General features: G+C 68.3%; 40 protein-coding genes and 2 pseudogenes. 26 read left to right on the forward strand and 16 right to left on the reverse strand.

Annotated elements, in window-relative coordinates:
• A partial coding sequence (locus BN2503_RS12235; RefSeq protein WP_054256943.1) for a methyl-accepting chemotaxis protein occupies positions 1-1167 on the reverse strand: 1167 nt, incomplete at its 3' end.
• Between the two features lie 174 nt (positions 1168-1341).
• Complete coding sequence (locus tag BN2503_RS12240) at positions 1342-3582, reverse strand: heavy metal translocating P-type ATPase (protein ID WP_054256944.1); 2241 nt, start codon at positions 3580-3582, stop codon at positions 1342-1344.
• Between the two features lie 425 nt (positions 3583-4007).
• Here BN2503_RS12240 and BN2503_RS12245 point away from each other — a divergent pair, with 425 nt between their 5' ends.
• The 3 genes from BN2503_RS12245 to BN2503_RS12255 are packed head-to-tail and all read left to right on the forward strand — an operon-like array spanning position 4008 to position 5907.
• Entirely contained in the window at positions 4008-4205 is a 198-nt protein-coding gene (locus BN2503_RS12245; RefSeq protein WP_054256945.1) for a heavy-metal-associated domain-containing protein, read from the forward strand.
• Positions 4202-4594, forward strand: a complete 393-nt coding sequence (cueR, locus tag BN2503_RS12250; RefSeq protein WP_054256946.1) for a Cu(I)-responsive transcriptional regulator — start codon at positions 4202-4204, stop codon at positions 4592-4594. The genes BN2503_RS12245 and cueR overlap by 4 nt, the downstream gene beginning before the upstream one ends.
• Before the next feature lie 23 nt (positions 4595-4617).
• Positions 4618-5907 (forward strand): amidohydrolase family protein, encoded by a 1290-nt coding sequence (locus BN2503_RS12255; RefSeq protein ID WP_054256947.1) that lies wholly within the window; start codon positions 4618-4620, stop codon positions 5905-5907.
• 6 nt (positions 5908-5913) lie between these two features.
• Here the strand turns inward: BN2503_RS12255 and BN2503_RS12260 are convergent, their stop codons facing one another.
• Positions 5914-6807 carry an EamA family transporter gene (locus BN2503_RS12260; protein ID WP_175537940.1) on the reverse strand — a complete coding sequence of 298 codons (894 nt, stop codon included), beginning with the start codon at positions 6805-6807 and terminating at the stop codon, positions 5914-5916.
• 131 nt (positions 6808-6938) lie between these two features.
• On the reverse strand, positions 6939-7649 hold the full coding sequence (locus tag BN2503_RS12265) for a TetR/AcrR family transcriptional regulator (RefSeq protein WP_054256949.1): 711 nt from the start codon (positions 7647-7649) through the stop codon (positions 6939-6941).
• Between the two features lie 132 nt (positions 7650-7781).
• On the opposite strand from BN2503_RS12265, the gene BN2503_RS12270 reads away from it, so the two are divergent.
• The 9 genes from BN2503_RS12270 (at position 7782) to BN2503_RS12310 (ending at position 18130) form a co-directional block, all read left to right on the forward strand.
• The gene (locus BN2503_RS12270) at positions 7782-8654 is read left to right on the forward strand and encodes an ABC transporter ATP-binding protein (RefSeq protein ID WP_054256950.1); all 873 of its coding nucleotides are present in this window, start codon (positions 7782-7784) and stop codon (positions 8652-8654) included.
• Positions 8651-9532, forward strand: coding sequence for a branched-chain amino acid ABC transporter permease (locus BN2503_RS12275; protein WP_054256951.1), 882 nt, complete (start codon positions 8651-8653; stop codon positions 9530-9532). The genes BN2503_RS12270 and BN2503_RS12275 overlap by 4 nt, the downstream gene beginning before the upstream one ends.
• 12 nt (positions 9533-9544) lie before the next feature.
• A complete protein-coding gene (locus BN2503_RS12280) occupies positions 9545-10582 on the forward strand; it encodes a branched-chain amino acid ABC transporter permease (protein WP_054256952.1) in 1038 nt (345 codons plus the stop codon).
• Positions 10583-10660: 78 nt separating this feature from the next.
• The gene (locus BN2503_RS12285) at positions 10661-11863 is read left to right on the forward strand and encodes an ABC transporter substrate-binding protein (RefSeq protein ID WP_054256953.1); all 1203 of its coding nucleotides are present in this window, start codon (positions 10661-10663) and stop codon (positions 11861-11863) included.
• A gap of 132 nt (positions 11864-11995) precedes the next feature.
• On the forward strand, positions 11996-12817 hold the full coding sequence (locus BN2503_RS12290) for an ABC transporter ATP-binding protein (protein WP_054256954.1): 822 nt from the start codon (positions 11996-11998) through the stop codon (positions 12815-12817).
• A 166-nt stretch (positions 12818-12983) separates the two neighbouring features.
• Positions 12984-14801 (forward strand): AMP-dependent synthetase/ligase, encoded by a 1818-nt coding sequence (locus BN2503_RS12295; protein WP_054256979.1) that lies wholly within the window; start codon positions 12984-12986, stop codon positions 14799-14801.
• Positions 14802-14871: 70 nt separating this feature from the next.
• Complete coding sequence (locus BN2503_RS12300) at positions 14872-15675, forward strand: enoyl-CoA hydratase/isomerase family protein (protein WP_054256955.1); 804 nt, start codon at positions 14872-14874, stop codon at positions 15673-15675.
• A gap of 27 nt (positions 15676-15702) precedes the next feature.
• Entirely contained in the window at positions 15703-16890 is a 1188-nt protein-coding gene (locus BN2503_RS12305) for an acetyl-CoA C-acyltransferase family protein (protein WP_054256956.1), read from the forward strand.
• A 61-nt stretch (positions 16891-16951) separates the two neighbouring features.
• Positions 16952-18130: an acyl-CoA dehydrogenase family protein gene (locus BN2503_RS12310; protein ID WP_054256957.1), complete on the forward strand. Its 1179-nt coding sequence runs from the start codon at positions 16952-16954 to the stop codon at positions 18128-18130.
• Between the two features lie 50 nt (positions 18131-18180).
• Here the strand turns inward: BN2503_RS12310 and BN2503_RS12315 are convergent, their stop codons facing one another.
• From BN2503_RS12315 to BN2503_RS12325, 3 genes are all read right to left on the reverse strand, one after another.
• Positions 18181-18447, reverse strand: coding sequence for a DUF3297 family protein (locus tag BN2503_RS12315; protein ID WP_054256958.1), 267 nt, complete (start codon positions 18445-18447; stop codon positions 18181-18183).
• 462 nt (positions 18448-18909) lie between these two features.
• A complete protein-coding gene (locus BN2503_RS12320; protein ID WP_054256959.1) occupies positions 18910-20163 on the reverse strand; it encodes a nucleoside recognition domain-containing protein in 1254 nt (417 codons plus the stop codon).
• 19 nt (positions 20164-20182) lie between these two features.
• Positions 20183-21169, reverse strand: a complete 987-nt coding sequence (locus tag BN2503_RS12325) for a recombination-associated protein RdgC (RefSeq protein WP_054256960.1) — start codon at positions 21167-21169, stop codon at positions 20183-20185.
• A 149-nt stretch (positions 21170-21318) separates the two neighbouring features.
• Here BN2503_RS12325 and BN2503_RS12330 point away from each other — a divergent pair, with 149 nt between their 5' ends.
• Complete coding sequence (locus BN2503_RS12330) at positions 21319-21855, forward strand: Spy/CpxP family protein refolding chaperone (RefSeq protein WP_054256961.1); 537 nt, start codon at positions 21319-21321, stop codon at positions 21853-21855.
• A 273-nt stretch (positions 21856-22128) separates the two neighbouring features.
• On the opposite strand, the pseudogene BN2503_RS12335 reads toward BN2503_RS12330, so the two are convergent.
• The 7 genes and pseudogenes from BN2503_RS12335 to BN2503_RS12365 all read right to left on the reverse strand — a co-directional run.
• Positions 22129-24666 (reverse strand): annotated as a pseudogene (locus BN2503_RS12335) (putative bifunctional diguanylate cyclase/phosphodiesterase); the annotation flags it as partial.
• Between the two features lie 107 nt (positions 24667-24773).
• A complete protein-coding gene (locus tag BN2503_RS12340; RefSeq protein WP_054256963.1) occupies positions 24774-25886 on the reverse strand; it encodes a 3-deoxy-7-phosphoheptulonate synthase in 1113 nt (370 codons plus the stop codon).
• Positions 25887-26009: 123 nt separating this feature from the next.
• The gene (locus BN2503_RS12345; protein WP_082366581.1) at positions 26010-26516 is read right to left on the reverse strand and encodes a C40 family peptidase; all 507 of its coding nucleotides are present in this window, start codon (positions 26514-26516) and stop codon (positions 26010-26012) included.
• 33 nt (positions 26517-26549) lie between these two features.
• Complete coding sequence (locus BN2503_RS12350; RefSeq protein WP_054256981.1) at positions 26550-28256, reverse strand: 2-isopropylmalate synthase; 1707 nt, start codon at positions 28254-28256, stop codon at positions 26550-26552.
• 283 nt (positions 28257-28539) lie between these two features.
• Positions 28540-29241, reverse strand: a complete 702-nt coding sequence (locus tag BN2503_RS12355; RefSeq protein WP_054256964.1) for an MOSC domain-containing protein — start codon at positions 29239-29241, stop codon at positions 28540-28542.
• A 59-nt stretch (positions 29242-29300) separates the two neighbouring features.
• Positions 29301-29915 carry a 3'-5' exonuclease gene (locus BN2503_RS12360; protein WP_054256965.1) on the reverse strand — a complete coding sequence of 205 codons (615 nt, stop codon included), beginning with the start codon at positions 29913-29915 and terminating at the stop codon, positions 29301-29303.
• A gap of 5 nt (positions 29916-29920) precedes the next feature.
• A complete protein-coding gene (locus tag BN2503_RS12365) occupies positions 29921-30277 on the reverse strand; it encodes a zinc ribbon domain-containing protein YjdM (RefSeq protein WP_054256966.1) in 357 nt (118 codons plus the stop codon).
• Positions 30278-30590: 313 nt separating this feature from the next.
• On the opposite strand from BN2503_RS12365, the gene BN2503_RS12370 reads away from it, so the two are divergent.
• Complete coding sequence (locus BN2503_RS12370; RefSeq protein WP_054256967.1) at positions 30591-31745, forward strand: HD-GYP domain-containing protein; 1155 nt, start codon at positions 30591-30593, stop codon at positions 31743-31745.
• Positions 31746-31786: 41 nt separating this feature from the next.
• Positions 31787-33439: a methyl-accepting chemotaxis protein gene (locus BN2503_RS12375; RefSeq protein ID WP_054256968.1), complete on the forward strand. Its 1653-nt coding sequence runs from the start codon at positions 31787-31789 to the stop codon at positions 33437-33439.
• A gap of 58 nt (positions 33440-33497) precedes the next feature.
• Here the strand turns inward: BN2503_RS12375 and dinG are convergent, their stop codons facing one another.
• Positions 33498-35708: an ATP-dependent DNA helicase DinG gene (gene dinG, locus BN2503_RS12380; RefSeq protein ID WP_054256969.1), complete on the reverse strand. Its 2211-nt coding sequence runs from the start codon at positions 35706-35708 to the stop codon at positions 33498-33500.
• Between the two features lie 196 nt (positions 35709-35904).
• On the opposite strand from dinG, the gene BN2503_RS12385 reads away from it, so the two are divergent.
• From BN2503_RS12385 to BN2503_RS20065, 10 genes and pseudogenes are all read left to right on the forward strand, one after another.
• Entirely contained in the window at positions 35905-37839 is a 1935-nt protein-coding gene (locus tag BN2503_RS12385; protein WP_054256970.1) for a methyl-accepting chemotaxis protein, read from the forward strand.
• A 1-nt stretch (position 37840) separates the two neighbouring features.
• Positions 37841-37972 (forward strand): hypothetical protein, encoded by a 132-nt coding sequence (locus BN2503_RS21250; RefSeq protein WP_267887059.1) that lies wholly within the window; start codon positions 37841-37843, stop codon positions 37970-37972.
• A 12-nt stretch (positions 37973-37984) separates the two neighbouring features.
• On the forward strand, positions 37985-39055 hold the full coding sequence (gene cheB, locus BN2503_RS12390; RefSeq protein ID WP_054256971.1) for a chemotaxis-specific protein-glutamate methyltransferase CheB: 1071 nt from the start codon (positions 37985-37987) through the stop codon (positions 39053-39055).
• Complete coding sequence (locus BN2503_RS12395) at positions 39052-40542, forward strand: CheR family methyltransferase (RefSeq protein WP_054256972.1); 1491 nt, start codon at positions 39052-39054, stop codon at positions 40540-40542. The genes cheB and BN2503_RS12395 overlap by 4 nt, the downstream gene beginning before the upstream one ends.
• 129 nt (positions 40543-40671) lie before the next feature.
• Positions 40672-40953, forward strand: a pseudogene (locus BN2503_RS21360) (Hpt domain-containing protein); the annotation flags it as partial.
• Between the two features lie 203 nt (positions 40954-41156).
• Entirely contained in the window at positions 41157-42851 is a 1695-nt protein-coding gene (locus BN2503_RS12400) for a hybrid sensor histidine kinase/response regulator (RefSeq protein ID WP_199445255.1), read from the forward strand.
• A gap of 24 nt (positions 42852-42875) precedes the next feature.
• Complete coding sequence (locus tag BN2503_RS12405; protein ID WP_054256973.1) at positions 42876-43244, forward strand: response regulator; 369 nt, start codon at positions 42876-42878, stop codon at positions 43242-43244.
• Between the two features lie 4 nt (positions 43245-43248).
• The gene (locus BN2503_RS12410; RefSeq protein WP_054256974.1) at positions 43249-44967 is read left to right on the forward strand and encodes a diguanylate cyclase; all 1719 of its coding nucleotides are present in this window, start codon (positions 43249-43251) and stop codon (positions 44965-44967) included.
• Positions 44964-45482: a chemotaxis protein CheW gene (locus BN2503_RS12415; protein WP_054256975.1), complete on the forward strand. Its 519-nt coding sequence runs from the start codon at positions 44964-44966 to the stop codon at positions 45480-45482. Before BN2503_RS12410 ends, BN2503_RS12415 begins: the two co-directional genes overlap by 4 nt.
• 191 nt (positions 45483-45673) lie before the next feature.
• Positions 45674-46081, forward strand: a complete 408-nt coding sequence (locus BN2503_RS20065) for a hypothetical protein (RefSeq protein WP_054256976.1) — start codon at positions 45674-45676, stop codon at positions 46079-46081.
• 51 nt (positions 46082-46132) lie between these two features.
• On the opposite strand, the gene BN2503_RS12425 is transcribed toward BN2503_RS20065, so the two are convergent.
• On the reverse strand, positions 46133-46366 hold the full coding sequence (locus BN2503_RS12425; protein WP_054256977.1) for an ATP-binding protein: 234 nt from the start codon (positions 46364-46366) through the stop codon (positions 46133-46135).
• Positions 46367-46453: 87 nt separating this feature from the next.
• Between BN2503_RS12425 and BN2503_RS12430 the strand changes: the two genes are divergently transcribed.
• Positions 46454-46771 (forward strand): acylphosphatase, encoded by a 318-nt coding sequence (locus BN2503_RS12430; RefSeq protein WP_054256978.1) that lies wholly within the window; start codon positions 46454-46456, stop codon positions 46769-46771.
• Positions 46772-46894: the final 123 nt, after the last annotated feature.

Here is a 46894-nt window from a genome sequence, read left to right on the forward strand (position 1 = left end):
CGCCGCCTCGACGGCGGCGTTCAGCGCCAGGATGTTGGTTTGGAAGGCAATCGAGTCGATCAAGCCAATGATGTCGCCGATCTTGCGGCTGGAGGCCGAAATCTCATGCATGCTGCCCACGGCCTGCTGCACCACGGCGCCGCCGCGCGTGGCCTCGCCCGAGGCCGATGCGGCGAGCTGGTTGGCCATTTGCGAGGACGAGGCCGTCTGCTGCACCGTCGACGTCAACTGCGCCAGCGAGGCCACGGCCTCTTGCGCGTGGCTGGCGGTCTGCTCGGTGCGCGCCGACAGGTCCTGGTTGCCCGTGGCAATCTCGGCGCTGGCCGTGGCGATGCTGCTGCTGGCGTCGCGCACCTGCGAGACGATGGCGCCCAGGCTCTGCTCCATATGCACCAGGGCACGCTGCAGGTCGGCCACCTCGTCGTGGCCGACGACCTCGATGCGCTGCGACAGGTCGCCTCCGGCAATGGCCTGCGCCATCTGGCGCGCACGCTCCAGCGGACGGCAAATCGACACCATGTTCAACAGCGTCAACGGCACCACCACCAGCACCGTGATGACCACCGCCAGCACGAACAGCCATTTGGTCTGGTTCGAGGTATCGCGCTGGCGCTGCACGGTGCGCTGCACCTCCTGGCGCAAATGCGTGTCCAGTTCTTCCAGGCGCTGGCCGGTGGCCGTGAATTCGGCAGCCGCTTCGGTGCTCATGCGGTGGGCCACCGCCGCCGACTCATAGCCGCCCGACAGCAGCAGCTGTGCCACGGGGGCAAACTGCGTGCCGTAGCGGTCCAGGTGGCCGACGAAAGCGCGCGCGATGGCGCTGTCCTCGCCTTGCGGCCCTTCCATGAAGCGCCCCGCCACCTTCTTGGCCTGCTCCAGGCTGGCCAGCCACTGCGTATGGGCCTGCTTGGCGGCGTCAGGCCGGTCGTAAGCAATGACCATGTCCTTCTCGTGCTGGCGGATGGCGCCGACGGCACCGCGCAGCTCGCCCAGGGCCACGGTCTTGGCGAAGCCCTGCGTCATGAAGTCCTCGCTCATGCCGTGGATGCGCAGCATCCCGAACATGCCGGCACTGCCCAGCATGCCCAGCAGGACCAGCACAGCGACAATGGCGCCCAGCATCCGCAGACGGATGGTGAAATGCCGCATGAGTGCAAAAACATCCATGGTCTTTCTCTCCAAAACCGCGGGCGGCACGAAAGACCGCACGCCCACTACTGCAACAAAGCGTTGCAGTTTGCCAGACAAACACCGCTAGCTCGCCGTTTGTCGCCTATGCATGGGCTTTTCTTGGGGAAGGTCCGGCCTCCAGAACGCCCCCACGGCCTTGGAAGACGCGCTTTACAGGCGCCACCGCTTCAGCAGCAGGGCATTGGTCATCACGCTCACGGAACTGAGTGCCATGGCCGCCCCCGCCACCATCGGGTTCAGGTACCCCAGCGCGGCCAGTGGAATGCCCGCTACGTTATAGGCGAAGGCCCAGAACAGGTTCTGGCGGATCTTGGCCACAGTGCGGTGCGAGATGTCGAGCGCTGCCGCCACCAGGCGCGGGTCGCCGCGCATCAGCGTGATGCCCGCCGCATGCATGGCCACGTCGGTGCCGTTGCCCATGGCCAGGCCCACGTCGGCGGCGGCCAGGGCCGGGGCGTCGTTCACGCCATCGCCCACCATGGCGACGGTGTGCGCGCCGCCGCCCTGCTGCTGCAGCTGGCGCACCGCCACGGCCTTGTCGCCCGGCAGCACCTCGGCCATGACCTCGCCGGCCTCGGGCTGCAGGCCCAGGCGGCGCGCCATGGCCTCGGCGGCGCCGCGGTTGTCGCCCGACACCATGACGCAGCGCACACCGCGCGCACGCAGCAGCGCCAGCGCCTCGCGTGCGCCGGGCTTGGGTTCGTCGCCAAAAGCCAGCAGCGCGCGCAAGGCATAGCGCGTGCCCACGTCCGGGCCTTCCGGCACGCACTCGGCCAGCGCCGAGACGGTGGCACCCTCACGCTGCCACTGCGCGGCCTGCGCCTGCAGCGGCCCCAGGTCCACGCCCAGTTCCTCCATCCAGCGCAGGCTGCCGACCAGGAAGCTGCGCCCGCCCGCCTCGCCCTCGGTGCCCCGGCCCGGCACAGCGCGCACGCCCTCGGGCGCGGCCAGCGCCAGGCCACGCTCGTGCGCTGCCGCCACCACGGCACGCGCCAGCGGGTGCTCGCTGCCGCTTTGCACACTGGCCACGGCGGCGAGCAGCGCCGCTTCATCCTGCCCCGGCACGGCCTGGAACGCTGTCAGGCGCGGTTGCCCCACGGTCAGCGTGCCGGTCTTGTCGAAGGCCACGGTGTCCACGCGGTGTGCCGTCTCCAGCGCCTGCGCGTCCTTGATGAGAATGCCGTGGCGCGCCGCCACGCCCGTGCCGGCCATGATGGCGGCCGGCGTGGCCAGCCCGAGCGCGCAGGGGCAGGCGATCACCAGCACCGCCACGGCGCGGATCAGCGCCGTCTCCAATCCCACGCCGGCCCACAGCCAGCCCAGCAGCGTGAGCAGCGCGATGGCCAGCACCGCAGGCACGAACACGGCAGCCACCTTGTCGACCATGCGCTGAATCGGCGCCTTGGCCGCCTGCGCGTCTTCCACCAGGCGGATGATGCGCGCCAGCACGGTCTCTGCGCCCACGGCCCGCACCTGCATGACGATGCGCCCTTCACCATTGATCGCCCCCCCGGTCATCTGCGCGCCCGGCTCCTTGGCCACGGGCAGCGGCTCGCCCGTGAGCATGGACTCATCCACCTGCGTGTGCCCTTGCGTCACCACGCCATCGACCGGGATGCGCTCGCCGGGGCGTACCACCAGGCTGTCGCCGGCCATGACTTCGGACACCGGCACGTCGACCTCACCGTCGCGCCCCACCAAGTGCGCCACGTCCGGGCGCAGCGCGTGCAGCGCGCGAATCGCCGCCGTGGTCTGGCGCTTGGCGCGCGCCTCCAGCCACTTGCCCAGCAGCACCAGCGTGATGACCACGGCCGAGGCCTCGAAGTACAGGTGCGGTGCGTGCCCCGCATGCGCCGTGGCCCATAGCCAGAGCGACAGGCCGTAGCCCGCGCTGGTGCCCAGCGCCACCAGCAAATCCATGTTGCCCGTCAGCGCCTTGGCCGCGTGCCAGCCCGCCTTGTAAAAGCGCGCGCCCAAAATGAACTGCACCGGCGTGGCCAGCAGGAATTGCGCCCAGGCCGGCAGCATCCAGTGCAGGCCGAACAGGTCGCCCAGCATGGGCAGCACCAGCGGTGCCGACAGCAGCAGGCCCATGGCCACGGGCGCAAACCCCGCCCAAGGGCCGGCGGCGTCGGCCTCGGCCTCCTGCGCGGCCAGCGCGCGCGGCTCGTAGCCCGCATTGCGCACAGCACGCCGGGCCAGCGCGTCCACGTCCGGGCGCGTGGCGTCGTAGGTCACATGGACCGACTCGGTGGCCAGATTCACCGCCGCATCCTGCACGCCGGGCACCTTGCGCAGCGCGCGCTCCACGCGGGCCACACAGCTCGCGCAGGTCATGCCGCCCACGCCGAAATCGAGCGTGGCGGGGGTGTTTTCAGCCGTCGTCGTCATGGCGAAACCTCTGCGTTTTTCACAATGGCGGCCAGCTTAAACCTTGCCATGCTGGCAAGGTCAACCCCACCCTGCTTGCAAATCCGCTTGACTCTGCCACCATGGCAGGGTTCATCATCGTGGCCTTAGAGCCTGTTCACGATCTTTTCATAGTGCCCGCAAAGCAGCAAAAGGCCGCAATCTAGGCGCGCGCCGCAGGCCATGCTGGCGGCCTGGCCAAGGTGCGCAACGACGAGTGTGGCTTTTTGCTGCTTTGCCCGAAGGGTTGCCCCGCAAAAGTGGCATCTGCGGCGTTGCAAATGCTCGCCGGGCCACCAGCCCGGCTGCGCTTTGCGCCTTGCACCTGCCACTTTTACGGGGCAACGGGCACTAGGAAAAGATCGTGAACAGGCTCTTACCACCATCCCACTCTGGAGGACTTTTCCATGCAATACACCTTCACCGTCCAAGGCATGACCTGTGGCCACTGCGAGCGCGCCGTGGTGCACGCCGTGCGTACGCTCGACAACGAAGCCCTCATCAAGGTCGACCTGCCCACGGGCCAGGTCGTGGTCGAAAGCGAGAAATCGCGCGACGCCATCGCCAACGCCATCCAGGAAGAAGGCTACAAGGTCGCCGCATGACCGTCGCCATCGGCGAGGCCGCCCGGCGCGCCGGTATCTCGGCGCGCATGGTGCGGCACTACGAATCGCTCGGCCTGCTGGCGCCGGTGGCGCGCACCGACAGCGGCTACCGCCAGTACACCGAGGCGGACGTCCACACCCTGCGCTTCATCCGCCGCGCGCGCGACCTGGGTTTCTCCATGGACGAGATCGCCGCCCTGCTCGGCCTGTGGCAAGACAAGCAGCGCGCCAGCAGCCAGGTCAAGCAGATTGCGCAAAAGCACATCGCCAACCTGAGCGAGCGCATCGCCGCCATGCAGGCCATGCAGCGCAGCCTGCAGGCCCTGGTGGGCTGCTGCCACGGCGACGGCCGGCCCGACTGCCCCATCCTTGACGACCTGGCGGGCTGACCGTCCAACGCCCCACAACGCCCATGCTCGACCTCCTGATCACCAACGCCACCCTGCCCGACGGCCGCCAATCCATCAGCGTGGCCGTGCGCGACGGCCGCATCGTCGAGGTTGCTCCGGGCCTACAGGCGCCCGCCCACGAAACCATCGACGCCGGCGGGCTGCTGCTTTCGCCGCCGTTTGTCGATGCGCACTTCCACCTCGACTCGGCGCTCACCTACGGCCAGCCGCGCGTCAACGCCAGCGGCACGCTGCTCGAAGGCATTGCCCTGTGGGCCGAACTCAAGCCCACGCTCACGCACGAGGCCATCGTCGAACGCGCCCTGGCCTACTGCGACGGGGCCGTGGCCCAGGGCCTGCTGGCCATCCGCAGCCATGTGGACACCAGCGACCCCCGCCTGCTGGCCGTGCAGGCACTGCTGGACGTCAAGCAGCGCGTGGCCCCGTACCTCGACCTGCAGCTCGTGGCCTTCCCGCAAGACGGCGTGCTGCGCCACCCCGGCGGGCTGGACAACCTGCAGCGCGCCCTGGCCCTGGGCGTGGACGTGGTGGGCGGCATTCCGCACTTTGAGCGCACCGCCGCCCAGGGCAGCGAAAGCGTGCGCCTGCTGTGCGAGCTGGCCGCCGCCCAGGGCAAGCGCGTGGACATGCACTGCGACGAAAGCGACGACCCGCTGTCACGCCACGTCGAAACCCTGGCCCACGAAACCCAGCGCCTGGGCCTGCAAGGCCGCGTCACGGGCTCACACCTCACCTCCATGCACAGCATGGACAACTACTACGTCAGCAAGCTCATCCCGCTGATGGCCGAGGCCGACCTGGGCGTGGTGGCCAACCCGCTCATCAACATCACCCTGCAGGGCCGCCACGACAGCTACCCCAAGCGCCGGGGCATGACCCGGGTGCCGGAGCTGCTGGCCGCCGGCCTCACGGTGGCCTTTGGCCACGACTGCGTGCGCGACCCCTGGTACGCCGGCGGCAGCGCCGACATGCTGGAAGCCGCCCACATGGGCCTGCACGTGGCCCAGATGACCAGCGCCCAGGCCATGCGCCAGTGCTTTGACGCGGTCACCGTGCACCCCGCCCGCCTGCTGGGCCTGGAGGGCTACGGCATCGCCCCCGGCTGCCACGCCGACTTCGTGCTGCTGCACGCGCGCGATCCGCAGGAGGCCATCCGCCTGCGCGCCACGCGCCTGGCCGTCTGGCGCCGCGGCCGCCGGGTGGCCCACACCCCCGCCCCCGTGGCCCAGCTCACCCTGCCTGGCCGCCCGGCGCAGGTGGGCTGGCTGCCACCTGCCGTCGCCCCGATCTAAAGCGCTTTAGCGCCGCCGGCGCGCCCACAGCCCGCCAAACTGGTTGATCGCCATGCCCAGCAGCACCGCCGCCGTGCCCAGCCACTGCACAACCGTAGGGCGCTCGCCCAGCAGCAGCATGGCCGACAGCAGGCCAATCACCGGCACCAGCAGCGACAGCGGCGCCACCGTGCTAGCGGCGTAGCGCTGCAGCAGCCGCGTCCACAACCCATAGCCCAACAGCGTGGACAGCACCGCCAGGTAAGCCACCGCACCCAGCTCGCGCCAGCCGATGCCCTGCAGCTGGCGCTGCACGCTCTCGGCACCGTCCACCCACAACGCCAGCAGCGCCAGCGGCAGCACCGGGAACACGCTGGTCCACACAATGAACGACACCGGCTCGTACGGCCCCTGGCGCGCCGCCACGCGCGTCAGCAGGTTGGAGGCCGCCCACATCGCCGCCGCCCCCACCGTGAAGACAAAGCCCAGCAGCGTCATGCCCGCCGCGCCGTCTCCGTGCGCCGCGCCAATCAGGCCCAGCCCGCCAATGGCAATGCCCAGGCCCAGCCACTGCCAGCGCTGCGGCTGCTCGCCCATCAGCAGCGCCGCCAGCAGCATGGTGATGAACGCCTGCGTCTGCAGCACCACCGAGGCCATGCCCGCCGGCATGCCCAGCTTCATGCCCGTGAACAGCAAGCCAAACTGCCCCACCCCCTGCACCAGCCCGTAGGCCGCCAGCAGGCCCCAGCCAACGCTGCGCGGCGGCCGCACGAACAGCAGCAGCGGCACCGACGCCGCGACGAAGCGCAGCGCGCACAGCAGCAACGGCGACAGCGTGGCCAGGCCCCACTTCATCACCACGAAGTTCAGCCCCCAGATAACGATCACCACCAGGGCGCTGGCCCAGTCGGCCCGGCCCATGGCGGAGGGGGAGGAAGCGGCAACAGCGGTCATGGAGGCTTTCAGAATCGGGCAAGTGCTCCGGTAATCGTAGCTGCCAGCGCTTTCCCCATAAGGGTTCTATATGGAAAACACTCCAAACCCTTTTGCCATCAATCGCTGGCTGCTCTCTTTTTAGAACGCTTGGCTGGCGCGGCCGGCGCCCCCAGCACGCCGTGCATCAGCGTGGCGATGCACTGCTCGGCCACCTGGGCGGCGCTGTACTCGCCCTCGGGCTGGTACCAGCGCCCGATCCAGCTTAACGCGCCGGCGATGACGAAGGCCGTCATCTTCGGGTCGCAGGCGCTGAGCGAGCCCTCCTGCACGCCCTGCGCCACCAGGCGGCGGAAAGCCAGGTCGATCTCGGACTTCATGCGGCGCAGCTCGGTGCGACTGGGCTCGGGCACCTCCTCGTCGCCAATGCGGATCAGGCACATGCCAAACGGCTGGGTGACGATGTCGGCATACACCAGCATGCAGGCGCGCAGCTGGTCCACGGCGTTGCCGCCCGCCGCGCGCGAGGCCTCGATGCCGTCGAGCGTCATGTGCAGGCCCTTCTTCACGCACTCCAGCAGGATCTCGTCCTTGTTCTTCACGTAGTAGTACAGCGTGGGCTTGCTGACGTGCAGCCGCGCGGCGATGTCGTCGAGCGAGGTGGCGTGAAAGCCGCGCTCGGTGAACATCTGCGCCGCCGTGGACAGCACCGCGTTGCGCTTGGCCTCGCGCTGCGCCTCGCGCGCGGGCGCCTGGGCCCAGGGCGAAGCCGGGGCCGCAGCGCGCGGCGCGCGGCGCGCGGCCTGCGGATTTGTGCGTGATGTGCCCATACGGGAAATCCTTCGTGGATCGGGTAAGTACTGATTTTCCAAAATCGCCGCTGCACCAGAATCTACTTTCAAGTAACAAGTCTACGTAAAAGTAGGCAATCTTCCTTTCGCACAAACCCGTAGAGGAGCCCGATGGAGACAACGCTTGCGCACGGCGCAAATTCCGCTGCCCAGCCCTTGTTGCAGGTTGACAGCGTGACGCTGGCCTTCGGCGGCGTGCGCGCGCTGTCGGGTGTGGGCTTTGGCGTGCAGCCGGGCTCTATCACCGCCGTGATTGGGCCCAACGGCGCGGGCAAGACCTCGCTGTTCAACACCATTTCTGGCTTTTACCGCCCCACCAGCGGCAGCATCCGCTTCCGTGGCCAGGACATCACGCGCATCCCAGCACCGCAGCGCGCCAAGATGGGCCTGGGGCGCAGCTTTCAGAACATTGCGCTGTTCCGTGGCATGACGGTGCTGGACAACATCAAGCTGGGCCGCCACGCGCACCTGAAAACCAATGTGTTCGACGCGCTGTTCTATATGGGCCGCGCGCGCCGCGAAGAGGCCGAGCTGCGCCGCGACATTGAGGAGCGCATCATCGACTTCCTCGAAATCGACCATATTCGCCACGCGCCCGTCTCGGCCCTGTCCTACGGCCTGCAAAAGCGCGTGGAAATGGCGCGTGCCCTGGCCATGCAGCCGGAAATTTTGATGCTCGACGAGCCCGTGGCCGGCATGAACCGCGAGGAGACCGAAGACATGGCGCGCTTCATCCTCGACGTGCGCGCCGAGTGGGGCGTGACGGTGCTGATGGTGGAGCACGACATGGGCATGGTGATGGACCTGTCCGACCACGTGGTGGTGCTCAACTTCGGCCAGGTGATTTCGCAGGGCGTGCCCGCCGTGGTGCAGGCCGACCCCGAGGTCAACCGCGCTTACCTGGGCTCGGGCAACGTCGATGAACTGCGCGCCAAGCTGCGCGCCGCCGCCCGCATCCCCACTTCTGCTGGAGCCGCCGCATGATGGACTGGGCCTACCTGTTTGAAATCAGCCTCACCGGCATTGCCAGCGGCGGCCTGTATGCGCTGGCCGCGCTGGCCTTCGTCATGGTTTACAAGGCCACGCGCGTGGTGAACATTGCCATTGGCGAAATGCTCATGGCCGGGGGCTATTTGTTCTTCACCTTCGCCGCCATGTGGGCGCTGCCGCTGTGGCTGGCCATTCCGGCGGCCGTGCTGGCCTGCGGCCTGCTGGGTGCGGTGATTGAGCGCACCATGATCCGCCCGCTGCTGGGCGAGCCACCCATCTCCGTCTTCATGGTCACGGTGGGCCTGTCGTCGGTGCTCATCGGCCTGGTGGAAATGGTCTGGACGGCCGACCAGCGCCGCCTGCCCGAGTTCATGCCCACCAACCCCATCATGGTGGGCGACGCCTTCCTCGCGCCCAAGGTGTTCTGGGGCGCGGTGATTGCCGCCGTGTTCATTGCCGCCGTGCTGCTGGTGTTTCGCTACTGGCGCGGCGGTGTGGCGCTGCGTGCCACGGCGTCTGACCAAGCGGCGGCGTACTCGGTGGGCATCAACGTGCCGCGCGTGTTCTCGCTGGCCTGGGTGGCCTCTGCCATGCTGGCGGCCATCTCCGGGATCATCGTCGGCTCGATTGGCGGCATCTCTTCCAGCATGGGCGTGTTCGGCCTGTCGGTGCTGGTGGTGGTGATCGTGGGCGGCCTGGACAGCGTGCTGGGCGCGCTGGTGGGCGGCATCCTCATCGGGCTGGTGGAGGCGCTGGCCGGGGCCTACCTGGGCGGCGAATACAAGCTGCTGGCCACCTTTGTGGTGCTGGTCGTCATCCTGATGGCGCGGCCCTACGGCCTGTTTGGCACCCACGAAATCGAACGTCTTTAAGGGCTCATCACCATGCGTATCGGAACCCTCAAGGAAAGCTACGTCGCCGACGCGGCGCTGTTCGACTCACGCACCCAACATGCGTGGCTCGCCATCGCTGCCGTGCTGCTGGTGCTCTTTCCCTTCATCGCCAGCGATTACTGGCTCTACCTCGCCTGCCTGGTGGCCATCAATGTGGCCAGTGCCACAGGGCTGAACATCCTCACCGGCTACACCGGCCTGGTGAGTCTGGGCCAGGCCGCCTTCATGGGCCTGGGTGCCTATACCGTGGCCATTTTGCAAACGCGCTACGGCACGCCCATGCTGCTGAACCTGCTGGCGGGGGGTGTGGTGGCCATGCTGGGCGGCATCATCGTGGGCATTCCGTCGCTGCGCGTGAAGGGGCTGTACCTGGCGATTGCCACCATCGCCGCCTCGTTCATTGCGCACTTTCTGTTTGCCAACTTCGAGTTCACCGGCGGCACGGCCGGGCTGTCGCTGGCCCCGGCGCGCGTGCTGGGCGTGGATTTGGACACCTCGTTTCGCCTGTACTGGCTCATCGTGCCGGTGACGGTGCTGATGCTGCTGGGCGCGGCCAACCTGTTTCGCACCCGCATTGGCCGCGCCTTCATCGCCATCCGCGACCGCGACATTTCGGCCGAGGTGCTGGGCATTGCCCTGCTGCGCTACAAGCTGCTGAGCTTTGGCCTGTCGTCGTTCTACGCTGGCATTGCGGGCGGGCTGTGGGCCTACTTCTTTCGCGTGGTCACGCCCGAGAGCTTTCCGCTGTCGATGTCGATCTTCTTCCTTGCGGCCATCATCGTCGGCGGCATGGGCAGCATTTTGGGCGGCATTTTGGGCGCGGTGTTCATGACCATGGTGCCCGAGCTGCTCAAGCTGCTGGTTGATCTGCTGCCCGGCGGCGCCAGCCTGGCGGTGTTCCTCTCGCCCGTGCGCCTGGTGATTTTTGGCGCGCTGATCATCGGCTTTCTGGTGTTCGAGCCGCTGGGGCTGGCCGAGGTGTGGCGCCGCGTGCGCCGCTTCTTCCACCTGTGGCCCTTCCGCAATTGATGCGCCTTGGCGCAGCCGCTTTCGCTCCTTCCCTTTCTTGTTTTCATGCCATCACATAACCAACCCAAGGAGACACGCATGGACCAGCAACACAACCAGCCACACATCTCGCACCAGCGCCGCAACCTCATGCGCGGCGCCGCCGCCCTGGCCGGTGCTGCCGCCCTCACGCACCCGCTGTCGGTGCTGGCGCAGGGCGCCGAAGAGATCGTCATTGGCGGCTCCATTCCCATGACGGGCGTGTTCGCCTTCGCGGGCGTGGGCATCAACGCCGGTATCCAGGACTACGTGAAGATCATCAACGACGCCGGTGGCATCAAGGGCCGCAAGGTGAAGTACGTGCCGGAAGACACGGGCTACAAGGTCGATGTGTCGGTGGCCACGTTCAAGAAAATCACCAGCCAGAACAAGGTGAATCTGTACTACGGCGACTCCACGGGCTTTTCCAAAACCATCAACCCCGAGCTGGAGCGCAACGGCAACATCCTGATGGCCGGTGCCTCGTTTGCCTCTGAACTGAACGACCCGAAGAAGTACCCGAACCAGTTCCTGGTCGGTCCCGACTACACCGAGATGTTCAGCATCCTGCTCAAGCACATCGCCAAGGAAAAGCCGGGCGCCAAGGTGGCCTTCGTCTATTCCGACTCCGAGTTTGGCCGCGACCCGATTGAAAAGAGCGAAGCCGAGGCCAAGCGCCTGGGCCTGTCGGTGCCCATCAAGATCATGACGCCCGCAGGCAGCGTGGACGTGTCCACCGAGGTCATCAAGCTGCGCCGTGCCGCGCCCGACTACACCATCTTCCACGGCTACATCCTCGCGCCCATCCCCGAGTTCATCACCCAGGGCAAGCAGCAGGGCATGAAATCGAAGTGGATGGGCACGTTCTGGACCATGGACAGCTCCACCGTCATGAAGATGGGCGAGGCGGCCGACGGCTTCATGGGCGTGATGCCCTACCGCTACTACTACGACACCGAAAAGGCCCCCATGCTGGAAAAGATCCGCGCCATGCGCCCGGAGTACCAGAGCACGGCCTACATGCAGGGCTTTCTGGCCGCCATGCTGTTCCTGGAGTCGGCCAAGCGCTGCCTCGATGGCAACAAGCCGCTCACCGGCGCCCACCTCAAGGCCGCGCTCAACAGCCTCAAGGACTTCGACACCGGCGGCCTGATTGGCGTGCCCATCACCATCAGCGGCAACTCCATCCCCGTGGGCCGTGTGTACCAGGCGGACGTGAAGGCGCAAAAGATGGTGGCCGCGTCCGACTGGATCAAGCTCTGAATGCACTCTGTTTTTTATAGCTGCTTGCGCTTGCCCTGTGGGTGTTTGAGGTTGAAAACAACCCGAACACCTCACACAACCAGCGCAAGCCGCTATCAAAACAAGAGCCCCGCGCCCTCCTGCCAAGTTGCCATGACACAAGCGTCCCCCGCCACCATCCTCGAAGTCAACAACATCGAGGTCATCTACAACAAGGTCGTGCAGGCCCTGCGCGGCCTGTCGCTGGCCGTGCCGCGCGGCCACATCGTGGCGCTGCTGGGCAGCAACGGCGCGGGCAAAAGCACCACGCTCAAGGCCGTCTCGGGCCTGCTGCCGCTGGAAAACGGTGCGCTCGAAGCGGGCAGCATCACCTTCAACGGCCAAAGCACCACTTCCATCGCACCGCAGCTGCTGGTGCGCCGCGGGCTGTCGCACGTCATGGAAGGGCGGCGCGTGTTCGAGGACCTCACCATCGAGGAAAACCTCATCGCCTCCACCTACGCGCTCAGCGGGCGTGAAAGTGCGGCCAAGCCCGACTTTGACCTGGTGTACGAATACTTTCCGCGCCTGCACGAGCGGCGCAAGGGTCTGGCCGGTTACCTCTCGGGCGGCGAGCAGCAAATGCTGGCCATTGGCCGCGCACTCATCGCCCAGCCCGAGCTGATTTTGCTGGACGAGCCCTCGCTGGGCCTGAGTCCTAAGCTCACCGAAGACATCTTCGGCATCATCGCCCGCATCAACGCCGAGCGCGGTACCTCCATGCTGCTGGTGGAGCAAAACGCCACCGTGGCGCTGGCCGTGGCGCACAGCGGCTACATCATGGAGAACGGCAAGATCGTCATCGACGGCAGCGCCGAGCGCCTGGCGAACGACCCCGACGTGCGCGAGTTCTACCTCGGCATGGGCGGCGGCGGCGAAGCCAAGAGCTTCAAAGACATCAAGCACTACAAGCGCCGCAAGCGCTGGCTGTCATGAACTACATCCCCCTGAGGCGCTGCGCGCCTTCCCCCTTCTCTCGCGCTTGCGCGCGGGAAGGGGGACGCCACCAGCGCGGCGGGGCGGCCCTTGCGCGGTGGCCACTGGCCTGGGCCACGCCAGTTTTCAAGGCTGCGCCCCAACCGACGCGCATTGGATGACCGACATGAACCTTCCTGAACTCACCTTGCCCCAGATGCTGCGCCAGCGCGCGCAGCGCGACGCCCAGCGCGTGGCCATTCGGCAAAAAGACTTTGGTATCTGGAAGCCCGTCACCTGGGCGCAGTACTACCAGCGCGCCTGCCACTTCGGCCAGGGCCTGCAGCAGCTGGGCCTGCCCGCAGGCGGCCATGTGGGCGTGATTGCCGAAAACCGCATCGAATGGGTGCTGGCGCAAATGGGCGCGGGCCTGGTGGGCGGCATCACCGTGGGCGTGTACCCCACCAGCCCGGCCAACGAAGTGGCCTACGTGGTGGGCCATGCCGACATCGACATCATGGTCTGCGAAGACCAGGAGCAGACCGACAAGGTGCTGGAAGCCCTGAGCGCGCTGCCACGCCTGAAAAAAATCATCGTCATGGAGACCAAGGGGCTGCGCAGCTTTGCCCCCGAGCACCGCGAACTCATCGCGACCTTCGACGAGGTGGAGCGCCTGGGCGCGGGCATCCACAGCCAGGCACGCATTGACGAAGTGCTGGCCAAGCAAACGCTGGACGACATCGGGTTGATGATCTACACCTCCGGCTCCACCGGTAAACCCAAGGGCGCCATGATTTCGTGGCGCAATATGCGCGGCGTCAGCCCCGGCATCATCGAGCGCCTGCGGCTCAATGCGCATACCACGCACCTGTCGTACCTGCCGCTGTGCCACGTGGCCGAGCAAATGCTCACCACCTTTTGCCCCATCTACCTGGGCTCGCAGGTGAACTTTGGCGAATCCATCCGCACCGTGCAGGAAGACCTGCGTGAGGTGGCGCCCACCATGTTCCTGGGCGTTCCGCGCATTTGGGAAAAGCTGCACTCGGCCATCAGCATCAAGATGCAGGAAACCGGCGCGCTGCGCCGCGCGCTTTACCAGCGCGCCCTGGCCGACTGCGCCCCGCTGGCGGAAAAGCCGCGCAGCCAGTGGAGCCTGGGCGAGCGCCTGCGCTACGCCGCGCACTACTGGCTGGTGCTGCGCGCGCTGCAAAACTTCATCGGCCTGCGCGAAGCCCAGGTGGCGCTGACCGGCGCCGCGCCCATTGCGCCCGATGTGGTGCGCTTTTTCCGCACGCTGGGCGTGCCACTGATCGAGGTCTATGGCCTGACCGAATCCACCGGCATGGTCACCGGCCACGAACTCGACCGCGTGAGCGTGGGCACCGTGGGCATTCCCACCCAGGGCGTGCAGTGGCGCATTGCCCAGGGCAGCGACGACGACATGGGCGGGGAGTTCCAGATCAAGGGCGACATGGTGTTCGCCGGGTACTACAAAAACCCCGAGGCCACGGCGCAAAGCATCCAGGACGGCTGGCTGCACACCGGCGACGTGGTGCGCCTGGTGGACGGGCAGATCAAGATCGTTGATCGCCTGAAAGACATCATGATCACCGCGGGCGGCAAGAACCTCACGCCCTCCGAGATCGAGAACACCATGAAGGCCAGCCCCTACATCAAGGAGTGCGTCATCGTGGCCGAGGGGCGCAAGTTCGTCGGCGCGCTGGTGATGATCGACTACGAGACCGTGGGCAAATGGGCCGAGGCACGGCGCATTGCCTTCACGCATTTCCGCTCGCTGGTGGAAACGCCCGAGGTGCGCCAGCTCATCGACGCCGAGATTGCCAGCGGCAACGCCAAGCTGGCCCAGGTTGCGCAAATCCGCAAATTCCACATGCTCACCAAAGAGCTGGACCACGACGACGGCGAAGTCACCGCCACCATGAAGGTGCGGCGCAGCAGCATCTACAAGACCTACGCTGCCGAGATCGAGGCGCTGTACCGCTGAATTTCAAGCCTTTTGGGGCTGCAAGGCTTGCTGGGCAAGCGCAAGCAGCTCTTTTTTCAGGAGCAAATAAATGAGCGCTACCCCTACGGATGCATCCACGGATGCGCCGCTGCTGATCGAGCGCGACGGTGCCATCGTCACCCTGCGCTTTCACCGCCCCGGTGCGCTCAACGCCGTGGATGTGCCCATGGCGCAGGCGCTGCGCGACGCCGCACGCGCCCTGGCGCAGGACGCCAGCGTGCGCTGCGTGGTGCTGTGCGGTGCGGGCAAAGGCTTTATGGCGGGGGGCGATCTGGCCACGCTGCGCGCCGACCCGGTGCAAGGCGCGCGCGATTTGTTGGAGCCGCTGAACGAGGCCGCCACGCTGCTGGCACAGCTCGATGCGCCCGTCATCGCCCAGGTGCATGGCGTGGCCGCCGGGGCGGGGCTGTCGCTCATGCTGCAGGCCGACTTTGCGCTGGCGGCGGACAACGCACGCTTTAACCTCGCCTACATCAACCTGGGCACCAGCTGCGATGTGGGCGCCTCGTGGGCGTTGCCGCGCCTGGTGGGCTTGGGCCGCGCGCTGGAAATTGCCATGCTGGGCGAAGCCTTCACCGCGCCGCAAGCGCAGCAGTGGGGGCTGATCCACCGCGCCGTGCCCGCCGCCGAGCTGGACGCCGCCGTGCAGCAGCTGGCCCAGCGCCTGGCCAGCGGCCCCACGCGCGCCTACGGCCACATGCGCCGCCTGATGCGCGCCAGCCTCACGCGCGACCTGGCCACGCAATTGCAGGCCGAGGCCCAGGCGTTTGACGACTGCGCCCACAGCGCCGACCTGCGCGAGGGCATCGAGGCTTTCTACGCCAAGCGCCCCGCGGCCTTCCAGGGCCGCTGAATCGTTTTTTCTTTTGGAGCTTTCCCCATGTCCCACCGCGACGTTTTTGTTGTCAGCACCGCCCGCACCGCCATTGGCACCTTTGGCGGCAGCCTGAAAGACGTGCCCAACACCCAGTTGGCCACCACCGCCGTCAAGGCCGCCATCGCCCGCTCAGGCCTGGCGCCCGACGCCGTGGGCCATGTGGTGATGGGCAACGTCATTCCCACCGACACCAAGGACGCGTACCTCTCGCGCGTAGCCGCCATCGATGCGGGCTGCCCCATCGAGACACCAGCCTTCAACGTCAACCGCCTGTGCGGCTCCGGCCTGCAGGCCATCATCAGCGCGGCGCAGGCCATTGGCTATGGCGACTGCGACGTGGCCGTGGGCGGCGGCAGCGAGAGCATGAGCCGCGGCCCCTACTTCGACCAGGCAGCGCGCTACGGCGCACGCATGGGCGACGCCAAGAGCATCGACTACATGCTCGGCATCCTGCACGACCCCTGGCAAAAAATGCACATGGGCATCACCGCCGAGAACGTTGCCGAGCGCTACAAAATTTCGCGCGAGATGCAGGACGAACTCGCCCTGCAAAGCCAGCAGCGCGCCGCCGCCGCCATCGCTGCGGGCTACTTCAAGGAGCAGATCGTTCCGGTGGAAATCGCCACACGCAAGGGCACCGTGCTGTTCCAGGAAGACGAGCATGTGCGCGCCAGCACCACCCTGGAAGTGCTGGCGGGCATGAAGCCCGCGTTCAAGAAAGACGGCGGCACCGTCACGGCGGGCAACGCCTCGGGCATTAACGATGGCGCCGCTGCCGTGGTGCTGGCTGCGGGCGACCGCGTGGCCGCCCTGGGCCTGAAACCCCTGGCGCGCCTCGTCGGCTACGCGCACGCGGGCGTGGACCCCGCCTACATGGGCATCGGCCCCGTGCCCGCCACGCAAAAGGTGCTGGCACGCACCGGCCTGAAGGTGAGCGACATGGATGTGATCGAAGCCAACGAAGCCTTCGCCGCCCAGGCCTGCGCCGTGGTGCAAGAGCTGGGCCTGGACCCGGCCAAGGTCAACCCCAACGGCTCGGGCATTTCGCTGGGCCACCCCGTGGGTGCCACCGGCGCCATCATCACCACCAAGGCCATTGCCGAGCTGCACCGCACCGGCGGGCGCTATGCGCTGGTGACCATGTGCATTGGCGGCGGCCAAGGCATCGCTGCCATCTTCGAACGGGTTTGAGTCTTTTTGGCCTCTAGCGCTTGCTAGCCAAGCGCGAGCAGCTCTTTATTCCATAGCAACCATGCTCCCCAACACCCTCCTCACGGCCGAGCAGAAGGCCGAACTGCAAGTCTTCACCGCATCGCTGGAGCGCTTTTGCGACACCGAGATCGAGCCCCACTACCGCGACTGGGAAAAGGCCGGCCTTGTCAGCCGCGAACTGTTCCGCAAGATGGGCGAGAACGGCTACCTCTGCGCCGACGTGCCCGAGCCGTACGGCGGCGCGGGTGCCAGCGTGCACTTCTCGTTCGCCGTGGTGGAGGTGCTCTCGCGCCGGGGCTATGGCGGCTTTGTGGGCGGGCTGCAGGTGCACAACGACATCATCCCGCCCTACCTGCTGCACTGCGGCACCGAGGCGCAGCGCCAATACTGGCTGCCGCGCATGGTCAGCGGCGAGGCCGTGGCGGCGATTGGCATGACCGAGCCCGGCGCGGGCAGTGACCTGAAAGCCATCCGCACCACCGCACGGCGTATCAGTGACAGCGATGGAGATGGCTACGTCATCAACGGCAGCAAAATTTTCATCAGCAACGGCCAGCACTGCGACCTGCTGGTGCTCGCCGCCAAGACCGACCCGGCGGCAGGCGCCAAGGGCGTGAGCCTGTTCCTGGTCGATACGAAAAGCCCCGGCTTCACGCGCGGCCAGAACCTGGAAAAAATCGGCCAGCACGCGGGCGACACGTCCGAGCTGTTCTTCAACGACCTGCGCGTGCCGCAGGATGCCCTGCTGGGCGGCGTGGAGGGCCAGGGCTTTGTGCAGATGATGCGCGAGCTGCCGCGCGAGCGCCTCATCATCGGCGTGCAGGCGGTGTATGGCGCCAAGGGCGCGCTCGATGCCACGGTGAAGTACGTGCAGGAACGCCAGGCGTTTGGCCAGGCGATTGGCCAGTTCCAGAACACGCGCTTCACGCTGGCACAGTGCGCCAGCGACATCGCCGCCGCCAAGGCGTTTTTGAACGCCAGCGTGGCCGCCTACGAGCGCGGCGAACTCACGCCCGAGGCGGTGAGCGCGCTCAAGCTGCACACCACCGAGGTCTTCGGCCGCGTGGCCGACGCCTGCTTGCAGCTCTTTGGCGGCTACGGCTACATGGCCGAATACCCGATCTCGCGCTTCTGGACCGACGCGCGCGTGCTGCGCATCTACGGTGGCACCTCGGAGATCATGAAAGAGCTGGTGGCGCGATCGCTGCTGGGCCGCTGAACCAGCGGGCTGCCACCCACAAGCCACCCGGTCCCGCCGGGTGGCTTTTTTTAGGCCGCCGTTTCCGGCTTGTAGAACACCTCCACGCTGCCCTTGAGCGTGATGAGCAACGGCCGGCCCTTGCGGTCGACCGTCTTGCCGGCGGGCACCTTGATCCAGCCCTCGCTGACGCAGTACTCCTCCACGTCGAAACGCTCCTTGCCGTTGAAGCGGATGCCGATGTCGGCGTCCTGCTGAAACACGGCCGCCACATGGTGGGGGCTGCGCGGGTCAATGGCCAGGCGGTCGGGCAACGGAAGGCGGGCGGTATCGGTCACGGGTGCAATCTCGCAAAAAACACAAAGGCGCCATTGTCCTGCAACCGCCGCACCGTCACAAAACTCCTGAAACCATAGCTGCTAGCGCTTTCTACGTAAGGGTTTGAGTCGTTTTTCATGCCTAAATCGGCCCTGTGGATAAACCTGGGCGCAGCGCTGGCATAAGCAACGGCTTATCCACAGCACAGGCCTGCGCGCACGCTTTATCCCCATTTGCAGTGCAGTGCGCGCCTATCTTCCTCCCCATGCTTTGGCATGACCCAATACCTTGATGGAAAAGGAGATTTTTCACTTATCCACAGAAAAGGCCGCCCTCTACTACTACCACTATCTTTAAATAGTGAATGCAATGGATAACAACAGCCGTAGTAGCGCCGCTGCCCCAGCCCAAGGGAAAACAGGCAAAAAAAAGCGCCCTACCGGGCGCAAGAAGGAAAAAACGGAAAAAAGAGGGGGCGCAGGTCAGCGCAGCAGCGCGTAGCCCACCGCAATGGCGGCCAGAATGCCCACGGCATCGGCAAACAACGCGCAGGCCAGCGCATGGCGCGTGTTTTTCACGCCCACACTGCCAAAGTAGACGGCCAGCACGTAGAAGGTGGTCTCGGTCGAGCCTTGGATGATGGCGGCCAGCCGTGCAGGGAAGGAATCAACGCCGTAGGTCTGCATCACGTCCACCATCAGGCCGCGCGCCCCGGCACCGGACAGCACTTTCATCAGGCCCACGGGCAGCGCGGGCAGGAAGTCGGTGTTCCACCCCGCCCAGGCCACTGCGGTGCCGACGGCGCCCAGCAGCGCATCCATGCACCCGGCGGCGCGGAAGACACCAATAGCCGCCAGGATGGCAATCAGGTACGGCACCACCTGGATGGCCACGCCAAAGCCTTCCTTGGCCCCTTCGATGAAGGCGTCGTACACATTCACGCGCCGCCAGGCTCCGGCCACGATAAACAGCAGCACCACGCCCAGCACCACGGCGGCGCCCATGGTGCTGGCAATGCGTGCCGCCTGCTCTGCCGGCAGCCGCGCCAGCGCCGTGACGGCGGCTGCCAGCAGGCCGGCCACGGCCAGCATCGGCACAGCCAGGCGCGCGCGCCACAGCGGCAGGCGCTGGACCACGGCCACGGCAAGCACGCCCGCGAGCAACGAGATGAAGGTGGCCAGCAGCGTGGGCAAAAAAATGTCGGCGGCATTGAAGCCCGCACCCAGTCCCTGCTTGAGCGCCACGCTCTGGCGTATGGCAATGACCGAGGTGGGAATCAGCGTCAGCCCCGCCGTGTTCATCACCACGAACATGATTTGCGCATCGCTGGCGGTGCCGGGCGGTTCGCGGTTCAGCGTCTGCAGCTCGCGCATGGCCGTCAGCCCCAGCGGCGTGGCGGCGTTGTCCAGGCCCAGCAGGTTGGCCGAGATGTTCATGGTCATGGCGCCTTGCGCCGGGTGGCCCTGCGGCACGCCCGGGAACAGCTTGCGCAGCAGCGGCGCGGCCACGCGCGCCAGCAGCGCAATCATGCCGGCCTGCTCGCCCACACGCATCAGTCCCAGCCACAAGGCCATGATGCCGGCCAGGCCCAGCGCAACCTCAAAGCCTGCGCGCGCACCGTCGAACAAGGCGGCGAGCAGGGCGGTGAAGATTCCCTCGTCGCCCAGCCACCAGCGCACGACGGCGGTGGCGCAGGCAGTGACGAAGAAGCCGATCCAGACCCAGTTCAATGCCATAGCGGCCGGGGGTTACAACTTAGAAAGGCGCGCTGTCGGGGTCGGTGTCCACAGGCGCCTGTGCCGGGCCCGTCACGGCGCCGCCGCGCGACGTGGCGGCCGGGGCCTCGCCCGTGACACTGCGGCCCTCGCCGCCCAGCGCTTCCACCAGGTCGGGGATGAGCTTGGTCAATTCGCCGGTGGCAATGGCCACGTCGGTGTCGAAGCCCTGGTCGTCGGGCGCCTGGCCCTCGAACACCGTGTCAAGGAAACTGATCTTCTTCAGCTGCAGCCCCTCGGTCAGCACAAAGCTCACGCGGTCGTCCCAGGTCAGCGCCAGCTTGGTCGGCAGCTTGCCGGCTTCGATGTGCGCGCGCACCTCGTCGATGTCCAGCGGGTGGCGCGCGTAGCGCACCACGGCTTTGGCCTCGTCGGCGCTTTTCAGCTCGCACTCGCGGTCCACACTGAAGCCGGCGGGCGGCTCCTGCTCCTTGAGCCAGTGCGCCATCGCGGCCTGTGGACTGGTCTGCGTGTCCAGCAGTGCCACGGCGAAGCCGGGCATCAGCTCCACCAGCAGGCTCACCACCTCGTCGGCACGGCCCTGGCTTCCTGTGTCAAGCACCAGCCAGCGCGCCTGCGGGTCGATCCACACCCACATCGAGCCCTGCTTGGTGAAGGCCATGGGCAGCAGGTCGAGCTTGGCCTCGTCCTTGAGTTCACGGCTTTCCTTCTTGCCGGGCTTGCGGCCGGTTTCCTGCTCAATGCGCGCAGCTTTTTCCTTCACCTTGCGTGCCAGCACGCTGGCGGGCAGCATCTTGGCCTCGGTCATATAGCGCAGCACCCACTGCCCGCCCACGCTCTCGGCCAGCAGGCCGTGCGCATCGCCGCGCGGCGGCACGAAGCCGCTGGACTGCTCCTGCGTGGCGCCGCATTCCTGGAACAGCGCCTTCTGCAGTGCCGCCTCGACTTCTTCCAACCCCATCTGCCATGGCGGCGCGATGCGGTACACGATCATGTTCTTGAACACGCGGATTCCTTTGTGGTGCTTTTTCCTGGGCGCAACTTTACACAGCCTGACAAAGCGCGCATGGCGCGCTTACACAACGGGCGCACACTGACTTTCAATCGCTGGCGTAGCCGCCAGCGGGTTTCTCAACCGTCTGAAAGGAATCCACCATGACTTTCCTGTCACGCCGCATCGCAACCTCCGCTGCCGCAGCCACGCTGCTCGCCGCCCTGTCCGTACCCACGCTGGCGCAAACGCCCCCGCCGGGACCGCAGGCACGCAGCGAGCAGATGCAGGAAATGCGCAAGGAGCGCATGGAAAACTGGGCTGCGAAGTTCAAGCAGCAGCTGCAGCTCACGCCTGCCCAGGAGGGTGCCTGGTCCACCTACATGGAAGCCATGAAGCCGCGCGAGCATGCGCGCCTGGGCACGGACTGGAAAGACCTACGCGCCCTGCCAACCCCCGAACGCATCGACCGCCTGCGCGCCCTGCGCGAGCAGCACGCGGCCGACGCCGACCGCCGGGGCGAGGCCACCAAGGCCTTTTACGGCCAGCTGACGCCGGCGCAGCAAAAAACTCTCGATACGCAGTCGCTGCGCTGGATGGAAGGCATGCGCGGCAAGGGCATGCACCACCCTGACCACCAGGGCGGCCCGCGCCACGGCGGCCCTGGACACCGGATGGCGCCGCCACCGCAGCAGCAGTAACGCGCTGCCGCCACAGCGGCTGTGGATAAAACTGGGCCCATCGCTGGTACAACCGGACAGCTATCCACAGCCGCAGTGCCCAAAGCGAAGTTGTCCCCGTTCACGGGACAGCAGCGCCGGGGCACCGCGCACAGGCTTGTGCATCAATGCAAGTACCTGTCAAAAAACGGAAATTTCAGGTTATCCACAAAATTTCCGGCCTTCTACTACTACCACTATCTTCTTTAATACAAGAAGAAGGAATATCCGCAATCGGATACCGCGCTGCCGCGTTCAGCCGACGCGGTCGCGCACAAAGCGCTGCAGCGCGTCTTCGGACAGCGCCGGGCTGCACAGATAGCCCTGGTAGAAGTGGCAGCCTGCGCGGGCCAGCATGTCGCGCTGCTCGATCGACTCCACCCCCTCGGCAATCACTTCCAGGCCCAGGCTGCGCGACAGCGCAATGATGGTGTGGATGATCGCGGCGTCGTTCGGGTCGGTCAGCAGGTCGCGCACGAAACTGCGATCGATCTTCAGCTGCGTCAGCGGCATGCGTTTGAGGTACGTGAGCGAGGAATAGCCCGTGCCGAAGTCGTCCAGCGCGAAGCCCACGCCATGTGCGCACAGCGCTTCCATGGTGGCGATGGTGGCCTCCATGTTCTCCACCAACAGGCTCTCGGTCAGTTCCAGCTTGAGCCGGTTCGCTGGTGCGCCGTTCATGGCCAGCACGCGCAGCACGTCCTCCACGAAGCTGGTGTCGCGAAACTGCAGGGAACTGACGTTCACCGCCATCGTCAGTTGGGCCAGGTAGGGGTCGCTCTGCCAGCGCGCCAGCAGCTTGCAGGCCTGGTTGAGCACCCAGCGCCCCAGGGGCAGGATCAGCCCGGTTTCTTCAGCTAGGCCGATGAATTCGGCCGGCGCCACCAGGCCGCGCCCGGGGTGGCGCCAGCGCACCAGCGCTTCCACGCCCACCACACGGCCACTGCGGTCGCTTTGCGGCTGGTACTGGAGCAGGAATTCGTCTTTGGCAAAGGCGGCGCGCAGTTCGCCCTCCAGCGTGGCGCGCTGCGTCACGGCGGCCTGCATGTCGGGGTCGAAAAAGCGCAGCGTGCTGCGCCCGGCCGTCTTGGCCTGGTACATGGCCAGGTCGGCCTGCTTCAGCAGCTCGCCCACGCTGGTGCGTCCGTGGTCGAACGGGGCGATGCCAATGCTGGGCGTGCTGCGGTACTGGTAGCCAGCCAGAAGGTAGGGGGCCGAGAGCAGTTGCAGAATCTTTTCGCCCACCGCGCGCGCCGCGCGTGCCAGCTCCGCGGGCTCGCTGCTGAGCTGTTCGATCAGCACCACGAACTCGTCGCCGCCCAGGCGCGCCACGGTGTCGATGCTGCGCACGCAGCTGCCCAGGCGCTGTGCCACGTGCTGCAGCAGCAGGTCGCCCATGTCATGGCCCAGGGTGTCGTTCAGGGTCTTGAAGTTGTCCAGGTCGATGAACAGCAGCGCACCGCCCTGGCGCTGGCGCTCGGCGCTGGCCAGTGCCTGCTGCATGCGGTCCATCAGCAGCATGCGGTTGGGCAGTCCGGTGAGCGCGTCGTAGAAGGCCAGGCGCTGCACCTCGCGCTCGCTGGCCTTGCGCGCGCTGATGTCGGTGTTGATCTCCAGGATCGACGGCGGTTGTCCGTCCTCGCCAGGAATCCGCGTCCAGTGTGCTTCCATGTCGAGCGTGTCGCCGTGGCGGTTGTGCTGGGTGATCTCGCCCACCCACTCGCCCTTCTCCAGTGCGGTGTGCGTGGCGCGCGCGAACACTGCGGGGTCGTCGTACAACAGCGCCTGGGCACTCTGGCCCAGCGCCTGCAGCCTGGTCCAGCCGTAGAGGCGCTCGGCGCCCTGGTTCCAGAACAGGATGCGGTGCGCCAGGTCGCGCACGACGATGGCGTCCTGCGCCTTGTCCAGCAGCGAGGCCTGGTAGCGGATGCGCGCCTCGGCCTGCTGGCGCTGAATCTCGGCTGCGGCGCGCGCGGCGAAGATTTGCAGCATCGAGGTGATGAACCCGGCCTGGTGCAGCGGTTCGCGGAACAGCACGAAGATCAGGCCCAGCGGCTCGCCGTCGGCGTTGCACAGCTGCTGGCCCACGTAGCCCTGGGCGCCGAGTTCGCGCAGCACGGGTGCGGCGGGGTAGCGCCCGGCCACGTCGCGCTCCACCACGAACTGGCGCTGCGTTAGCAGCTGTGCGCTGGGCGTGCCGTCAAGCAGGTAGTCGCGGTTGGGCTTGAGGGTGCCGTTGACGCTCAGCGCCAGCGTCATCACGCGCGCAGGCTGCTGCGCCGCCGCGGGCAGCAGCCGCGCCACGCAGCCCGCCTGTGCACCCAGCGCATCGGTCATGTAGTGCAGCAGGCGCTCGAAGAACGCGGTGCCGGTGCTGGCCGACACGGCGCTCGCCACCTTGAGGGCGAAGGCCTGCATGCGCTGCTCGGCCTGGCGCGCGCGCAGCAGCGCCAGGCCGTGCGAGAGGTCGTCCGCCGCCTCGCGCAGCCATGCCTGTTGACCGGCGTCCCGCGAACGGTATTCGGGGGCGTGCAGGCACAGCGCGCCAAGCGGTTCGCCGCTGCCATCGTGCAGTGGCAGCGCCAGCGTGCCGGGGTCGCCGGGCGCGGGGAGGCTGTCGTCCACAGGGCCGGCCCGGGCCACGGTTTGCGGCGTGCCGTCGTGCGCCAGCGTGGCCCAGGCCAGGCGGCAGCCGCCCTGGTGCACGGCCCAGTCACAAATGGCCTGCAGGATCTGCGCCTCGCCGCTGCCGCGCACCAGGGCCTGGTTGCAGACCGCCAGCAGGCGCAAGGCCATGTCATCTGCGGGGCGGGCGGGGCAATCCATGCGGCTTCAGGGCACTGAGAGGATCTCAAAAATGAGAGCTGCTCGCGCTTGATGGAAAAGGGCTAGCGCCATTTTTATGCCTTATTTTTTGCACGCCGCGTGCGCACAGCGGCGGCCAGTTGCTCCAGCACCGGCACGGTTTGCGCAAAGCTGATGCAGGCGTCGGTGACGGACACGCCGTGCTTCAGCGGCTGGCCGGGTTCGATGTCCTGGCGCCCTTCCTCCAGGTGGCTCTCGATCATCACGCCGGTGATGCGTGCATCGCCAGCGGCGATCTGCGCGGCCACGTCCTGCGCCACGTCGATCTGGCGGCGGTGCTGCTTGCTGCTGTTGGCGTGCGAGAGGTCGATCATCACCTGCGGGCGCAGGCCCGCCTTGTGCAGCATGTCGCAGGCGGCCTGCACGTCGGCGGCGCTGTAGTTGGGCGCCTTGCCGCCGCGCAGGATCACGTGGCAGTCCTGGTTGCCGCGCGTCTCGAAGATCGCGGCCTGGCCCATCTTGGTCATGCCCATGAAGGCGTGTGCCGACTGTGCGGCCAGGATGGCGTCGCTGGCTACCTTCACGCCGCCGTCGGTGCCGTTCTTGAAGCCCACGGGGCAGGACAGGCCGCTGGCGAGCTGGCGGTGGCTCTGACTCTCGGTGGTGCGCGCGCCGATGGCGCCCCAGCTCACCAGGTCGCTGATGTACTGCGGCGAAAGCAGGTCAAGAAACTCGGTGCCCACGGGCAGGCCCAGCGCCAGCACGTCGAGCACCAGCGCGCGCGCCATTTCCAGCCCTTCGTTGATGGCGAAGCTGCCGTCCATGCGCGGGTCGTTGATGTAGCCCTTCCAGCCTACGGTGGTGCGTGGCTTCTCGAAGTACACGCGCATCACCACCAGCAGCTCCTGCGACAGCGCTGCGGCCTGCGCCTGCAGCAGCCGGGCGTAAGCCATGGCTTGCTCGTGGTCGTGGATGGAGCAGGGCCCGACGACGACGATGAGCCGGTCGTCCTGCCCGTGCAGCACGCGCGAGATGGCGGCGCGGCTCGACTCCACCAGGCGCTGCGCGGCCACGGGGGCAGGCAGCCACTCTTCGAGGATGGCCGGTGTGATGAGCGGGCGGACAGACTTGATGCGCACGTCGTCAATGCGCGTGGCGTCGTGGGTGGAAAGCGGGGTGGCGGGGCGGTGGGCGTGCAAGGTAGTCATAACCCGCCATTCTCGCGCGGCCCCGGCCTTTTCAGTGAATGGTGTCTTGTGTTTGCGCGCCACCCGCAGCCCATGATAGAGAGAGGGGGAAGGCGCCGAAGGCGACTCAGGGGGTGTTTCATCTCAAGGACGCCGGAACGCCACGGTCTGGCGCGACCAGTAGGGGCCATTGAGCCGGTCCAGCCGTACCTCGCCGCCCGTTGAGGGTGCGTGCACAAAGCGCCCCTGCCCGACGTAGATGCCGGCGTGCGTGGGCCGCGCACCGCCGAACACCACCAGGTCGCCGGTGCGCAGGTCGTCACCGTCCACCGGCGCGCCAAAGCCATTGAGCTGTGCCACGGTGCGCGGCGGCGCCACGCCGGCGCGGCTTCGGTACACATAGCCGATCAGGCCACTGCAGTCAAAGCCGCCCTCGGGCGTGTTGCCGCCGTAGCGGTAGGGCGTGCCCACCAGGCCCAGGGCGTGAATGGCAATGTCGCTCGCCTGCTCGTGCGTCAGGTGCGAGGGCAGTGGGGTGGCGCGTTGCGGCGGCGCACTGCCGCACGCGGCCAGCAGCAGTGCGCCGCCCCATGCTGGCAGCTGGGCCAGCAGGTGGCGGCGTGGCAGAGGGGACGTGGGCTGGGCAGACATGGCCGCGAGCTTATCCCAGGGTGGGCCGTGGCATCAAACCATGGCTGTGGCCCGCGCCGGGTGCACGGGGCGTGCCTGGGCGTGGCGCCGCTGCAGCAGCCGGTTGGCAACACCCACCACCGCCTGCACCGAGGCGGTGACGATGTTGTGGTGCAGGCCCACGCCGAAGGTGGCGCCGGGCAGGCCGTGCAGGCTGGCCTCGACGATGGCCAGCGCCTGCGCGCCCGCGCCGGTGCCGGTGGCGCGCTCCTCGTAGGCGTGCACCGACAGCGGCAGGCCCAGCGCATCCACTGCCGCATCAATCGGGCCGCTGCCCTGCCCTTGCAGCGTGAGCCGGGTGCCGTCGATCGCCACGTCGATCTCAATGCCGCGGCCGTCGCCAGCCAGGCGGTGCGCGTGGTACGTCACCAGGCCCGGTACGCCCTGGGGCTGGCGCAGGTAGGTGGCTTGGAACAGTGCCCAGAGGGCATCGCCGGTCATCTCGGTCTCGCTCGCGTCGGTGGCGCGCTGCACCACGGCGCTGAACTCCACCTGCATGCGCCGTGGCATGACCACGCCCTGGTCGCGCTCCAGCAGGAAGGCGATGCCGCCCTTTCCCGACTGGCTGTTCACGCGGATCACGCTGTCGTAGGTGCGGCCCAGGTCCGCCGGGTCGATGGGCAGGTAGGGAATCTGCCATTGGCCCTCGGGGTCGTGCACGGCAAAGCCCTTCTTGATCGCGTCCTGGTGCGAGCCCGAGAACGAGGTGAACACCAGGTCGCCCGCGTAGGGGTGGCGCGGGTGGATGGGCAGGCCCGTGCACTCTTCGGCCACGCGCGCCACGGCGTTGATGTCGGAAAAATCCAGTCCCGGGTGCACACCCTGGGTGTAGAGGTTCAGCGCCACCGTCACCAGGTCGAGGTTGCCGCAGCGCTCGCCGTTGCCAAACAGGCACCCTTCCACACGCTGGGCGCCCGCCAGCAAGGCCAGCTCGGCCGCCGCCACGCCCGTGCCGCGGTCGTTGTGCGGGTGCACCGAGAGCACGATGTGCTCGCGCGGCGCGAGGTGGCGGTGCATCCACTCGACCTGGTCGGCGAAGCGGTTGGGCGTGGCGTTTTCCACCGTAGTGGGCAGGTTGATGATGACCTCGCGCCCGGGGCCCACACCCCAGGCGGCCAGCGCGGTCTGGCAGGCCTTGAGCGACACCTCCAGCTCGGTGGCGTTGAAGGTTTCGGGTGAGTACTGCAGCGTCCAGCGCGTTTCGGGGCGCGCGTCGGTCAGGCGCTTGAGGTGCGCCACATGGTCCTCGACGAAGGCCAGCATCTGCGTCACGTTCATGCCGAACACCACGCGGCGCCACACCGGCGCAGTGGCGTTGTACAGGTGCACGATGGCGCGGGGCGCACCCTGCAGGGCCTGCACCGTGCGCTCGATGAGGTCGCTGCGCGACTGCGTCATGACCATGAGGGTCACGTCCTCGGGCACCAGGTCTTCGTCGATGAGGCGGCGCACGAAGTCGAAGTCGGTCTGCGAGGCGGCAGGAAAGCCGACCTCGATCTCCTTGAAGCCGATGCGCACCAGCTCCTGGAACAGCTTCATCTTGCGCGCGCCGTTCATGGGCTCGAACAGCGCCTGGTTGCCGTCGCGCAGGTCGGTGGAGAGCCACACGGGTGCGCGGGTGAGGGTGTTGGCGGGCCAGCGGCGGTCCGCGAGGGCGATGGGGGCGGCGGCCTGGTACTTGCGGCAGGGTTGGTCGATCACGATGGGCTCCACGAATCAGGGGGCGCTGGCATGCCTTGGTGGCGCCAGCGCGGTGTTGGAAAAACCGAAGGCGACATCCCCTGCAGCCCTCCACAGGCGTGGAGGCTGGTTCGTGGGCCGGGGTCAGGGGGGTGTCGGGTGGTGTGCGCTGAAGCGAATCAGGCAACCGAAGCAGCGAACGCAGGCAGACCCCGGCCAGGCACTAGGCCTAGGGCTAGGGTGGACAGGGTCATGCGGCGTTGCATAAGCGTGAAATGGTAGCACGGCACCTTGGCCTGGTGCGTTACCCCTGCATGCGCCGGTCCCAGTCTTCCACCTGCCCGCGCTCCAGCCGCCCCTGCACGATGCGCTGCCACGACGGCGGCAGGTGCAGCCGGGCCAGGCCCTGCAGTGCCTCGCGGTCCAGCGGGCGGTGGTACAGCAGGTCCACCACGCGCGCCAGCGTCCACTCAGGGTGCGGGCGCGCGATCAGGTGGATGGCGTCGCCGGCCTGCAGATGGCCTGGCTCCAGCACGCGCCAGTACCAGCCGGTGCGGCCCGTGTCCTGCAGGCGCCGCGCCATGTCCTTGTGGCCAAAGCGCAGGTTCAGCTTCCAGCAGGGCTGGCGGCTTTGCGCCACTTCAAGCAGCACGCTGCCGATGCGCACGCGGTCGCCCCAGCACAGGGTGGCCTCGGTCACGCCGGTGCTGGCCAGGTTCTCGCCGAAGGCGCCGGGCGCATCCAGCACCGGCAGCGCGCCCAGGTCGGCGCGCCAGGCGGCGTAGTGTTCCAGCGCGTATTGGTGCACGGCTTTGTCGGGGCCGCCGTGCACGCGGCGGTCGCCTTGTTCATCGCCCTCCAGGCCCTCGGCACCGACGCGCACCGGCCCGGCCACGGGCCGTTTGGCAATGGCGCTGTGGCCGCCGGGGCTGCCGTCGGGGCGTGTGCAGGGCACGGCCTGGCCGCGCAGCACGGCGTGGATCTGGCCGAGGGGTACGGTTTTCATGGTCTTTTTGGCGTTCAGCGCTTATCTGGCAAGCGCTGGCAGCTATCAAAAAAGGAGTTTCAGTCCACCAGCGCCGGCTGCAGCAGCTTGCCCAGGGCCTGGCGTTTGCAGGCCTGCAGGCGCATGAGCAGCGCGTGGTCGGGCCAGGGCACGCCGTAGCGTTGGCCCAGGTCGTGCTGCATGCGTGCCAGCAGCGCGGCGGCCATCTCGGCATCGGCCAGCGCGCGGTGGGCGCGGCCGGTGCGCGGCAGGCCCAGGTGGTCGATCAGGTTGCCGAGCTTGTGGCTGGGCGCGTCGGGGTACACGCGGCGTGAGAGCAGCACGGTGCAGGCAAAGGGCTGCGTGGCCTGCAGGCCCGCGTGCTGCAGCTCGGACTGCCAGAACTTGCTGTCGAACGCCGCGTTGTGCGCCACCATGGGCGCGTCGCCCACGAAGCGCGCGGCCTCGCGCATCACGGCCTCGGCCGGTGGCGCTGCGGCCACCATGGCGTTGCTGATGCCAGTGAGCTCTTCGATGAAGGGCGGAATCCACGCGCCGGTCTGCATCAGGCTGGCAAAGCGGTCCACCACCTGCGTGCCCTCCAGCAGAACGATGGCCACCTCGGTGGCACGCGCGCCCTGGGCCGGGACCATGCCGGTGGTCTCGAAGTCGATGACGGCAATGGGCGGCGCCATGGCGCTCAGGCCTTCTTCAGAAACTCGGACTTGAGCAGCATGCTGCCCAGCTCGGTCTTGCAGTCCACGTTGTGGCCATCGGCGCCGTCCACCAGGCGGATGCCCTTGATCTTGCTGCCCTTCTTCAGCACGCTGGACGAGCCCTTGACCTTGAGGTCCTTCACCAGGATCACGGCGTCGCCGTCCTGCAGCGGGTTGCCATTGGCATCGCGCACCGTGCCATCCCCCACGGGGGCTTCGTCTTCGGCGGCATCGGCCTGCTGGGGCCACTCGAAAGCGCAATCGGGGCAGATGTAGTTGGAGCCGTCGGGATAGGTGTTTTCCTGGCCGCATTGCGGGCAGGCGGGAAGGGTGTGGGGCATGGTGAATTCGGTGCAAATGGTGCGGCGATGTGCCGCCGTGCGCGGGTGCGCATGACGCTGGATTGTCGCCCCCTGCGGTCAGCGCTGTCCGCACCCCCATGGCGGGGGCTTTGCCATGCACGAGAAAAATGGGCTGTACCCCTTTACTGGCAAGCGCTGGAAGCTCTTTAAAAGATAGCAACAGCACGACCGCATCCTAGGGAAACAACTGACCTGCATCATGTTTTGTATTGATAGGTATCAAGTTGAAACAAGATGCATCGCGCTTCAATCACTCACGACCTTCTCACGACGTCTCTTCCAGAACTCTCCCATGCGCCGCATCCGGCAAAGCGATCTGGCCTTGAACAAGCCCCTGCCCTGGCCGCTGTATGACGCGGACGGCCATTTGCTGCTGCGCGAAGGCTATGTGCTGAGCATTCCCCGCCATATCGACGCACTGCTGGCGCGCGGTGCCTATGCGCCCGATCCCCCAGCCCAGAACCCTGGCCCCAGCGTGGCGGGCGCAGCGGCGGTGCCGCCTGCACCACCGCCGGGGGCCGCAGCGGAGCCGGTCTTTGTCCGGGCCGGCACGCTGGCGTCAACACTCAAGCGCCTGCACGCCCATCTCGAGGCGGGCTCGCTGCAGGCCGTGCTGCCGCAGGTGGTGCAGAGCCTGGCACGCAGCGTGATCGATGCCTGCGCGCAGGACCCCGATGCGTTTCTGGCCGCGCTGCACCTGGACCGCCAGCACCCCTACCTGGTGGTGCAGCAACTGCTGGGCGCCGCACTGACCGAGCTGGCAGCGGCCGAGCTGCAGCTGGATGCGCCCACGCGCCTGTCGCTGGCCTGCGCGGCATTGACGCGCGATGTGGCGCTGCTGCCGCTGCAGGGCCAACTGGACCGCCAGGCCGGTGCGCTGACGCGCGAGCAGACCGTGCAGGTGCGCAGCCACCCCGTGCACAGCGCCGAGCAGCTGGCCGCCATGGGCGTGACCGATGCACTGTGGCTGCAACTGGTGCAGCAGCACCACGAGCGCTGCGACGGCTCGGGCTATCCGCACGGGCTGCGGGGCGACGCCATCCTGCCCGGCGCGCGCCTGCTGGCGGTGGCCGACTCGTATGCGGCCATGGTGACACCGCGCGCCAACCGCACCGGCCAGCTTCCGCGCGATGCGCTCAGGGCCCTGTTCCTGGAGCGCAGCCGCCTGTACGAGGATGCGCTGGTGCAGCTGTCCATCAAGACCCTGACCATGCACCCGCCCGGCACGCTGGCGCGGCTGGCCAACGGCGCGCTGGCCGTGGTGCGCTCGCGGCAGAAGCACGACGCGCCGCTGGATCTGTGGAGCCTGTACGACGCCAACGGCATGCCGGTCATGCGCCCGCAGCGCTGCGACGCGGCCGATCCTGCCCATGGCATCGTCGGCGCGCTGCGCGTGGAGGAGTGCCGCTGCGCCGCGCTGGTACTGAAGCGCTTGTGGACGCATTGAGTCCAGGTTGAAGGCACCGCCGATTCGAAAGAACCCGCACCATGAAGAAGAACCTGCCCGTCACGTCCCGGCAAACCGAGATCCCGCCTGGCGTCACCCTGGTGTCCAAGACCGACCTCAAGGGCCGCATCACCTACGCCAACGAGGCGTTCGTCGAGGTCAGCGGCTACGCCCTCGACGAGCTGCTGAACCAGAGCCACAACATCGTGCGCCACCCCGACATGCCCCCCGCCGCCTTCGCGGACATGTGGCGCACGCTGCAGCAAGGCAAGCCGTGGCGCGGCATCGTCAAGAACCGCTGCAAAGACGGCGGCTACTACTGGGTCGATGCCTGCGTGGTGCCCGTCAAGCGCCACGACCAGGTCACGGGCTACATGTCGGTGCGCAAGCACGCGCCACCCGACGCCATCGCGGCCGCACAGGCGCTGTACCACGACATGGCGGCGGGCCGTGCCAAGCCGGGCCTGCGCCTGCCGGCGTGGCTGGGCATCCGCAGCGGCATGCGCCTGGGCACGCTGTTTGTGGCGCTGCTGATGCTGGTGGGGGGCGTGCTTGGCATCGGCGGGCTGAAGCTGGCCGACGATGCGCTGCACCAGCTCTACCACCGGCAGCTCGGGCCGGTGGCGGCCATCGGCAAGATCACCGCCCGCCTGGGCGAGAGCCGTGCCACCATGCTGGAAATCCGCCTGGCGCGCCAGCGCACCGGCCAGGACGAGGCGTTGGCCCACCAGATTGCCCGGCTGCGCGCGCACCGCGACGAGGTGCAGGCGCTGCTGGGCCAGTTGGCCGTCGACTCGGGCCAGGCCCCGCAGCAAACGCAGCGGCTGGCCGCTGCGCTCACGCACTACACCGATGAAGGCCTGCAGCGCGTGGAGATGGCCGCCGCCTTTGACGACCCGGAGCAAATCGACGAGCTGATCCGCCAGCGCGTGCTGCCGCTGGAGCAGGCGGCCTCGGTCGCTGCGTCCGAGCTGCGCGATGCGCTGGACACCGCCGCACGCACCGCCTACGAGGAAACGCTGGCGCGCAACGCGCGCATCCGTGCCATCGCCATCGCGGGCATTCTGTGCGGGCTGCTGGCGGTGGTGCTGGCGGGGCACATGTTCATCCGCGGCATCGTCGATCCGCTGAACGCCTCGATCCGCCGCCTCAACCGCATCGCCCAGGGCGACCTGCAGGGCGAGATCGACCTTTCGGGCACGGGCGAAAGCGGGCAGCTGAACCATGCCGCCGCCGTCATGCAGCTGCACCTGAAAGTGATGCTCGATGAAATCGCGCTGGCGGCGCGGCGCATCCAGCGCCACTGCACCACGCTCAACACCGTGCTCTACAGCGTCACCGAGCACTCCGAGGCGCAGCACGACCGCGTGTACGCGGCGATCCGTGCCCTGGACGCGGCCGTGGCCGAGACCAGCGACCTGAGCGAGCGCGCCGAACGGCTGCTGCACCTGGCCAGCGCCGAGGGCGCCGCCCCGGCACTGGCCGATGAAACCCGCGAACTGGCCACCGCCACCCGGCTGGCAGCCTTCGGTGCCGAGGAAGTGGCCTGCGCCATGCACCAGGTGGCCGACCTGATCGTGGAAAACCGCGGCGAGGCGCAGCGCGCCTGGCAGGCGTCCGAGGAGCTCAAGCACGTGGCCAGCGAACTCAATGGCCTGGTGGATTTTTTCGCGCCAGGCAAGTCAGCACAATGACTCCTACTTTGATAGCTGCTAGCGCTTGCTGGAAGCGCGCTACAGGCTGAATTGCCCCTTAATTCCCGGCCCTTGTGGGTGTGCTGGCGCGGCGCTGCAGCGCGAACGGCGGCAGGCCCTGCAGCAGCCGCTGCCCGTAGCCTGTGCGCACCAGGCGCCGGTCGTAGCAGTAGACATGCGCCAGGTCCTCCTCGGTGCGGATGGCACGGCCCACCCATTGCGCCAGGCGGATGGCCGTGGCCGGCACCACCAGCTCGCTGAACGGGTCGCGCCCGGCGCCGCGCAGCCACTCGGCACGCGCCTCGCCCACCGGGTCGTCGGGTGGGGCGAAGGGCAGTTTGGTGATGAACAGCGATTCGCACAGCCGGCCCGGCAAGTCCAGCCCTTCGCCAAAGGATTGCATGCCGAAGATGATCGACGGTAGCCCCTGCGCCACCCGCTCGCGGTGCTGTGCCAGCAGTTGCTGGCGCGGCCACTGGTTCTGCACCAGCACCGTGGCACGCAGCGCGGTTGGCAGTTGCTCGACGGCCTGGCGCATCTGCTCGCGTGAAGTGAACAGCACCAACGCGCCCGCTTCCACCAGGGCCAGGTCGGACAGCAGCGCCTCCACCATCTCGGCCGTGTAGGCCTGCGCGTCGCGCGGGTCGGCCTGGGTTTCGCTGGCCACCAGCGTGCCCTGGCGCGCGTAGTCGAACGGGCTGGCCACCTCCAGCGTGCGCACCGCCGCATCGCCGTGCAGGCCGGCTTCGCGCAGAAAGAAGTCGAACTGCCCGCAGCCCGTGAGCGTGGCCGAGGTCAGCACCGCGCCGCGCACCGCCGACCACAGGTGGTGGCGCAGCGTGGCGCCGGGCAGCACGGGGCTGGCATGGGCGCGCAGGGTGAGAAAGTCGCCCTCCACCGCCAACGTGAACCATTTGGCCGCAGGCACCGCGCCCTCGGGCGTGTCCTGCAGCAGCAGCTGCGCGCAGGCGTGCACGCCCTCCAGGCGCGGCGCCAGGCTGCCCACCTGGGCATAGAGCTGCGACAGGCGCCGCGCGTCGTCGGGCGTGTCGCGCATGGCCGCGCGCAGCGCCTTGGCGATGGCGCGCAGCGCGTCCAGAAAGCCGCCGGCGTGGTGTGCTGCCTGGGCCACCGGGTCGCTCAGGGCGTCAGGCAGGCGCCCGCCCGCCACACGGGCGCGTGTGGGCTGGCCGGCGATGGCCGGGCGCGCTCCCGCACCGCCGTGGCCTGGCGCGCGCAAAGGCTCGCCGTACACGTCCAGCACCAGGCGTGCCAGGTCGGCCAGCGCGGTGCGCAACCGCGCCGCGTGCTGGGGAATGTCGGCGATTTCCTCCACCTCCACGAGCTGGCCGATGCGCAGCGCGCGGCTGGCCAGCCGGTCGATCCAGGACAGGCGCGACAGGTCCATCTCGCAGGCGAACTGCGCTAGCGCGGTGGACGGCAGGTGGTGAGCCTCGTCAATGACGAGCAGGCAGTTGTCCAGCTCCGGCAGCAGGCGCGCGCCGATGGACGACAGCAGCAGGTCATGGTTGGCCACGATCACCTGCGCCGCCACCAGCGCCTTGCGCCGCTCGAAATAGGTGCACTGGCTGAACAGCGGGCAGTACTTGCCCGTGCACGAGGACGCCTCGGCCGCCACCGGGCCCCACATCTCCGGCTCGGGCGGTGTGGGCAGCTGGTCGCGGTCGCCGTCCCACTGGTTGGTGGCCAGGGCGTCGGCCAGGCTGGCGTAGAACTGCATGCGCGCCTCGGCCTGGTGCGAGGCATGGCGGCCCTGGCGCTGCTCGGCGGCCTCGGCGGCCAGCAGATCGTCGGGAATGTGGTCGTCCTCCTCGGCGCTGGCGCCGCTGGCCAGGCGTTCCAGCTTGAGCTTGCAGGCGTAGCGCCCGCGCCCCTTGGCCAGGGCGAAGGCAAAGGGCTGCTCCATGCGTGCGGCCAGCTGCGGCAGGTCCTTGTGCACCAACTGCTCCTGCAGCGCCACGGTGGCGGTGGAGATCAGCACGCGCGTGCCGCGCGCCAGCGCAATGGCAATGGCCGGCACGCTGTAGGCCAGCGACTTGCCCACGCCCGTGCCGGCCTGGATGACGGCAATGGCACGCGCGGGGTCGGCGCCTTCGTCTTCCACCTTGCCCAGCTGCGCCTGGCTGAGGGCCTGGGCCACGGCCTCGGCCATGTGCCGCTGGCCGTCGCGCACGCGAAAACCGTCCGAGGATTGCACCACGGTCTCAAACTGCTGCAGGGCCTGCGCGGCCCATGTGGAAGACGACATAGGGGCGGGAGTGTGGCACGGATGGCTCCAGGCGGCATCGGAGCAGGATTTCCCGCCTTGTGCCCGCATCCAGGCCTGGTGCGCTGTTCTGATCCCCCGAAAATGTAGACTTGCCCGGCGCCGCATCCGGCGCAGGGGCAGCACGCCCCAGGCCAGGGCTGTTCCCATTTGCTCGCTGTTCTTCAAGGTGTCGTCTATGTTTCACAAACTCCGTCTCTGGGCCAAGATCATGGTGGTCATGGGTATCGCCATTGGTGGTGTGGGGGCGGCGCTGACGTTTACCAACCTGTCGAACATGAACCGCCTGGTGCATGACGCCGAGCGCAGCGCGCTGGACGCGCATCTCAAGGCCATCCACAACGCGATTGCCGCCGAGAGCCGTAGCGCCGAGGCCTTGAGTGCACTGGTGGCCAGCATTCCGTTGGTGCAGGACAAGTTCGACAGCGGCGAGCGCAAGGCCGTGGCCGATCTGTTCGTGCCAGGTTTCCAGTCCTTGGCGCGTGACTACGGCGTGGAGCAATTCCAGTTCCACACGCCGCCGGCCATTTCGTGGCTGCGTGTGCATGTGCCGCAAAAGTACGGCGACGACTTGTCGTCGTTCCGCAGCACCGTGGTGGCCACCAACCGCACCCTGCAGCCGGTGCGCGGCCTGGAAGGCGGCGTGGCGGGGCTGGGCATTCGTGGCATGGTGCCGGTGCAGCGCGCCGGCCGGCATGTGGGTTCGGTGGAGTTCGGCATGGGCTTCGGCCAGCCCTTCTTCGACCAGTTCAAGCAGCAGAACGGCGTGGATGTGGCCCTGCACGTTATGGACAAGGATGGCAGCTTCAAGGCCCTGGCTTCGACCTTCGGCAAGGAGCTGATGCCCGAAGCGGCCACGTTGCAGCGCGCGCTCGGCGGCGAGGCGCAGCTCGACCACCGCCATGCCCAGGGCAAGCCGTTCGCCATCTATTCCTCGGCGCTCAAGGACTTTTCCGGCAAGCCCATCGGCGTGATTGAGATCGCCATGGATGCCAGCGCTTTCCAGGCTTCGCTGGACAGCTCGCGCAACGTCGCGCTGGTGGTGGGGATTTTGTCCATCATCGGCGGCATGCTGCTGGCGCAGTGGATGGCACGCCACATCGTGGGCCGGCTCGAAGGGGTGGCCTCGGGTGTGAACCATGTGGCCCAGGGCGATTTGTCGAGCACCATCGCGGTGGCGGGCAGCGACGAGGTGGCGACCCTGGCCGAGGCCACGCGTGCCATGCAGGCGCGCCTGCGCACGCTGGTGGCCGAGGTCAGCGCCAATGCCGTGCGCGTGCACGCGGCAGCGCAGGAAATCACCAGCGCCGTTGAGGGCCAGGCGGCCACCTCGACACAGATGTCGTCCTCGGTGGCCGAGATCACCACCACCATGGAGGAGCTCTCGGCCTCCTCCACGCAGATCGCCGACCACTCGCGCTCGGTGGTGGACATCGCCAACCAGACGCTGGAGGGCTCGCGCAAGGGCTCCGAGGCCATGCAGACCGTGCTCGGGCGCATGAACGACATCCGCAGCGACAACCAGCACAGCCTGCAGGAGATCGTGGCGCTGGGCGCCAAGTCCAAGCAGATCAGCCGCGTGATGGAGATCATCAACACCGTGGCCGACCAGACCAAGCTCATCGCCTTCAACGCCGCGCTGGAAGCCTCCAGCGCCGGCGAGGCGGGCAAGCGCTTCTCGGTGGTGGCGGGCGAGATTCGCCGCCTGGCCGACAGCGTGACCGACTCGACGCGCGAGATCGAAGCCAAGATCAGCGAGATTCAGGACTCCATCAGCCGCCTTGTCATCACCTCGGAGAAGGGGGCCTCGGGCATTACCGCGGGGCTTTCTGCCAGCGCCAACGCCACCGAGCGCCTGAACGAAATCGTCAGCGCCGCCAGCCAGACCAGCAGCGCCGCGCAGCAGATCTCGCTCTCCACGCAGCAGCAGAAGACGGCCAGCAGCCAGGTTGTGCTGGCGCTGCGTGAAATCGTCACGGCCAGCTCGCATACGGCGCAGTCCATCACCCGCATCTCGCAGGTGAGCAAGGACATGGCGCAGCTCTCGGGCCGGCTCGACGAGCTGGTACACCAGTTCAAGCTGAATGCCGCCTCCGGCACCACGCAGGGTTGAAATGAAACACCCCCTGCGTGGCGTCGCGCGCCCCTTCCCACGCTACGCCCTTCGTGCAGTGGGCGGCCGATGCCGCCAGCGCGGCGCGGCGGCTCTTGCGCAGCAGGTGGCGTGCGGCGCCATGGACCACTGAACCGTGCAGGCGATGGCGAACATCCGCGTGCTCATCGCCGACGACAGCAGCCTCGCCCGTGGGCTGCTGCGTTGCCTGCTGGAGGCCGAGCCCGGCATCGAGGTGGTGGGCGAAGCCTGCAACGGCCGCCAGGCGGTGGAGATGGTGCAGGCCCTGCGCCCCAGCCTCGTGACCATGGACCTAGAAATGCCCGTCATGGGGGGGTTGCAAGCCATCGAGGCCATCATGTGCACGCGCGCCGTGCCCATCCTCGTGGTCAGCAGCGTGGCCGATGCGCAGGGCGCACTGCAAGCCGTGGCCCATGGCGCGCTCGACGTGGTGGGCAAGCCCGACTACGGCTCGGGCGACGCGGCGGCTTTCGTGGCCAAGGTGCGGCTGCTCGCGGGCGTGTCCGTCATCACGCGCATGCGGGCGCGCCCCGAGCCGGGCGCCGCCACGCCGGCGCAGGCGCCGTCCCCGGTGCCAGCTGGCACACCGGCCCTGCGGGGGGGCGAGCCGGTGTTCGCCATTGCCGCTTCCACCGGCGGGCCGCAGGCCTTGGCGGCCATCCTGCCGGCGCTGGGGCGCGACTTCCCCTGCCCGGTGCTGGTGGCGCAGCATATTTCGGACGGCTTTGCCCAGGGCATGGTGGACTGGCTGGCCGCGCTGTGCCCGCTGCCGGTACGCCTGGCGCGCCATGGTGACGTGCTGGTGCCCGGCACCATCCATGTCTCGCCCTCGGAGCATGACCTCGCGGTGGTGCCCGGCGAGCGCCTGGCGCTGCGCGCCAGGGTGCCCGGCTGTGTGTACCGGCCCAGCTGTGACGTGCTGCTGACCAGCGTGGCCCAGGTGTTCGGCGCACGGGCCATCGGCATCATCCTCTCGGGTATGGGGCATGACGGGGCCGCGGGGCTGGCGGCCATCCGCGCCGCGGGCGGGCACACGCTGGCGCAGGACGAAGCCAGCTCTGTCGTCTACGGCATGAACCGTGTAGCCATCGAGCGTGGCGCCGCCGTGCAGGTGCTGCCGCTGGCCGCGCTGGCCCCGGCCATGCGGGAGTTGGCCAGCCGCCCGCCACGCCTGCTGGCTGGGAGTGCGGCATGAACGCCCTGGACTTGGCCCCGTTCCAGGCCCTGGTCAAGGAGCGCTGCGGGCTGCAGTGCGAGGGCGACGGCCAGGCCAAGCTGGCGCAGGCGCTGCAGGAGCGCTGCACGCACCTGCGCATGGCGCCCATGGCCTACTACCAGCAGTTGGTGCGCAGTGGCGCCGAGTTCCAGGCGCTGGTGAACCTGCTCACCATCAACGAAACCTATTTTTTCCGCGAGCCCGAGCAGATCGAACTGCTGGTACAACGCCTGGCGCCGCGCGCGCTGGCGCGCCATGCCGGGCGTGCGCCCGTGCGCATCCTGTCGGCCGGGTGCTCCTCGGGCGAGGAGCCGTACTCCCTGGCCATGGCCTTGCTGGAGAAGTACGGCGACAGCACGGCCCAGCTGTTCGAGCTGGTGGCCGGAGACATCGACACCGAGGCCTTGGCCAAGGCGCGCGCCGGGGTGTACGGCGACTTCTCGTTCCGCGGCGTGCCCGATGCCATCCGCCAGCGCTATTTCGAACCCCATCCCCAGGGCCAGCGCCTGCGTGAGGACGTGCGCCGCCTGGTGCGCTTTTACCCGCTGAACCTGCTCGACAGCGAAGCGCCGCAGCCTGTGCAGGACTGCGACATCATCTTTTTCCGCAACGTATCGATCTACTTTGATGCGGCCACGCGCCGGCGCATCCAGCAGAACCTGGCGCGGTTGCTGCGCGGCGATGGGGTGCTGGTCATCGGCTCGGCCGAGACCCTGGCCAATGACCTGGGCGTGTTGCGCCTGGTCGAGGAAGCCGGGCTGTTCTACTTCACCCCGGGCCCGGCCCCGCAGGATGACGGCGCTGGCTCCGCATGGCAGTGGCCACCCGCCCCTGCTCCCAAGCCGCAGCGCGCGCCTGCGCCGCCGCCCGCGCCGCTGCAGTTGCCCAAGGGCTGGGGCGATCTGCCCGAACTGCTGGCCCAGGCCCCCGCACCCGCCGGCGTGCCCGCCGAGGCGCCTGCAGCGTTGGCTCAGGCACGCCAGGCGGTGCTGGGCAAACATTACGCGCAGGCCCTGCCGCTGCTCGACGCCGTGCTGGCCGCGCAGCCTGGCTGCGCCGAGGCGCGCCTGCTCAAGGCCTACGTGCTGCTGGAGCGCAAAGACTTCGACACGGCCCAGGCCCTGGCGCAGCAGGTGCTCGACGCCGATCCCTGGTCGGTCGATGCCTGCATGCTGCTGGGCCTGGCGGCCAAGTGGCGGGGCCAGGGCGACGACGCCATCCGCTGGCTGCGCCAGGCCATCTATGCGCACCATGCCTGCTGGCCGGCGCACTATTTTTTGGCGGACCTGCTGCGCGAGAGTGGGGCGCTGGAGCAGGCGCGCCGCTCCTGGCGCGTGGTGGTGCAGATGCTCTCGGGTGCCACGCCGGCGCAGGCGGGGCTGCGCTACCTGCCGCTGGAGCTGCCAGCCCATGAAATCCGCTTCCTGTGCGAGCGCCATCTGGCCCAGGCGGCCGTCCCCCGCTGACCATGAAATACATCAAATTCAATAGCTGTCAGCGCAAGCCAGGCAAGGGTTTGTGGCCATTTTTACTTGAAAGACGCACGGCCACGCCGCGCGCGGGGGCGTGCCATGGCGATTGACATCCGCAAATTCATGGGCCGCTTCGTCGAGGAGGCGCGCGACCACCTGGCGCGGCTGGGCGAGGGGCTGGCGGCGTTGGACGCCGGACATGTTGACCCGGAAGGGGTCAACGCGCTGTTCCGCTCGGCCCACACCATCAAGGGGTCGTCGCGCATGCTGCGGCTGGCGTCCATTACCGAGATCGCCCACCGCCTCGAAGACGTGCTGGGCGCCATGCGCGAGGGCAGCCTGGCCTACAGCGCGCCGCTGGGCCAGTTGCTGTACCGCGCGCTCGACCAGCTGGCCGACCTGGTGGACCGGCTGGCCCAGGACGGCGATGGCGCCAGCCTGCCCGCGCCCGACGCGCGCTGTGCCAGGCGCTGGCCCAGGCCGCAGGCGCGGCAGCGCCCGGGGAGGAGGCGCCCACGGCACCCGCCGCGCCAGCGTCTGCACCCGTGGCGCCGGCGCCGTCTGCCGCCCCGTCCGAACCCATTGAATCCGCTGAACCGCCCGCCGCCGTGGCCGCGCCCGAACCCCGGCTGCAGGCCGCCGAGACGGTGCGCGTGCGCCTGTCCAAGCTGGACGAGCTCATCAAGCTCATGGGCGAAGTCGTCTCCAGCCACGCCCGCATGCGCGAGCGCCTGGCCGACATCCACGCGCTGGAGCGCAGCGTGGCCGCCAGCCTGGGCGACGGCGCTGCGCAGGGCCTGCGCCAGTTTGCGCGCCTGCTCAAGGACGACGTGCAGGCGCAGGAAGCGCTCATGGACGAGCTGCACGACAAGACCCTGCTGATGCGCATGCTGCCCCTGGCCATCGTGCTGGAGCCGGCCGCGCGCCTGGTGCGCGAGCTGGCGCGTTCGGTGGGCAAGCAGGTGGAGTGCAGCATCGCCGGCACCGAGATCGAGCTGGACCGCCAGCTCATCGACAAGCTCTCCGACCCCATCATTCACCTGATCCGCAACGCCATCGACCACGGTATCGAGCTGCCCGCCGCGCGCGCTGCTGCGGTCAAGCCGGCGCAGGGGCGGCTGCGCCTGTCGGCGCGCCAGGATGGCGGCTGGGTGGTCATCGAGGTGGCCGACGACGGCGGCGGCATTCCGGTGGCGGCGGTGCGTGAAAAGGCCGTGAAGAAAGGCCTGCTCAGCGCCGAGAAGGCCGCAGCGCTGACCGACCAGGAAGCCATCGACCTGATCTTCCTGCCCGGTTTTTCCACCAGCAGCATCATCACCGACCTCTCGGGCCGCGGCGTGGGCATGGACGTGGTGCGCCAGACCGTGCTGGACGAACTGCAGGGCGCGGTGGGCATCGAGACGCGCCCGGGCCAGGGCACCACGTTCTCCCTGCGCCTGCCGATGTCGCTGGCCATGATGCGCGTGCTGCTGGTGCAGGCCCACGGCCTGCCCTGGGGCTTCACGGCGCAGCACGTGGTGGAGCTGCAGCGCGTGCCCGCGCAGGCGCTGATGCAGGTGGCCGAGCGCCAGGTGGTCATCGTGCGCAACGAATTCGTGCCCGTGGTGCCCCTGGCCGAGCTGCTGCGCGTGCCCGCGCCCGCGGCGCCTGCCGGTGGCCCGGGCGTGCAGGAGCGCCACCCCGGCCTGCTGCTGGTGGTTCTGCAGGTGCGCAGCGAGAAGATCGCCGTGCAGGTCGATGGCCTGCTCGACGAGCGCGACATGGTCATCAAGCCCCTGCCGCCGCACCTGCGCAAGCTGCCGCTGGTCTCGGGCATGGTCATCACCGGGCGCAATGAAATGGTCAACGTGCTGCACGCCCCGGCGCTGCTGGAGCAGGCACGGCGCCTGCGCGGCCAGGGCGTGCAGGCGGGCGCCGCCGCGCACGCCAGCACCACGCCCTACCGCGTGCTGGTGGTCGATGACTCACTGAACACACGGGAAATCGAAAAGGATGTGCTGCAGGCCTACGGCTACCATGTCACGTTGGCCGAAGACGGTGTGGACGGCCTGCGCAAGGCCATGGAGGGCGAATTCGACGCCATCCTGACCGACGTGGAAATGCCGCACATGGACGGTTTCACCCTCACGGCGCGGCTGCGCGAGGAAGACAGGTACCGCGACACGCCCATCGTCATCATCACTTCGCGCGAGAAGGAAGAGGACAAGCGGCGCGGCATGCAGGTTGGCGCGGACGCCTACATCGTCAAGGGCGACTTTGACCAGAACAATCTGGTGGAAACGCTGCGCGCCCTGCTGGGCTGAGGCGGCACGATTGAGAACGCAATCATGAAGGTACTGGTGGTGGACGATGACGCACTGGCCGGCGAAATGATCGCCGCGGTGCTCGAAGGCATGGGCCATGAGGCCGTGCTGGCCGAGGATGGCGTGGACGCCGTTGGCCGGCTCAACGCCGACAGCTCCATCGCGCTCGTCATCAGCGACATGAACATGCCCCTGGTCAGTGGCATCGATCTGTTTCGTGAACTGCGCGCGCAGGGTTGTCTGCTGCCGTTCATCCTGCTCACCGGCGACGAGCCCGCTGGCCTGCTGGCCCAAGAGCCGCGCCTGGATGCCTGTCTGGCCAAGGATTTCACGCTAGAAGAGCACTTGCCTGCGCTCATCGGCGAGGTCATGACACGCCACGCGAGAGGTTGACGCCATGGAAACGCAACGTCCTTCCGCTGCAGCCGCCGCTGCCGGGGCCCGCGAGCGTATCGCCCGCCTGCGCCAGGCCTACCTGGCACAACTGCCCGAACGCGTGGCGCAGGCGCGCGCGCTCTGCGACAGCCTGGCTGGCGCACAGGCCGGTAGCGAAGCCGCCGCGCACCTGCACCGGCTGCTGCACAACCTCAAGGGCACGGGCCGCTCGTTCGGCCTGACCGAGCTGGGCGCCTGCGCCGAGCGTGGCGAAGACCTGCTGCTGCCGCTGGTGGACGTTGCCCCGGACGGTACGCCGGGCGCCGCACTCCAGGCCCTGCCTGCCGACTGGCGCGCACAGCTGGCGCAGTGCCTGGACGAGCTGGCCGTGCTGGCCGCCGGGCTGGGCACCGCCGCGCAGGCTGCGGCCGTGGGCGAATTGCCCAGTTTCGCCCTGGCCCCGGTGGACCGCAACGCCCCGGCCACGCCCGGGCGCCTGGTGTACGTCTGCGACGACGAGGCCCTGATGCTGGAGCAGCTCGCCGCGCAGCTGGCCTGCTTCGGCTACGAGGCCGTGTGCTTCACCGACCCCGATGCGCTGCACGACGCGGTGCTGGCGCGCCGGCCCGACGCCGTGGTCATGGACATCCACTTCCCCCGGGGCCACAGCGCCGGCATCGACGTACTGCTGGCCCTGCGCGAGGAAACCGGCGAGCCCGTGGCGGCGGTGTTCGTCTCGGCGCGCAACGACTTCAATGCCCGCCTGGGGGCGGTGCGTGCGGGCGGTCAGGCCTATTTTGTCAAGCCGGTGCGTGCCAACGAGCTGGTGGCCGCGCTCGATGGGCTGACGCACCAGCAGGAATACGAGCCCTACCGCGTACTCATCGTGGATGACGAGCCCGACATGGCGCACTACCACGCCATCTTGCTGCAGCAGGCGGGCCTGATTACCTGCGAGGTGCACGACCCGACCCGCATTCTTGAGGCGCTGCACCAGTTCCGCCCCGACATCGTGCTCATGGACATGTACATGCCCGAATGCGGCGGGCGCGAGGCGGCGGCCATCATCCGCCAGGTGCCGGACCATGTCGGCCTGCCCATCGTCTACCTGACCTCCGAGACCGACCGCCGCAAGCTGTTCTCTGCCATGCGCATCGGTGCCGAGGGCTTCCTCACCAAGCCGGTGGTGCCCGACGAGCTGGTGGCGGCGGTGATGATCCGTGCCGAACGCATGCGCACGCTGCGCGGGTTGATGGCGCGCGACAGCCTGACCGGCCTGTTCAACCACACCATGACCACGCAGCTGCTGGAGAACGCCCTGTCGCTGGCGCGGCGCGACAGCGGCGTGCTCAGCCTGGTGATGATCGACATCGACGGCTTCAAGGCCGTCAACGACACCTGGGGCCACCCGGCGGGCGACCAGGTGCTGATGGCGCTGTCGCGCGTGCTGCAGCAGCGCCTGCGCGCCAGCGACATCATCGGCCGCTACGGCGGCGAGGAGTTCGCCGTCATTCTGCAAAACGCAGACCCGCAGCAGGCCGCGCGCCTGATCGACGCGCTGCGCGAGGACTTCGCGCGTGTCGATTTCTACAGTGGCGAGCACGGCTTCCACTGCACGTTCAGCGCCGGCGTGGCCGCCTACCCCATGTACCAGCGCTACGAGCTGCTGCGCGAGGCCGCCGACAAGGCGCTGTACCGGGCCAAGCGCGGCGGCCGCAACCGCGTGGTGGTGGCCGAATGAGCGGCGCGCCAACCCTCGACCAGATCCTGCGCCAGCGCCACGGCGCGCGCCAGGAGGTGGTCAACGTGGACGAGCGCATGGTCAAGCTCGTCATCTTCGCGCTCGGGCCGCACTGGTTCGCCTTCCCCGGCACGCACATCCGCGAGATCCTGGCGCAGGCCGTGGTGCACTTCGTGCCCGGCTGCCCGCCCTCGCTCGAGGGCGTCATCAACGTGCGCGGCGACATCGCCACCGTCATTCGCCTGCACGACGTGCTGCAGCTGCCCGCCCCCGCCAGCGGGCAGGACAGCGCCATCATGCTCGGCAGCGGCGCGGGCATCGAGAGCGGCCTGCGCGTCGATCGCATCATCGACGTGGTTGACGTGGCACACAGCAGCATCCAGCCGCCACCGGCCACGCTGGGCGAGCCCCTGCGCACCCTGGTGCTGGGGGTAGTGCACTTCCAGGATCAGCCCGTCAGCCTGCTCGACCTGGAGCGCTTGCTGGCCGGCTACGCCGAAGGGCTGACCGGGTGATGCCCGGCCATGGCTGAAGTGAAGCCCCCCCCTGAGTCGCCTTCGGCGCCTTCCCCCTCTCTCGTTCGCGCTGCGCACTCCGGGAGGGGGACGCAGCCCTCGCTGCGGGGCGGCCCTTGCTCGGCTGCCCGCGCTTGGGCCGCGCCGGTTTCATGGGCCGTGGGAGGCGCGCAGCGCCATGGATAACTGAGATGGAAAGCGCCCTGGCCAGGGATGGTGGCGCGGTGCTGGAGATCGTGCGCTTTGCCAGTGGGCCCTGGCGCGTCGGCATCGAGGCGCGGCATGTGCGGGGTGCGCGCTTGGCCGCGCCCGGCGCGCAGGCGCTGGACATTGCCCCGCTGCCTGTGGGCAGCCCGGTGCCCGGCGTGCCATTGCAGTGCCTGTCCATCGCCCTGCCGCAGGGCCTGGCCGAACTGACCGTGCGCGGCCCGGTGGAACTGGTGCACGTGCCCACGGCCTGCATCCACCCCCTGCCGGCGGTGCTGGCCGCGCGCTGCGCATTGCCCGGCCTGCGCGCCCTTGCCCTGGGCGAGGGCGACGCCCAGCCCACCCTGCTGTGCGATGCGCAGGCCCTTGCGGCGGCGTTTGAGTGCTCCTGATTCAATAGCTGCTAGCGCTTGCCCCGCAAGGGTTAAAGGCCTTATTGATACTTAAACGGCTTCGCGCCGCACCATGCGGATGGCATCGAACGGGCAGCGCACGGCGCACAGGGCGCAGCCCGTGCAGCCAGGCGCATCGTGTAGCGCCGCGCGCTTGGGGCCCCAGCGGCCATCGCCCAGCACCTGCAGCGACAGCACGTGCGGCGGGCAGGCCGCCACGCACCAGCCGCAGCCCGTGCAGCGCGCGGGGTCGATGGTGGGCAGGGCCTTGGCGAGAGCAGCCATGCCTGCAGCATGCCACGGTGCGGGGTAGAGTTACGGGTTTTCCCGCCATGCCCCCGCGCCGCGCGCGGGCGGCCCGCTACCACCGCCATGTCTTCTGCTTCCACCATCACCCGCCACCTGCGCATCCACGGCCTGGTGCAGGGCGTGTACTACCGCCACACCACCATCCAGACCGCCCAGCGCCTGGGCCTGCAGGGCTGGGTGCGCAACCGGCTCGACGGCAGCGTCGAGGCCCTGGCCAGCGGCCCGGCCGACGCCGTGCAGGCCCTGATCGACTGGGCGCACGACGGCCCGCCGGCCGCGCGCGTGGACCGCGTGGACGTCAGCGAGGGCCTCGCGCACGAGCCGTTGCAAGGCTTTGTGCAGCGCGAAACGGGGTCTCCTCGTTTTCAGTGCAATAAGTGACGGTACGAAAAGCTAGCACTGGCGCGGAGGTGGTGTTGGTAGATCGTTGATTTCATTGACTTTCCTGTTCACTTTCAAATCTGCGATTCGTGGCGTCAAACCGTGGTCGGTTTCATCCATTGG

This window comes from Paenacidovorax caeni, from assembly GCF_001298675.1.
GTDB classification, from domain to species: domain Bacteria; phylum Pseudomonadota; class Gammaproteobacteria; order Burkholderiales; family Burkholderiaceae_C; genus Paenacidovorax; species Paenacidovorax caeni.

Excerpts from the sequence above, each read along its gene's own strand:
- BN2503_RS12240 (WP_054256944.1), bottom strand. The coding sequence starts at position 3,582 with ATGACGACGACGGCTGAAAACACCCCCGCCACGCTCGATTTCGGCGTG.
- BN2503_RS12245 (WP_054256945.1), top strand. The coding sequence starts at position 4,008 with ATGCAATACACCTTCACCGTCCAAGGCATGACCTGTGGCCACTGCGAG.
- cueR (WP_054256946.1), top strand. The coding sequence starts at position 4,202 with ATGACCGTCGCCATCGGCGAGGCCGCCCGGCGCGCCGGTATCTCGGCG.
- BN2503_RS12255 (WP_054256947.1), top strand. The coding sequence starts at position 4,618 with ATGCTCGACCTCCTGATCACCAACGCCACCCTGCCCGACGGCCGCCAA.
- BN2503_RS12260 (WP_175537940.1), bottom strand. The coding sequence starts at position 6,807 with ATGGGCCGGGCCGACTGGGCCAGCGCCCTGGTGGTGATCGTTATCTGG.
- BN2503_RS12265 (WP_054256949.1), bottom strand. The coding sequence starts at position 7,649 with ATGGGCACATCACGCACAAATCCGCAGGCCGCGCGCCGCGCGCCGCGC.
- BN2503_RS12270 (WP_054256950.1), top strand. The coding sequence starts at position 7,782 with ATGGAGACAACGCTTGCGCACGGCGCAAATTCCGCTGCCCAGCCCTTG.
- BN2503_RS12275 (WP_054256951.1), top strand. The coding sequence starts at position 8,651 with ATGATGGACTGGGCCTACCTGTTTGAAATCAGCCTCACCGGCATTGCC.
- BN2503_RS12280 (WP_054256952.1), top strand. The coding sequence starts at position 9,545 with ATGCGTATCGGAACCCTCAAGGAAAGCTACGTCGCCGACGCGGCGCTG.
- BN2503_RS12285 (WP_054256953.1), top strand. The coding sequence starts at position 10,661 with ATGGACCAGCAACACAACCAGCCACACATCTCGCACCAGCGCCGCAAC.
- BN2503_RS12290 (WP_054256954.1), top strand. The coding sequence starts at position 11,996 with ATGACACAAGCGTCCCCCGCCACCATCCTCGAAGTCAACAACATCGAG.
- BN2503_RS12295 (WP_054256979.1), top strand. The coding sequence starts at position 12,984 with ATGAACCTTCCTGAACTCACCTTGCCCCAGATGCTGCGCCAGCGCGCG.
- BN2503_RS12300 (WP_054256955.1), top strand. The coding sequence starts at position 14,872 with ATGAGCGCTACCCCTACGGATGCATCCACGGATGCGCCGCTGCTGATC.
- BN2503_RS12305 (WP_054256956.1), top strand. The coding sequence starts at position 15,703 with ATGTCCCACCGCGACGTTTTTGTTGTCAGCACCGCCCGCACCGCCATT.
- BN2503_RS12310 (WP_054256957.1), top strand. The coding sequence starts at position 16,952 with ATGCTCCCCAACACCCTCCTCACGGCCGAGCAGAAGGCCGAACTGCAA.
- BN2503_RS12320 (WP_054256959.1), bottom strand. The coding sequence starts at position 20,163 with ATGGCATTGAACTGGGTCTGGATCGGCTTCTTCGTCACTGCCTGCGCC.
- BN2503_RS12330 (WP_054256961.1), top strand. The coding sequence starts at position 21,319 with ATGACTTTCCTGTCACGCCGCATCGCAACCTCCGCTGCCGCAGCCACG.
- BN2503_RS12340 (WP_054256963.1), bottom strand. The coding sequence starts at position 25,886 with ATGACTACCTTGCACGCCCACCGCCCCGCCACCCCGCTTTCCACCCAC.
- BN2503_RS12345 (WP_082366581.1), bottom strand. The coding sequence starts at position 26,516 with ATGTCTGCCCAGCCCACGTCCCCTCTGCCACGCCGCCACCTGCTGGCC.
- BN2503_RS12355 (WP_054256964.1), bottom strand. The coding sequence starts at position 29,241 with ATGAAAACCGTACCCCTCGGCCAGATCCACGCCGTGCTGCGCGGCCAG.
- BN2503_RS12360 (WP_054256965.1), bottom strand. The coding sequence starts at position 29,915 with ATGGCGCCGCCCATTGCCGTCATCGACTTCGAGACCACCGGCATGGTC.
- BN2503_RS12365 (WP_054256966.1), bottom strand. The coding sequence starts at position 30,277 with ATGCCCCACACCCTTCCCGCCTGCCCGCAATGCGGCCAGGAAAACACC.
- BN2503_RS12370 (WP_054256967.1), top strand. The coding sequence starts at position 30,591 with ATGCGCCGCATCCGGCAAAGCGATCTGGCCTTGAACAAGCCCCTGCCC.
- BN2503_RS12375 (WP_054256968.1), top strand. The coding sequence starts at position 31,787 with ATGAAGAAGAACCTGCCCGTCACGTCCCGGCAAACCGAGATCCCGCCT.
- dinG (WP_054256969.1), bottom strand. The coding sequence starts at position 35,708 with ATGTCGTCTTCCACATGGGCCGCGCAGGCCCTGCAGCAGTTTGAGACC.
- BN2503_RS12385 (WP_054256970.1), top strand. The coding sequence starts at position 35,905 with ATGTTTCACAAACTCCGTCTCTGGGCCAAGATCATGGTGGTCATGGGT.
- BN2503_RS21250 (WP_267887059.1), top strand. The coding sequence starts at position 37,841 with ATGAAACACCCCCTGCGTGGCGTCGCGCGCCCCTTCCCACGCTACGCC.
- cheB (WP_054256971.1), top strand. The coding sequence starts at position 37,985 with ATGGCGAACATCCGCGTGCTCATCGCCGACGACAGCAGCCTCGCCCGT.
- BN2503_RS12395 (WP_054256972.1), top strand. The coding sequence starts at position 39,052 with ATGAACGCCCTGGACTTGGCCCCGTTCCAGGCCCTGGTCAAGGAGCGC.
- BN2503_RS12405 (WP_054256973.1), top strand. The coding sequence starts at position 42,876 with ATGAAGGTACTGGTGGTGGACGATGACGCACTGGCCGGCGAAATGATC.
- BN2503_RS12410 (WP_054256974.1), top strand. The coding sequence starts at position 43,249 with ATGGAAACGCAACGTCCTTCCGCTGCAGCCGCCGCTGCCGGGGCCCGC.
- BN2503_RS12415 (WP_054256975.1), top strand. The coding sequence starts at position 44,964 with ATGAGCGGCGCGCCAACCCTCGACCAGATCCTGCGCCAGCGCCACGGC.
- BN2503_RS20065 (WP_054256976.1), top strand. The coding sequence starts at position 45,674 with ATGGAAAGCGCCCTGGCCAGGGATGGTGGCGCGGTGCTGGAGATCGTG.
- BN2503_RS12425 (WP_054256977.1), bottom strand. The coding sequence starts at position 46,366 with ATGGCTGCTCTCGCCAAGGCCCTGCCCACCATCGACCCCGCGCGCTGC.
- BN2503_RS12430 (WP_054256978.1), top strand. The coding sequence starts at position 46,454 with ATGTCTTCTGCTTCCACCATCACCCGCCACCTGCGCATCCACGGCCTG.